Here is a 57,671-nt window from a genome sequence, read left to right as displayed (position 1 = left end):
CCGGAACGTCGCGACGGGACGGACCGGCCCTCCGGCGCGTCAGGCGACGCCGCCCACCTCCGCCCGGACCTCGCGGGCCGCCGCCACCAGGTGTTCCAGGGAGGCGCGGGTCTCGGTCCAACCGCGGGTCTTCAGACCGCAGTCGGGGTTGACCCAGAGCCGCTCGGCGGGGATGGCTTCGAGGCCCTTGCGCAGCAGTGCGGCGGCCTCGGCGGCCGAGGGGACCCGCGGCGAGTGGATGTCCCACACGCCGGGTCCGGCCTCGCGCGGGTAGCCGTGCTCGGCGAGCTCGGTCGCGACCTGCATGTGGGAGCGGGCTGCCTCCAGGCTGATGACGTCGGCGTCGAGGTCGTCGATGGCCCGGACGATGTCACCGAACTCCGCGTAGCACATGTGGGTGTGGATCTGGGTCTCCGGCCGCACCCCCGAGGTCGTGAGGCGGAACGACTCGGTGGCCCACGCCAGGTAGTCCGCGTGCCCGTCGGCGCGCAGCGGGAGGGTTTCGCGCAGGGCGGGCTCGTCGACCTGGATGACGGAAGTCCCGGCCGCTTCCAGGTCGTTGACCTCGTCGCGCAGGGCGAGTCCGACCTGGCGGGCGGTCTCACCGAGCGGCTGGTCGTCGCGAACGAAGGACCAGGCGAGCATGGTGACGGGCCCGGTGAGCATGCCCTTGACCGGCTTGGTGGTCTGCTCCTGGGCGTACGCCGTCCAGCGGACGGTCATCGGTTCGGGGCGGGAGATGTCCCCGGCGAGGACAGGCGGTCGGACGTAGCGGGTGCCGTACGACTGGACCCAGCCGTGCTGGGTGGCGAGGTAGCCCGTCAGCTGCTCGGCGAAGTACTGCACCATGTCGTTGCGTTCGGGCTCGCCGTGCACCAGGACGTCGATGCCGGCCTTCTCCTGGAAGGAGAGGACCTCGCGAATCTCGGCCTTGATGCGCTCCTCGTACCCGGCGGTGTCGATCCGGCCGGCCCGCAGTTCGGCGCGGGCCACCCGCAGCTCGTCCGTCTGCGGGAAGGACCCGATGGTCGTCGTCGGCAGGAGGGGCAGTCCCAGGTGGGCCCGCTGGGCCGCGGCCCGGTCGGCGTACGGCTGTGCGCGGCGGCCGTCGGCGTCGGTGATCGCCCCGGTGCGCGCCCGGACCGCGGGGTCGCGGGTGATGGGGGACGCCGCCCGGGAGGCCAGGTCGGCGCGGTTCGCGGCGAGTTCGGCGGTGATCGCTCCGGCGCCCTGTCCGAGGCCGCGGGCCAGCGTGGCGATCTCGGCGGTCTTCTGCCGGGCGAAGGCCAGCCAGCGTCGGACCTGGGGGTCGATGTCCCGTTCGACGCCCGCGTCCAGCGGGACGTGCAGCAGCGAGCAGGACGCGGCGACGTCGACCCGGTCGGCGAGGCCGAGGAGGGTCCCGAGGGTGGACAGCGACTGCTGGAGGTCGTTGATCCAGATGTTGCGGCCGTTGACCACTCCGGCGACCAGCCGCTTGCCGGGCAGGCCTCCGACGGCGGCCAGGTCGGCGAGGTTGGTGGCGGCGCGGTCGGTGAAGTCGAGGGCGAGGCCCTCCACGGGCGCCTTCGCGAGGACGGGCAGGGCCTCGCCGAGGCGGTCGAAGTACGAGGCCACGAGCAGCTTGGGGCGCTCGGTCAGCGCGCCGAGCTCCCGGTAGGTGCGGGCGGCCACGTTGAGTTCGGCCGGGGTGCGGTCCTGGACCAGGGCCGGTTCGTCGAGCTGCACCCACTCGGCGCCGGCGGCCTTGAGGTCGGCGAGGACCTGGGCGTAGACGGGGAGCAGCCGGTCCAGCAGGGTGAGGGGCTCGAAGTCGTCGGCGACGCCGGGGGCGGGCTTGGCGAGGAGCAGGTAGGTGACCGGGCCGACGAGGACCGGTCGGGCGGTGTGGCCGAGGTCCCGGGCCTCGCCGAACTCGGTGACCTGCCGGGTGGAGTCGGCGGTGAACACGGTGTCGGGGCCGAGCTCGGGCACGAGGTAGTGGTAGTTGGTGTCGAACCACTTGGTCATTTCCAGCGGCGCCACGTCCTGGGTGCCGCGCGCCATGGCGAAGTATCCGTCGAGCGGGTCCGCCGCGACGGCGGACCGGTGGCGGTCGGGCACCGCGCCGACCATGACGCTGGTGTCGAGGACGTGGTCGTAGTACGAGAAGTCGCCGGTCGGTACCTCGTTGACGCCGTCGGCGGTCAGTTGCCGCCAGGCGTCCGCGCGCAGGGCCCGGGCGGTTTCGCGGAGGGCATCGGCGCTGACGCGGCCCTTCCAGTAGCCCTCGACGGCCTTCTTCAGTTCGCGGTTCTGGCCCTGGCGGGGGTAGCCGTACACGGTGGCCCGTACTGCCGCGGCTGCGTACTCGGTGGTCACGGAACTCTCCTTCGCGAGTGTGTCTCCATGGCCCGGTGACGGGACGGGGACGCGAAGGGTGCCGGAACGGGCGGCTCGTCGGGGACGCGTACGACCGGTACGCGAACGGGAACGATCCGTCCGAAGTGCACGCCGACCCGCCCACGAGGTCACCGGGAAACCGTGCGCGGTCGATCGCGCACGGGCAACGGGCAGGTCTTCGGACTCGCGGGCGTGCCGGCCACTCGGACCGGCTCCTACTGGCCGTCGCTTCCCAGACCCTGACGGGTCCAGTGCGTATGACGGCGGTCGTTCCCACTCACCGCTGCGGGGCAGTCCCGGATTCCCACCGGGTTCCCTCTTACGACGCATCCCGCCTGGCGGACGGGGGCGAACCAGCTGCGGGAGCCACCCTAGGCCGACTCGCTGGAGGAACGGTCCAAAAGTCCGCATGCTGGACGTGTTCGTGAGATGCGCAGCGGGTGCGGCGGGGGCGGCGGCCGGTGGCGGTGTCGCCGTCGACGGTGGGGCGGAGCCGGTGGCGGGCTCCGGGTCCGCGCCGCGTTCCCCCAGGTGAAAGCAGCCGAGGCTACCCGAGCGATCAAGGAGTCGCCAGTCGGACGGATGGCGGGGCGGCCCGTGGGCCGCGTTGCGACGGACGCCACCTTGACGCCCTTGGCCGGACCGTGTTGCACTCCGGCTGAAAAGCACGCAGCACCAGGGGAAGCCGGTCGAAATCCGGCACTGACCCGCAACCGTGGGCCCGGCACCGGCCGGGCGAGTCGGAACACCTGGCGCGCAGTCATGTACACGAGAACGCCGTCGCGGACTACGGCGTGGCCGTCAGCACTTCCCCCACGGCGCGGCCGTGCACGGGGGTGCCCCGCCACGCGACCGGCCGCCCGGCAGGGACGAGAGGCCGGCGGTGGCGACCGAACAGTTGGAGAAGCGGCAGCCGCACGCCGGGCGGCGACCGTCGCGCCCGGTCGGTACCGCGCTCCGGCCCCCGGGCCCGCGAGTGGCCTTCCTCACGCCCTCGACTCCCCGTGCGCGGACGCCGGCGACCCCGGCCCGGTCGACCCCGTCGACCCCGTCGACCCCGTCGACCCCGTCGACCCCGTCGACCCCGTCGACCCCGTGAGCGTCGCGCGGCCGTCGGCCGGTTGACCGGGCCTCGGCCGACGCAGCACGCATACCCCCCTGTTCCATCCGCGGTGAGAGGACACACCCATGCCCCGCAAGCACCCGAAGATCCTGCTCTCCACACTCGTCGTGGCCCTGCTCGTATCCGGCTGCGGAGGCGGCGCCGAGCCGTCCGCAGGAGCGTCGTCGTCGGCCGGGCCCGCGAAGGGCTTCCCGGTCACGGTGGACAACTGCGGGGTCAAAACGACCTACCAGCGTCCGCCGCAGCGGGCCGTCTCGCTGAACCAGCACGCGACCGAGGTCATGCTGGCGCTCGGCCTGGAGAAATCGATGGTGGGCACCGGCTACCTCGACGACCGCATCCTCCCCGAGTACCAGGGCGCCTACGACAGCGTGAAGGTCCTGTCGAAGGAGTACCCGTCGTTCGAGGTCCTGCTCCAGGCCGAACCGGACCTCGTGTACGGAGGGTGGTCCTCGACCTTCGACGAGAAGGAGGGCCGCGGCCGCGCCGCCTTCACGAAGGCCGGGATCAACACGCACCTCAACAGCGAGGAGTGCCCCACCGGTCCCGTCGACGCGGCCGCGATGGACGCGGAGATCCGCACCGTCGCGAAGATCTTCGGCGTGCCCGAGCGGGCCGAACAGCAGGTGACGAAGTTGCACGGCGTCCTCGACCGCGTCGAGGCGCAGTTGGCGGGCGTCCCCGCGGTCAAGCTCTTCGTGTACGACAGCGGTGACAAGACGGCGTTCACCGCGGGCGGCAAGGGCATCGGCAACGAGATGATGCGGCGGGCCGGCGGGGTCAACCTCTTCGCCGACCTGGACAAGTCCTTCGGGGACGTGTCGTTCGAGCAGGTCGCGCAGCGCGCGCCCGAGGCCATCGTGATCTACGACTACGGCGACCAGTCGGTCGAGGACAAGAAGAAGTTCCTCCTCGCCCACCCGGCGCTGAAGGACGTGCCCGCGATCAAGAACCAGCGGTTCGCGGTCTTGCCGCTGTCGTCCACGGTGCTCGGGGTGCGGATGCCGGCGGCCGTGGAGTCGCTGGCACGTCAGCTCCACCCGAGCCACGTCAAGTGACCGGGGTGAAGGCCGCACCGGCCGGGGAGGCCGGCGTCCGTCCGGCGTCCCCGGCGGTCCCCGGGCGGCGGCCGGGGCTGCCCTATCCGATGGTGCTGGCGTTCCTGGGCGTCCTGGTGGCGGGGGCCGCGACGGCCGGGATCGCGGCCGGGTCGATCAGCGTCCCCGCCGACCAGGTGTGGAGCATCCTCCTGCACCGCCTGCACCCGGCCCTGGCCGAGCCGACCTGGACGCCGGTCCGCGAGACGATCGTCATCGACGTCCGGCTGCCCCGGGTGCTGCTGGCCGGAGTGGTGGGAGCGGGCCTGTCGGTGGCCGGGATGGCGCTGCAGGCGCTGGTCCGCAACCCGCTGGCCGACCCGATGCTGTTGGGGGTGTCGTCGGGGGCGTCGGTCGGGGCGGTGCTCGTACTCGTCCTGAACCTGAGCCTGTTCGGACTGTTCACCCTGCCGATCGCGGCGTTCTGCGGCGCGCTGGCGGCGCTGGTCGCCGTGTACTTCCTGGCCCGCTCGGGCGGCAGGATGACGACGGTACGACTGGTCCTGGCGGGCGTGGCCCTGGCCGAGGTGCTGTCGGCCGTGGCGAGCTTCCTGATCGTCACCTCGAACGATCCGCACAAGACGCAGTCCGCGCTGCGCTGGATGCTCGGCGGGCTGGCGGGCACCACCTGGACGACGGTGTGGATCCCGGTCGGCGCGGTCCTGGTCGGCACGGCCGTCCTCCTCGGGGTCTGCCGACCCCTCAACCTCCTGCTGGCCGGGGAGGAGGCCGCCGCCGCCCTCGGGTTGGACGTCCACCGCTTCCGCGGCGCCCTGTTCACGCTGGTGGCGCTGATGATCGGCACGATCGTCGCGGTCAGCGGACAGATCGGCTTCGTCGGGCTGATCATGCCGCACGTGGTGCGGCTGCTCGTGGGGGCCGACCACCGTCGGGCGCTGCCGGCCGCCGCGCTCCTGGGGGCGGCGTTCCTGATCTCCGCGGACCTGGCCGCCCGGACGCTCATGAGCCCGGAGGAGATTCCCGTCGGCATCCTCACCGCCCTGGTCGGCGGTCCCTTCTTCCTCTGGCTGATGCGACGGAAGGCCGCCCGGTGACGGATCCGTTGGACGGAACGACAGGAGCGAGCGGGATGAGCGGGACGACGGGGATGAGCGGTACGACCGGTACGGGGGCGACCGCGGGAACGACGGGAGCACCCGGTTCGCTCGAAGCCGAGGCCGTCAGCGTGGTCGTGGACGGCAAGGTCCTCGTCGACCGGGTGTCGCTGGGGGCGGCTCCCGGCGAGGTGGTGGGCCTGGTCGGCCCCAACGGGGCCGGCAAGTCGACGCTGCTGCGCACCTTCTACCGGGCGCTGCGGCCCACCTCGGGCCGTGTGCTCCTCGACGGTGACGACGTGTGGCGGATGTCCGGCAAGCGGCTCGCCCGGCGGCTCGCGGCCGTGTTGCAGGAGACGTCCGGCGACTTCGAGCTGACGGTCCACGACGTGGTCGCCATGGGCCGCACCCCGCACAAGCGGGCGTTCGCGGGCGACGACGCGGCCGACCTCGATGTCATCTCCCGGTCGTTGGAGGAGCTCCACGTGGGCGCGCTGGCACACGCCCCCTTCGACCGGCTGTCGGGCGGGGAGAAGCAGCGGGTGTTGATCGCCCGCGCGCTGGCGCAGCGCACGGGGACGATGGTGCTGGACGAGCCGACCAACCACCTGGACCTGCGGCACCAGCTCGACGCGCTGCGGCTCGTCCGGCGCCTCGGGGTCACCGCGGTCGTCGCGCTGCACGACCTCAACCTCGCCGCCGCCTTCTGCGACCGGATCTGCGTCATGGCGGGCGGCCGGCTCATCGTGACGGGCACCCCGCGGGACGTCCTCACGGCGGAACTCCTGTCCGACGTGTACGAGGTGGAGGCCGAGGTGATGGAGCACCCGCGCACCGGGGTGCCCGTCATCAGCGTGCTGCCGGGGATCGATCCCCCGCGGCACTGACGGGCGTTCGGATCCTGCGTGTCGAGCCCGGCGGTGCGGGTCGGCAGGATCCGGACGGGACGGCCCGATGTCGTGGCCGCGACGGTTCGCCGGGGGTGCGGCGTCCGGCGCGGCGCGATCGGCGTCGGCGGCGCACCGGGGTGGGGCCGGGCGTGCCCCGCCCTTCACACCGGGGGGCCACAGGTGTCGGAAGCGGGTATTCCGGCCGCTGCGTTCGATCGCCGTGGGCTCCACAATGGATCACCAGACTTAGATAAGGCTAACCTAAGTGCACGTTCGCACTTGAGGAGCTCTCGCACCCCCATGACTCAATCGGCCCTGCCGGTGGCCACGTCCGCGCCCCGCCCACCGAGGACGAAGTTCTCGCGCGGTTCGGTCGCGTTGGTCGCCGCCGGCGTGATCCTGGCGGCGGTGACCGTCGCGAGCGTCGGTCTCGGCGCCCGCGACATCTCCGCCCTGGAGATCGTCAAGATCCTGCTGCACCCCGGAGCCTCCGGCTACGACCACGACGTCCTGTGGACCGAGCGCATCCCGCGCACCCTGCTGGGACTTCTGGTGGGAGCGGCTCTCGGCGCCTCCGGTCTGGTCATGCAGGCCCTGACGCTGAACCCGCTCGCCGATCCGGGCATCCTCGGCATCCAGCAGGGCGCCGCCCTGTTCGTGGTGGTGGGCATCCTCTTCCTCGACGTGTCGGACGCGAGCGGGTTCTTCTGGTTGGCCCTGGCCGGCTCGGCGTTCACCGCAGTCCTCGTGTATCTGATCGGCACCCGTACCAACACGGGGAGTTCGACGCTCGGGCTGGTCCTGGCCGGTGTCGCCACCGCCGCCGTGCTCGCCTCGATCGTCACCCTGCTGGTCGTCCGGGACGAGGCCGTCTACTCCTCGCTGCGGTTCTGGTCGGTGGGACAGCTCACCGGCCGCGCCCAGGTGCTCGACGAGATAGCCCCGTTCGCGCTGATCGGACTGCTGCTGGCGTTGCCGCTCGGCCGAACCCTCAACGTGCTGGGACTCGGCGAGGAGACGGCGCGGGGGCTCGGGGTGCGCGTCGAGCGCGCCCAACTGGTCAGCGCCGCCGTCGCCGTGACGCTGTGCGCCTGCGCCACCGCGGCCGTCGGGCCCGTGGCCTTCGTCGGCCTCGTCGCCGCGCACGTCGCCCGGCTGTTGGTCGGCAGCGACCACCGCTGGTCACTGCCGTTGGCCCTGCTCTGCGGCGCGGTGCTGGTCGTCGGGGCGGACACGGCCGGCCGGCTCGTGCTCGAACACGGAGAGGTGCAGGTGTCGGTGATGACCGCGATCGTGGGCACCCCCTACTTCGTCTGGCTGGCCCGGCGCCGAGGGACGGTGCAGGCATGACCGCCACCGACCCCACCCCGGCCACCGGAAAGGCGGGCGTGGCCGCGCCGGTCCGTCCCGCCGACGCGGCGACCACCGCGCGGACCGCGGCCTCCGCCGCCGACACCATCGCCGCCACCGCCGCCCGGCTGCGCGCCGCCCGGCACGCGGGGACGCGCCGGGCGACGGTCGTCGTCGCCGTGCTCGTCGCCCTCGCGCTCGGTCTGCTCGTCGCCTCCGTACTGCTCGGCGGGCTGCGCGGGATCCCCGGCGGGGACGTGCTGCCCGCCGCGTTCGGGATGCGGACCGGCCTCGCCGACTACGTCATCCACCGCATCAGGCTCCCGAGGGCACTGGCCGCGCTGCTGGCCGGGGCGCTGTTCGGACTTTCCGGCGCCCTGTACCAGCGGCTGATCCGCAACCCCCTCGCCACGCCCGACATCGTGGGCATCTCCTCCGGCGCGGGCGCCGGCGCCGTCACCGTCCTGCTGTTCGCCCCGGCCCTGCCGTACGGGGTGGAGGGCGCGGCGATCGGCGGATCGTTCCTGCTGGTCGGCGTCATCCTGCTGCTCAGCCGGCGCGGGGGCCGGGTGGACACCAACCGGCTCGTCCTGATCGGCATCGCCCTGTCCGCGGTGTGCGCCGCGTACATCAACTACCTGTTCTCCTCCGCCGGTCAGCACAGCATCGCCCAGGTCACCCGCTGGCTCGTCGGGAGCGTCTCGGGCGCCGACTGGTCCGGGGTGGGCGTCCTGGCCGTGGCGCTCGTCGGCGCCGGACTGTGCGTGCTGCCGCTGAACCGCGCGCTCGGCGCGCTGTCCCTCGGGGACCAGCTGGCGCACGGGCTCGGCTCCCGGGTGCGCGCCACCCGGACGGCCACCCTGCTGGTCGGCGCGGCGGCGGCGGCCCTCGCCACGGGCGTCACCGGCCCGATCGGTTTCGTCTCCCTGATCAGCGGGCCGATCGCGGTCCGGCTGGTCGGCGCCGAACGGACCCTGCTGGTGGCGCCCGCGGTCGGCGCGGTGATCGTGCTGGGTGCGGACGTACTCGCCCAGCACGGCCCGCTGATCAGCCCGGTCCCCACCGGGGTCCTGACGGCGCTGATCGGCGCCCCCTACTTCGTCCGACTGCTGCTGCGGCGCCAAGGAGCACGCTCATGAACGACCTCGTGTCCCCCGGCCCCGGCGCCCTCGACCTCACCGAACCGGCCCTCCCCGCCCCCGGGCTGGAGGCGCGGGCGATCAGCGCCGGCTACGACCGGCGGCACGTCATCGAGGAACTCTCGCTGACGATCGAGCCGGGCCGCATCACGGCCCTGGTCGGCCCGAACGCGTGCGGCAAGTCCACCCTGCTGAAGTCCATGGCCCGACTGCTGCCCGTGGCCGCAGGCTCCGTCCTGTTGGACGGCAGGGACATCCACGCCCTGCCGACACGGGAGGTGGCCCGCCGGCTCGGCATCCTGCCGCAGTCCCCGATCGCCCCCGAGGGGATCACCGTCGCGGACCTGGTCTGGCGGGGGCGCCACCCGCACCAGCGGTTCGGGCAGCGCCGCACGGCCGCCGAGGACGAGGTCATCGCCCGGGCGCTGGCCGCCACCGGCACGGCGGAACTCGTCGACCGTCCGGTGGACGAGCTGTCCGGCGGACAGCGCCAGCGGGTGTGGATCGCCCTCGCGCTGGCGCAGGAGACCCCGCTGCTGCTGCTCGACGAACCGACCACCTACCTGGACATCGCTCACCAGATCGAGGTCATGGACCTGCTCGCCGACCTCAACGAGCAGTCCGGAAAGACCATCGTCCTGGTTTCCCACGACCTCAACCAGGCCGCCCTGTACGCCTCGACCATCGTCGCCATGCGCGACGGCCGGATCGTGCGGCAGGGCAGCCCCGGGGAGGTCCTCACGGAGCAGACCGTCGCCGACGTGTTCGGCCTCGACTGCCTCGTCGTTCCTCATCCCCGCTCCGATCGGCCCCAGATCTTCCCCCTGGGCCGTCACACCACCTCGTAAACGGAGAACATCCCGATGCACAGCAAGAACACCAGACTCCGGACCATCGGCGCGATCGTGGCCACCGCCGCCTGCGTCGGCCTGCTCGCCGGCTGCGGCGAGGGCTCCACCAAGGAGGAGGGCAAGCCCGCGGCCTCGGGTTCCGCCGACGCGAAGGCCTTCGCGCCCGTCTCCCTCAAGAACGCCTGGGGCAACACCGAGGTCAAGAAGAAGCCGGTCAAGGTGGCCACCGTCTCGGACGGCGACACCGCGATCGCGCTCGCCCTCGGCCTCGTCCCCGTCATCACCCCGGACGTGGAGGACGGCTCCAAGGTCGCCGAGTACAAGCAGGCCGCGATCACCAAGCTCGGCGCGGCCAAGCTGAAGACGTACGACGACACCGACGGCACCGCCTACGAGGCCATCGCCGCCGAGGCGCCGGACATCATCCTCGGCATGAACACCTGGGAGATGGACAAGGACTACGCGAAGCTGTCCCCCATCGCCCCGGTCGTCACCTTCACCGACAAGGCCCAGGCCGACACCCTCACCTGGCAGGAGCGCCTGAAGACGGCCGCGAAGGCCCTGGGCCTGGAGGAGAAGGCCAACGAGGTGATCGCGGCGAACGACAAGACCACCAACGACGCCGCCGCCGCGCACCCCGAGTTCAAGGGGAAGACGTACACCTACACGGTGGTCCACCCGGAGCAGATCAGCTTCATGTCGTACGAGGCCCAGGACCCGGGCGTCTTCGAGCGCCTCGGCTTCACCAAGACGGACAAGGCCAAGAACTACGGCCCCGACAAGAACGGCGTGAGCCTGGAGAACCTCGACCAGCTCGACGCCGACGTGCTGCTGGTGACCTACCCGTTCGGTGACCGCGGCGTCATCAGCCCGAAGGAGCTGGAGGGCAACAAGCTCTTCCAGTCGCTGAACTCCGTGAAGAACAAGCACTTCGCCGTCGTCCCGTCGGACAACACCCTCGCCTCGGCGATCGCCTACCCGGACCCGCTGAGCGCCCCGTGGGTCACGCAGCAGCTGACGCCGCTCCTCGCGAAGGCCGTCGCCGGCCAGTAGCCGGCCCGTGCGCAACGGCGGCCCCCGCACCCCGCGGTGCGGGGGCGCCGCCCGGAACCAACCCAGACGCCCGGGGCTCCCGCCCCCCGGGCGCACCGCACTCCGCGTGCTTTCCCGAACCCCTGAGGAGCCCTGTCGATGTCCAGCCGCAACCCCCGTCCGGTCGTCACCTTCCCCATCGTGCTGCGCGAGCTCACCGTGCTCCGCGTCCGGGACGTCACCCCGGGCATGCGGCGCCTGACCCTGGGCGGTCCGCAGTTGGGCGCGTTCGCCAAGGACGGCCTGGACCTGCCCGCACTGCGCTCCGAGGGCTTCGACGACCACGTGAAGTTCTTCTTCGCCGAGGACGGCGCGGACCTGCCCGTGCTGCCCGGCCAGAACGTGTCCAGCCTGGACTGGCCCGACGCCCGTCCGCTGACCAAGGACTACACGCCCGTCCGGTTCGACCCGGAGGCCGGGGAGATCGACTTCGACTTCGTCAACCACGCGGGCGGCGTCGCCTCCTCGTGGGCGCAGGGCGCCAAGCCCGGTGACGTCACCTGGATCGCCGGGCCCAAGATGTCGCACGGTCACCCCGAGGGCGCCGACTGGCTGCTGGTGATCGGTGACGAGACGGCGCTGCCCGCCATCGCGCGGTGGCTGGCGGAGATGCCGGCCGGGACGGTGGCCCGCGTGTTCATCGAGGTCGGCGAGGAGAGCCACCGCCAGGAGCTGCCGACGCGGGCCGACGCCGAGATCACCTGGCTGGTGCGCGACGGCGCCCCGGCCGGCCGTACGGACCTCCTGGAGCGGGCGGTCCGCGCCATGGAGTGGCTGCCGGGCGAGGTGTTCGCCTGGGCCGCGGGCGAGGCCGTCACCCTCAAGGGCATCCGGCGGCACCTCGCGGCGGACCGTCAGGTGCCGCGCGAGCGGACGCACATCACCGGCTACTGGCGCCGCACCGAGCCCGCGGCGGGACAGGCGCAGGCCGCGGCGGTCGAGGTGGAGGAGGAGCAGGACCCGCACGACCGGCTGCACGAGCTCACCGACCTCGCGCCGGGCCTGGCCATTCGGGCCGCGGTCACGCTGGGGCTGGTGGACCTCGTCTACCAGGGCGTGCGGACGGCCCCGGAGCTGGCCGCCCGTACCGGCGCCGCGCCGCGCACCCTCGGCGCGCTGCTGACCTACCTCGTCGCGCTCGACGTCCTCGCGGCGGACGGGTCCGCCGAGGGCGGGAACACCAAGGACGGGAACACCGGGGGCGGGGACACGCGCTACCGCCTGACCCCGGTCGGTGAGGAACTCGTCGAGGACGACCACTCCTTGGAGGAGTACGACCTGCGCGGCGCCCAGGCGGCACTGGACCTGTCCCTGTCGGGTCTCGCGGAGAGCCTGTGGACCGGGCGGGCCGGCTACCGGACGCTGTCGGGGCTGCCGCTGGCCGAGGCGATGGCCTCGGACGAGCGGCTGGCCGGTTCGGCTCGGGCGGCCGTCGAGGACGAGGCCCTGTGGATCGCGCCGGGCGTCGTCGCGGGGTACGACTGGGCGTCGGCGGCCTCGCTGACCGCCGGTGGCCACGGCGCCGGCGCCGTCGTGAACTCACTCGTCCGGGCGTTCCCCGGGCTGAAGGTGACGGTCGCCGCGCAGCCCTCGGCCCTGCGGGTGCTCGGTGAACGGGTGCTGGATCCCGACGTGCTGCCCCGGGTGGAACTGCTCGGCACGACCGGCCCGGTCCCGCCCGGCGACGAGACGGTCCTGCTGTGCCGGCTGCTCGACCTGCTGCCGGACGCGGACGCGGCCCTCGTCCTGCGCGAGAGCGGCGCCGCGCTGCCCGCCGGAGGAACGTTGCTGCTGGTGGAGCAGGTAGCGACCGCGGACGCCGACGACGAGGAGGCCGCACTGCACCACCTGCGCCTGGCCTCGGCGTTCGGCTCGGCCGTGCGGTCGCAGGAGGAGATCACGGAGCTGGCGCGGGGTGCGGGCCTTCAGGTCCGCGACTGCCGCGACATCGGCTGGGACCACCGGCTGTGGGTGCTCGCGCCCACGGCGGACGACATCTAGAAGTGCCGTTCCGGGTTCCGCGACGGCGCGGAACCCGGAACGGGGACCTGAAGGGGGCAGGAAGACATGCAGGAGCGCAGCACACCGCCCGACCGGCGGGAGCGGGTCGGACCAGTCGGGCCGCCCGGGTACCGCGCCGTCCACGTTCCCGTGGAGGTGTAGGCGATGCACGGGGATCGGAGTGTGGAACCCGAGCCGCAGGACTGGGCCGGGGACCTCGTCGACTGGCTGGAGGGCCACGACCAGGCGGACGGCCGGCTGCGGGCGGCACTGCCCGAGATGTCGAGCCACCGGTGGGACATCGCGAGCAGGATGGCGGAGGCGCTGAAGGCCTCCGCGCAGGGCCTGTCCGTCGAAGCGGCAGCCGCCGCGGCCGGTCTGACCGACCGAATGCTGGGCGAGTGGCTGGAAAGGGACCCCGCGTTCGCGCACGCCATGAGCGCCGCCCGGGACCTGGCCGCCTCACGTGGCCTGCACGCGGGGCACGGGCCCACCCCGGCCATGATCCACCTGGTGCTGCGGACCATCCGTGAGGGTGCTCCCTGGCCGTACGCGGCCAAACTCGCGGGTTTCTCCGTGCGCGGCTTCAACCGGCTGCGCCAGGAGGCGCCGGCCGTCGGCGCCCTGGTGGAGGCGGCCCAGCGGGCCCGACCGAAGCTCCGCGGTGCCACCACCAGGCGTTCGCGCGGGTCCGGGCCCGCGCCGGGTTCCCCCCGGGGCAAAACCTCGGCCGGGTACCGCCTGGTCCACCTCGACGACCCGCTGCTGTCGCCGCGTCCGGTGGGGCGGCCGTCGCCGGGGCACGACCGGCCGGCGGGCCGGTCCCTCAACTCCGTTCGCGACGACCGGGGCCGGGGCGTCGAGCACGAGCCGCCGTAGGTCCGCCCGACACGTCCATCACGGGCAATGGCTCCCCCACCGGGGGCCGCACCGCGCCGCACCTCCCCGCGCGGCGGGCTCCGTGCACGCCGACCCGGCGTCGCCGGTCCCGTCCCCGGGCGGCCGGCCTCCTCCCGGGGACGGCCGCTCCCCCGTACGCCCCTCCCCGACGGGCAGCACGCACGCCCGGGCCGCAGGGTCTCCTCCGCATGCCCGGATCCGCTCCGGCCCGCACCGAGGCGCCGCCTCGAACCGGTCAATTCAAGCCGGTTCAGGACGACTTGACACTCCACACCCCATAAGTCAGCTTAGGTACGCCTTGCCCCGATCACCTGGGCAGGTCAGAGGAAGGATGGGCATGTCCGCATCACATGCGAAGCCCGGACCCGGCACCGACGAACCCCCCGCACGCCACCGGGCCGACGTCGGCGCCACCGCCCGTACCGGACCGTCGGCGACGTCGGTCCGGGCGTCCGACCCCACCGCGTCCCCCCGGAGCTGACCCGTGTCCGCGACCACCGCCCCCGTCGGCCCCGCGCCCGAGGAACTGACGGCCGCCCAGGCCCACGTACTCGCCGCGCAGAGCGCCAACCCCTCGTACGCCGGCCACCACGTCGGCCAGTACATCGAACTCGTCGGCCCGCTCGACCCCGCCGCCCTGGAGGAGGCCCTCGGCCGCACCCTGGACGAGGCGCCCTGGCTGCGGTTCCGCCTCACGCTCGACGACGGCCGCTACGGGCAGTCCCCCGTGGCCCTGCGGCCCACCGGGCGCAGCCTGCCGCGGCTGGACACCTCGCAGGCCGCGGACCCCGTCGCCGCCGCCCTGGATCTGGTGCGCGAACGACTGGCCTGTGCACCGAGGTTGGACCTGCTGCTCGATCCGCCGGCGCCGGAGAACACCCCCGACCTGTTCGGCGCGGCGCTCGTCACCCTCGGCGCCGAACGCCATCTGCTGGTTCAGTACTTCCACCAACTGGCCGTGGACGGCTACGGGGTGTCCCTGCTCAGCCGCCGCGTCAGCGAGCACTACACCGCCCTCGTGACCGGTTCGCGCCCGCCCGCCTCCCCCTTCGCCCCGGTGTCGGTGCTGGCCCGCGCGGAGCGCGCCTACCTCGGCTCAGCCGCCTACGCGACCGACCTGGAGGCCTGGTCCCGCCGCCACCCCGCACCGCCGGTGCCGGTGCGCCCCGCCGGGCGCGAGGCCGCGCCCTCCGACACGACCGTGCGCGCCACCGTCCTGCTCGGCCCCGCGGAGAGCGCCGCCGTTACCGCCACGGCCCGGCTCGCCGGCGGCACGTGGGGCGAGGCCGTGCTCGCCGCGTGCGCCGCCCACCTCGCGCCGTACGCCGAGGGCGGGGAGACCCCGATGGCCCTGTACACGACGTCCCGTACCGCGCCCGGCACGCTGCGGGTTCCCGGCACGGCCGTGAACATCCTTCCGGCGCGGCTGACCGTGGGCCCCCACGACACCTTCCGGGACCTGCTCCGGCAGGCCTCCGCCGAGTTGGACTTCCTGCGCCGCCACCAGCGGGTGCGGGGCGAGGTCCTCGCCCGGCACATCTGGCCCGGCCTGTCCGGTCGCCGCGTCCCGGGTCTCCTCGTCAACCTGCGGCCGTTCGAGAGCGAGCTGGACTTCGGCGGGACGGTGGGGCACGTGGTGAGCCTGGCCTCCGGGCCCGTGGACGACCTCTCGGTCGCCGCGTCCTGCCGTCCGGACGGGCGACTGCGACTGGACGTCGACGGCAACCCCGCCCTGTACGACACCGGTTCGCTGACCGAACACGCCCGGGGCTTCGCCGCGATGCTGACCGCCCTCGGCCGTACGCCCGACCGGCCCGCCCTGCCGGCCGCGGCCCCGATCGCAGGGCCCGTACCGGCCCCGGCGCGGCGCGTGGCACCCCCCGCGGACGGCGAGGCCGGTCCCCTGGCCCTGCTGCCGTCCGCGCACCGACTGCGCGCGACCGACGGACCGGTGGACTCCCCGCACGAGGCCGTGCTGCTGAGCGTTCCGGCCGGGCTGGGGACGGCGGCGCTGCGCCGCGCCCTGGCCGGGCTGGCCCGGCGGCACCCGGCGCTGCGCCTGGCCCTGCACCGCTCGAACGGCATCTGGAGCCAGGAGGTCAGGCCCGCCTCCGAGGCTCCCGCCTGCACCGAGGCCGACACCCTGCGCCGGGTGCCCGTCGCCGGGCTGTCGGTGGGCGAGCGCGACCACCTGGTCGAGGCCGCCCTCCGCACGGCCGCCGAGGAACTGGATCCGGGCCGCGCCCGGGTGCTGCGGGCCGTCTGGTTCGACGCGGGAGCGCGTGAGCCCGGTCTCCTGCTGCTCGTGGCCCACCTCCTCTCGGTGGACGGCGTCGGCTGGCAGACGTTGACCGACGAACTCCCGCTCCTGCACGGGGAATCCCCCAGCGACCCGCCCGGCCCCGCCGGCGGCCTCCTGGACTGGGCCGGCCGGCTCGGCGCGGAGGCGGGTTCGGGGGACCGGATCGCGGAGCTCACGCACTGGGCGCAGTTGACGAGGAGCCCCGCGGGGCGGAGTTGGCCGCCGGGCGGGCCCGGCCACCGGGTGGTCACCCGTTTGGAACTGCCCACTCCGGCGGAACGGTCCGACGGGACGCCGCACCCCTTCGACGTGCTGCTGCTGGCCGCCCTGGCCCGTACGGCGCACTCCCGGCCCAGGCTGCACGACGGGACCGGACTGGTGGTGGAGCTGGAGTTGCCGCGGCCCGCCCACGCGCCGCGCACGGCCGGGCGGCTGAGCACCGTCCACACCGTCCGGCTGCCGCTGCCGCCGGGTCCGGCCTCGGGGGCGGACGCGTACGACCGTACGGTCCTGACGCTCGGGGCCGTTCCGGATCTGGGGCGCGGGCTCGAACAGCTGCGGCACCTGAACACGCAGACCGCGACGCTCCTGGCCGGCCTGCCCCGGCGCGGGGTCCACTACCAGCGCCGCGCCGCGCTGCTCCCGTCGGCCGGTGACGCCCGCTGGGCGCCCGCGGCCGGGGAACGGTGGCCCGCCGGGTACGCGGCGGACCCGTCCGGTGGCGGGCTCCCGCTGGCAGGGCCGTTGCGGCTCGTCGCGCAGTCGGCGGCGGGTGAGAACGGGCGGAGCCTGCTCACCCTGCACTGGCACTGGTCCGACGCCCTGTTCGGTGCGGCGGAGGCGCGCGCGCTGAGCGAGGAGGCCACCGCAACGGCGGCGGAGTCGGCCCGTTCGGAACGCGCCGGAGCGCACCCCGATCCCGGCTTCGCGACCGACTTCCACGAGACCACCCGTACGACCGACGGCGCACCAGGCGCCGCCGACCACCTCTAGGAGACGACCATGGCCACGACCAACCCCTTCGAGGACGACGACGCCCGCTACTTCGTGCTCGTCAACGCCGAGAACCAGCATTCGCTCTGGCCCGCCTTCGCCGAGGTTCCGGCGGGCTGGACGGTCGCGCACGGCGAGGACACCCGGCAGGGCTGCGCGCGGTACACGGACGAGAACTGGACGGACATGCGCCCCGCGAGCCTGATCGCGCAGGGCTGATGACCCCGTCGGGGCGTCGCCCTGCCGGCACGGGCCGGGGCCCGGGAGGACTTCCCGGGCCCCGGCCCTCGGGCGCGGGTCGCAGGCTCGGCCTCAACACCCGCGACCCTCGCGCGGGGTCGAGCCGCGCGGCCCGGCCGGGCGGCGCCCCGGCGGTCGCCACGGACCGGAACCCGTACCGGAGGAAGAGCCGGGCGGATCCGGTGGTGGCGAGGAAGAGCCGGGCGGATCCGGTGGTGGCGGTGAACAACGCACGCCCACCCTCGGTGCGGGCCCGCTCGCAGGCGGCGAACAGCAACGCGGCCCCGCCGCCCCGGCCCTGGTGGGCGACGGCGACGCAGAAGTCGTGGAGGACGGCCGTGACGGGCTCCGGCCCCCCGGAGTGCCACGCACCCCCGGACGGAGCCCTCGACGTCGCCGTCCACCAGCAGGAGACGGCCCGCGTGGTCCCGGTAGTGCTCCGGCGGCCGGGCCCTGAGCGCACCGGATCGGACGAAGGGCGCGGACAGCGCGTGCAACGCGGGCGCGTCCCCGCTCCGGACGGCGCCCACCTGCGGCGACGTGGGGGCCCGGCCCGGACGGCCGGGCCGGTCCACCGTTACGGAGATCGTAAACCTTAGGTTAGCCTTACCTAAGTCGCCACATCAATTGTTCTGCATCGCAGTGCACATGGCGTCGGCACCGCCGTCCCGCGCCGCGCCCCGCCGCCGGCCGACCACCGGCGCAGCCACTCCCACCGGCCGACGAACGACCCGACCGGCCACCGAACAGGAGAACCCCATGCACCCGACCCCCGCCCCCGAGGCCTTCGCCCTCGAACGGCTCGTCCGCGACGTCGCCGACGTGCTGTACGCCGAGCCCGCCGAGGTCCTGGTGGACGAAAGCCTCCTCGACCAGGGTCTCGACTCCATCCGGCTGATGACCCTCGTCGAGCGCTGGCGCGCCGAGGGCGCCCAGATCAGCTTCGTCGACCTCGCCGAGCGCCCGACGCTCCGAGCCTGGGCCGAAATCCTCTCCCCCGCCGCCTGAACCGGCCCGCCCTCCCACCCCCGGAGCCACCTGTGCCCCTGCGTGACCTCGTCATCGACATCGAACCACTGCGCACCAGCCCCGACTTCCGGGCGATCTTCATCGCCCGCGTGGTCTCGCTGTTCGGCCTGGGCATGGCGACGGTCGCGCTGTCCGCCCAGGTGTACGGACTGACCCGGTCGACCTTCGACGTCGCCGTCGTCAGCATGATCATGAGCATCACCGTGCTGCTCGGATCACTGTGGGGCGGCGTCATGGCCGACCGCAACGACCGTCGGACGCTCATCGTCCGCGCCCGCGGCGCCGCGGCCCTCGCCTTCGCCGGACTCGCCGTCAACGCGATGCTCGACGACCCGTCCCAGTGGGCGATCTACCTGTGCGTCGCCTGGGACGGCCTCGCCACCGGGGTCAGCTTCACCGCCCTCATGGCCGTGGCCCCCACCCTGGTCCGGCCGGACCAACTCCCCGCCGCCGGCGCGCTGATCTCCCTCACCGGGGAGATCGGCTCCATCACGGCGCCGTTCCTCGGCGGTGTACTGCTCGCGCTGACCGGCCCCGCGCCCGTCTTCGCGTTCGCCGCCGTGACCACCGCCCTCACCGCCTTCCTCATCTCCCGGATCCGCCCGCTGCCGCCCGTCGCCGAGGACCCCGACGCGGACGACGAGGACGCCGACTCCGGCTCCCTGCTCGTCGCGTTCCGGCACGCCTGGCACAACCGCGTGGTCGGCGGCCTGGTGCTCCTCGGCGGTGTCACCGCCCTGTTCAACGTGCCCGTGGTCCTGTTCCCCGAGATGGTGGACCGTCAGTTCGGCGGCGGTGAGGTCATGCTGGGCCTGCTGTACTCCGCGCCGGCGGTCGGCGCCGTCGCGGTCTCGGCGACCAGCGGATGGCTCACCCGCACCGCGCGCCCCGGACGCCTGCTGCTGCTCGCCGCGTTCGTCGGCGGTCTGGCCACCATCGGCTTCGCCCTCAGCGGCAACGTCTACCTGGCCTGCGCGGCGCTCGCCGTCGGCGGCGCCTGCGGCACCGTGTACGAGATCCTCGAATACGCCCTGGTCCAGCACAGCACCCCGGACCGACTGCGCGGACGCATCGTCAGCGTGATCACCACCCAGGGCACCACCGGGGACATCATCGGCGACGTCGAGGTCGCGGCGGTCGCACGCTGGTTCAGCCCGGCCGGCGCGGCCCTGTTGAACGGCGCCGTCTGCGCTGTGGCGGCCGTCGCCGTCGCCATCGCGGTACCCGGACTGCGACGCGCCACCCTTCCCCGCGAGGAGGAAGAGGCGGCGGAGCCGGTCGGGGAAGGCCCGCTCGGCGAGGCGGCCGACACCGCGAAGTTCGGACCCACCAAAACGGTCTGAGTTCCCGCCACTTCCACGATCGCCCGTTCGTCCGTCGTTCCCCTCCCTCCTCCCCCGGCCCCTCTCCCCCGGCCCGGGGAGGGGGACCGCGCGCCGCCCCCGCCCGCGTCCCCGTCATGGGCCGTCGACCGCCACGGTCCGCCCTTCGCCTCTCCCCGCAGCTGCCTGAATCTGGAGCACGATCCCATGAGCGACCGCCCTTCCCAGCGTCTCCCCCTCACCGGGGCACAGGCCGGTGTGTGGTACGGCCAGCGACTCGACCCCGCGTCCCCCGTCTACAACGTGGGCCAGTACGTCGAGATCGACGGTCCGCTCGACCCCGGCGTGTTCGTCACGGCGCTGCGGCGGACGGTCTCCGAGTGCGAGGCGCTGACCGCGCGCTTCTCCGAGGACGAGGCCGGCGAGCCGTACCAGGAGACCTGGTCCGGACCGGCCTCCGGTCCGCTGGTGGCGGTGCTCGACCACACCGGCGAGCAGGACCCGGTGGGCGCCGCGGTCGAGGCGATGCGCCGCGACATGGCGCGACCGCTCGACCTCACCGCCGACACCCTGTCCCTGTTCACCCTCCACCGGGTCGGCCCCGAGCGGGTCCTGTGGTACCAGCGGGCCCACCACATCACCCTCGACGCGTTCGCGTTCTCCCTGCTCTCCCGGCGCACCGCCGAGGTGTACTCGGCCCTGCGGAACGGCGAGGAGCCGGCGGCCCGTTCGTTCGGCACCCTCGCCGCGGTCGTGGAGGCCGAAGGGGAGTACCGGACCTCCGAGGCCTTCGCGGCGGACCGCGCCTACTGGCTGGAGCGCCTCGCCGACTGCCCCGAGCCGGAGCCGCTGAGCGGCACGGCCGTGGCCGCCGCGCACGGATTCCTCCGCGACGGAGCCACCCTCAGCCCCGCCGAGACCACCGGGCTGCTCGCCATCGCCCGCGACGCGAAGGCCAGTTGGGCCGACGTCGTGACGGCGGCCTTCGCCGCGTTCGTGCACCGCTCCACCGGCAGCCGTGACGTCCTGTTGTCCGTACCGGCGATGGCCCGGCTCGGGTCGGCCGCGCTGAAGGTCCCGGCGATGGTCGTGAACGTACTGCCCCTGCGGGTGCCCGTGCGCCCCGCGACCCCCATCGGCGAGCTGGTCCGCGAGGTCGCCGCCGCCACCGCCGGCCTGCGCCGCCACCAGCGCTACCGCGCCGAGGACATCCGCCGCGACCTCGGACTGTCCGGGCGGGCCCAGGGCCTCCTCGGGCCGATGGTCAACATCAAGGCCTTCGACACCGCCCTGGACTTCGCGGGCTCCCCCGGCACGGTCCACAACATCGCCGCCGGTCCGGTGGACGACGTCACCCTCGGGGTCTACCACGACAGCGCGCAGGGCCGGATCCGGTTCGAGTTCGACGGCAACCCCGACGCCTACGACACGACCTCGCTGGGCGCCCGCTGCGCCGAGTTCGCGCACTTCCTGCGCGAACTGGCCGCGGCCGGGCCGCAGGCCCCGGTGGGTCGGCCGGACCTGCTGGCGCCCGCCGCCCTGGAGGCCGCCGTACGCGCGGACGACGACACCGACCGCGAGCTGCCCGCCGGTACCCTCGTCGACCTGTTCGAGGAGGCGGCGCGGCTGCACCCCGGGGTGACGGCGGTGATCGCCGGACGGAAGTCGCTCGACTACGCGGCCCTGGCCGACCGCTCGGACCGGCTCGCCCGGGTCCTCGCCGGACACGGCGTGGGCCCGGAGGCCGTCGTCGGCATCGCGCTCGCACGGGGCGAGGACCTGGTCGTGGCGCTGCTCGGGGTGCTCAAGGCGGGCGGGGCCTACCTCCCGTTGGACCTGGACTACCCGGCCGAGCGGCTCTCGTTCATGGTCGAGGACGCCCGGCCGGTGTGCGTGCTGACGACGCTGGCGCAGGCCCCGCTCGTCCCGCAGGTCGCCGGGGTGCCCGTCGTGGTCCTGGACTCCCCCGACACCCTGTCCGCGCTGGCAGACCCGGGCGACGCGGACGGCTCGGACGGCCCCGCGGGCGCCGGCAACGGGGCCACCGCCGATGAAACGATCCTGCGGTCGGTCCGCCCCGCGCCCCACCACCCGGCGTACGTCATCTACACCTCGGGCTCCACCGGCCGCCCCAAGGGGGTCGTGATCCCCCACTCGGCGCTCGCCAACTTCCTGCGCATGCAGTCCGAGGAGCTCGCGCTCGCTCCCGGGGACCGGCTCGTCGCGGTGACGACCGTCTCCTTCGACATCCACGTGCTGGAGATCCACACCCCGCTGCTGTGCGGCGCCACCGTGGTCCTCGCCGACCGCGACACCGTACGCGACCCCGCGGCCCTGGCGGCCCTCGTCGACGAGCACCGCCCGGCCGTCATGCAGGCCACGCCCTCGCTGTGGCACGCCCTGCTGGAGGACGGCCGACCGACCTCGCTGGCCGGGACCCGGGTCCTCGTCGGCGGCGAGGCCCTCCCCGCCGTCCTCGCCGAGCGGCTGGCCCGGACCGCGGCTTCGGTGACCAACGTGTACGGCCCGACCGAGGCGACCGTGTGGGCCACCTCCGGCGTCCTCGCGCCCGACCACACGGGCGTCCCCGACATCGGCACCCCGTTCTGGAACACCCGCGCCCGCGTCCTGGACGGCGCGCTGCGTCCGGTGGCCGCCGGCCGACCCGGCGAGCTGTACCTGGGCGGCGGCCAGTTGGCCCGCGGCTACCTGGGCCGCCCCGCCCTGACGTCGGAGCGGTTCGTCGCCGACCCCTTCGGCGGGCCCGGCGAGCGCATGTACCGGACCGGGGACCTGGTCCGGCGCCGGGCCGACGGCCGGATCGAGTTCCTGGGCCGGGCCGACGACCAGATCAAGCTGCGCGGCTTCCGCATCGAACTCGGCGAGGTCGAAGCCGTGCTGGCGGCCTGTGAGGGCGTCGGTCGGGCCGTCTGCCTGGTCCGCGAGGACCTGCCCGGCTTCCCCGCGCTGGTCGGCTACGTCACCCCCGCCGCCGACGCGGGGGCTGAGCCGGCGCCCGGCGCGTTGCGCGAGGCGGCAGCGGGGGCGCTGCCCGAGTACATGGTGCCCTCGGCCGTCGTGGTCCTCGACGCGTTCCCGTTGACCGCGAACGGCAAGGTCGACCGGCGGTCCCTGCCCGCCCCCGACCTGGCGGGTCTGGTCTCCGCCGGGGGGCGCAGTCCGCGCGGTGCCCGCGAGGAGATCCTCGCCGGAATCTTCGCCGACGTCCTCGGCCTGCCCTCCGTCGGTCCCGACGACGACTTCTTCGTCCTGGGCGGGCACTCCCTGCCCGCGGCCCGGGTGATCGCCCGGACCCGGGCCGCCCTCGGCACCGACTGCGGCATCAGGGACGTGTTCGAGGCCCGGACCGTGGCCGCGCTGGCCGGCCTGCTGGCCGAGCGTGCCGCGGTGTCGCGGACCGCGCCGTCGGCCGGGGTCCGCCCCGACCCGCTGCCGCTGTCGTACGCCCAGCAGCGACTGTGGTTCCTGCACCAGGTGGAGGGTCCGAGCGCCACCTACAACATCCCGTTCGCCGTCCGGTTCGACGGCCGGCTCGACGCGGTCGCGCTGGACGCGGCGCTGGCCGACACCGTCGCCCGCCACGAGGCCCTGCGCACGGTCTTCGGGGAGCGCGACGGCGTCCCGTTCCAGCGGGTGCTGGACGCGGGCGCGGCCGGTGTCCGGCTGTTCGTCGAGGAGGTCGAGGGCGCGACCGCCCTCGACGAGGCCATCACCCGGGCCCTCGGGCACCTGTTCGACATCGCGGAGCAGGCCCCGCTGCGGGTGACACTGGTGCGCGACACCCGGGCGGGGACGGACGCCCTCGTCGTGCTGCTGCACCACATCGCGAGCGACGAGTGGTCGATGGGGCCGTTCCTGCGCGATCTGGAACAGGCCTACGCCGCCCGCCTGGCCGGCGCCGAGCCCGCGTTCGCGCCGCTGCCGGTGCAGTACGCCGACTACGCGCTGTGGCAGCGGGAGCTGCTGGGCGCCGCGGACCGGCCGGGCACCCTCGCGGCGGGCCAGGCCGCGTTCTGGCGCTCGGAGCTGGCGGGCCTGCCCGCGGAGGCCGGCGGCCTGCCCGCGGACCGTCCCCGCGCGGCGACGGCGCAGCACGCCGGAGCGCTGGCGTTCCGCTCGCTGCCGCGCGATCTCGCCCTCGCCGTGCGGACGTTGGCACGGGAGAGCGGTACCAGCGTGTTCATGGTGGTGCACGCCGCGGTCGCCGCGACGCTGCACCGGCTCGGCGCGGGCGAGGACCTCGTCCTCGGCAGCCCGGTCGCGGGGCGCGCCGACAGCGCCCTCGACGACCTGGTGGGCTTCTTCGTCAACACGGTGGTGCTGCGCACCGACCTGTCCGGCGACCCGACGTTCGGCGAGCTCCTGGAGCGGGTCCGGGCGGCCGACCTGACGGCGCTGGACCACGCCGACCTGCCGTTCGACCAGGTGGTGGAGGCGGTCAACCCCGAGCGGTCCCTGTCACGGCACCCGCTCTTCCAGACGATGGTCTCGCACAGCACGGTCTCCGAGGACGTACGGACCCTGTTCGGGGAGTCCGCCCGCGCCGACCGGGTCGATCCCGGCGTCACCAAGTTCGACCTGGACGTCACCTTCGCGGACTCCGCGCACGGTGAGGACCTGGAACTGGAGGTCTTCTACTCCACCGCCCTGTTCGACCGGGAGACGGTGGAGACCTTCGCGGACCGGCTGCTGCGCGCCCTCGCCGAGGCGGTCGCGGCCCCCGCGGGGCGGGTGTCCCAGTGGGAGCTGCGCGACGCCGCGGAGCGGGAGCGGCTGGCCCGGTGGAACGACACGGCCCGCCCCGTACCGGCGCAGAGCGTCACGGAGGTGTTCGCCGAGCGGGCGGCCGCCGCGCCGGACGCCCTCGCGGTGGTGGCCGGCGAGGAGCGGCTGACCTTCGCCGAACTCGTCGATCGAGCAGGCCGGTTGGCCGCCGTCCTGACCTCCGAGGGGGTCGGCCCGGACACGGTCGTGGGACTCGCGGTGCCCCGGTCCGCCGACGCCGTCGTCGCCGTCCTGGCCGTCCTCAAGGCGGGCGGGGCGTACCTGCCGCTGGACCTGGACCACCCGGCCGAGCGGCTGGCCCACATGCTGCGGGACGCGTCCCCGGTGTGCGTGGTGACGACCCGCGCCGTCGCGGCGCGGGTGCCCGGTGTGCCAGCCGTCGTCCTGGACGATCCGGCGACCGCGGAACGCCTGGCCGCCGCCGTGCCCGGCCCGGACGCCGTGACGGGGCCCGAGCAGGCCGCATACGTCATCTACACCTCGGGATCCACCGGTCTGCCCAAGGGGGTACTGCTCCGGCACGCCGGCCTGACCAGGCTCTTCCGTGACCACGAGCGCGAGCTGTACCTGCCGGTCGCCCGTCGATCGGGCCGACGGGTGCGCGCCCTGCACACGGCCTCCTTCTCCTTCGACTCCTCCTGGGAGCAGCTGCTGTGGCTGGTGGCCGGCCACGAACTGCACGTGCTCGACGAGTTCGAGCGCCGGGACGCCGAGGCGGTCGTGGCGTACGTCCGCGCCGAGCGGATCGACACCCTCGACGTCACGCCGTCGTACGCCCGGCAGCTCCTGGACGCGGGGCTGTTGGCCGGCGACTGGCGGCCGCCGCTGTTCCTGCTGGGCGGGGAGGCCGTGCCCGCCGCGCTGTGGGAGGAGTTGGCCGCGTTCACCGACGTGGAGGTCGTCAACTACTACGGTCCGACCGAGTTCACCGTGGACGCCCTGGTGGCCAGGGTCGGCGACTGCCCGACCCCGGTCGTGGGCCGGCCGCTGGACAACACCCGGGCGCACGTCCTGGACGGCCGCCTGCGGCCGGTGCCGACGGGGGTGACGGGTGAGCTGTACCTGGCGGGCGAACAGATCGCGCGCGGCTATCTGGGCCGGTTCGCGCTCACCTCGGAGCGGTTCGTCGCCGACCCGTTCGGGGCGCCCGGCAGCCGCATGTACCGCACGGGTGACCTCGTGCGCCGCCGTACGGACGGGCTGATCGAGTTCCTCGGTCGGGCCGACGACCAGGTCAAGATCCGCGGGTTCCGGGTGGAGCCCGGCGAGGTGGAGGCGGCCCTGACCGCGTTGGACGGCGTGTCGGCCGCGGCGGTCGTGGTCCGCGAGGACGTCCCCGGCATCCCCCGGCTGGTCGGATACGTGACCGGCGCCGGCCCCGAGGACGTGGAGAGGCTCCGCGCGGAACTGGCCGCGCAGCTCCCGGAACATATGGTTCCGGCGGCGTTGGTGGCGTTGGAGGCCCTGCCGACCAACGTCAACGGCAAGCTGGACCGCGCCCTGCTGCCGGCCCCGACCCTCGGTGCGACGACGTCCTCGCGCCCGCCGCGGGGCGCGGCCGAGGAGCGGATCGCCGAGGTCTTCGCCCAGTCGCTGTCGCTGCTGTCGGTGGGCGCCGACGACGACTTCTTCCGGCTCGGCGGGCACTCGCTGCTGGCCACCCGGGTGGCGGCGCGGATCCGCGCCACGGGCACGGAGTGCTCGGTCCGCGACGTGTTCGAGGCCCGGACCGTCGCACGTCTGGCCGTCCGGCTCGCCGACCGCGGCGGGGCCGGGCGCCCCGTCCCGATGGGCGGCGTGCGTCCCGAGCGGCTGCCCCTGTCGTACGCGCAGGCCCGCCTGTGGTTCCTGCACCGCCTGGACGGTCCCTCCGCGACCTACAACATCCCGCTCGCGCTGCGGCTGCGCGGCGCCCTGGACCCGGCCGTGCTGGCCTCGGCCCTGCGGGACGTGGTGGCCCGGCACGAGGCGCTGCGCACCGTGTACGCGGAGGACGCGCAGGGTCCGTACCAGCGGATCCTGCCCGTCGGGGACGCCGAGGTGCCCTTCGTCGTGGAACGGGTGCCCGCCTCCGGGCATGCGGCACGCATCGACCGGGAGACGGGCCGACCCTTCGACCTCACGACCGAACTCCCGCTGCGGGCGACCCTGCTGGAAGCAGGCCCGCAGGAGTGGACGCTGCTCCTGCTGATGCACCACATCGCCGGGGACGAGTGGTCCACGGGCCCGCTGTTGGCGGATCTCGCCGAGGCGTACGCGGCCCGGTCGGCCGGCGCGGAACCGCGGTTCGCGGTCCTGCCGGTGCAGTACGCGGACTACGCGCTGTGGCAGCGCGAACTGCTGGGCGACGCCGCCCGGGAAGGGTCCCTGGCGCAGCGTCAGGCGGCCTACTGGAGCACGGCCCTGGACGGACTCCCCCAGGAGCTGCCCCTGCTCACGGACCGGCCCCGCCCGGCGGAGCCCACGCACGCGGGGCGGACGGTCACCGCCGAACTGCCCGCCGAGCTGGTCTCCGGTCTGGACGCCCTCGCCACGGCGACGGGCACGACGGCCTTCACCGTGGTGTCGGCGGCGGTCGCGGCCCTGCTGCACCGCCTGGGCGCAGGTGACGACATCCCGCTCGGCAGCCCCGTCGCGGGTCGCGGCGAGGAGTCCCTCGACCCGCTGGTCGGGTTCTTCGTCAACACGGTGGTGCTGCGCGCCGACCTGTCGGGGGCGCCGACGTTCCGCGAGCTGCTGCTGCGTACGGCCTCGGCCGCGACCGCGGCCCTGGAACACGCCGACCTCCCCTTCGAGGCGGTCGTGGAGGCGGTCAACCCGGAGCGGTCGCTGTCGCGGCACCCGCTGTTCCAGACCCTCGTGGCGTACGAGGGAGCGGGACGCGGCCCGGTCGGCCTGTTCGAGGGGCTGACGGCCGAGGAGGTCCCGGTCCCGGCCGGCGCCGCCAAGTTCGACCTGGAGATCCTCTTCCGGCGTGCCGCGACCGGGATCGCGGGGATGACCTGCGGAGTCCGGTACGCGACCGACCTGTTCGACGCGGAGACCGTCGAGGCGATGACCGCGCGTCTGGTGCGCTTGCTCGATGCCGCGGTGGCCGCCCCGGACCGTCCGGTGGCGGAGCTGGAGGTGCTGTCGGCGCAGGAGCGCGAGCTGGTCCTGCACCGCTGGAACGACACCACCGTCCCCGTGACCGGCCCGGCCACCCTCGCCGACCTCGTTTCCCAGGGCGCCCCCGGGGCTACCGGCCCCGCCCTCGTCTTCGAGGGGGTCGAGCTGTCACGACCCGCCTTCGAGGAGCGCGTCAACCGGCTCGCCCGACTGCTGATCGGCCGGGGTGTCGGGCCGGAGAGCGTGGTCGCGGTGGCCCTGCCCCGTTCGTTCGAACTGCTCGTGGCCCTGCACGCGGTCATCCGCGCGGGCGGCGCCTACCTGCCGCTGGACCTCGGCCTGCCGGCCGAGCGCCTTTCGTACATGACGCGCACGGCGGCCCCGACGCTGATTCTTACCGACACCTTGTCGGCAACCTTCCTTCCGTCGGACCCGGCCGTCGAGCGGCTGCTGATGGATTCACGGGAAGCCGCGGAGCTCCTCGTGGCACAGCGCACCGGTCCGTTGTCGGACGCGGACCGGACCGCCCCGCTCCTGCCCCGCCACCCCGCCTACGTCATCTTCACCTCCGGCTCCACCGGCCGCCCCAAGGGCGTCATGGTCGAACACGAAGCCATCGTCAACCGCATCCAGTGGATGCAGCACACCTACCGACTCACCACCCCCGACCGCGTACTCCAGAAGACCCCCGCCGGATTCGACGTATCCGTCTGGGAATTCTTCTGGCCCCTCACCCAAGGCACCCCCCTCGTCATCGCCCGCCCCGACGGCCACAAGGACCCCGACTACCTCGCCGACCTCATCCGCGAACAACACGTCACCGTCCTCCACTTCGTCCCCTCCATGCTCGCCGCCTTCCTCGGCCAATCCGACCTCAGCCACTGCCCCACCCTCCGCCTCATCACCTGCTCCGGCGAAGCGCTCCCCACCGAACTCGTCAACCGCTTCCACACCCCCACCACCCACATCCAACTCGCCAACCTCTACGGCCCCACCGAAGCCGCCGTCGACGTCACCGCCACCACCTGCACCCCCCACACCAACACCCACAGCACTGCCCCCATCGGCATCCCCGTCTGGAACACCCACACCTACGTCCTCGACCACAACCTCAACCCCGTACCCCCCGGCACCCCCGGCGAGCTCTACCTCGCCGGCACCCAACTCGCCCGCGGCTACCTCACCCGACCCGACCTCACCGCCGAACGCTTCACCGCCAACCCCTACGGCCCCCCCGGCACCCGCATGTACCGCACCGGCGACCTCGCCCAATGGCTCCCCGACGGCCGACTCCACTACCTCGGCCGCACCGACGACCAGGTCAAACTCCGCGGCTTCCGCATCGAACTCGGTGAAATAGCCACGGTCCTGACGTCCTCCGCTTCCGTCGCCCAGGCGGCCGTCCTGGTGCGCGAGGACAACCCCGGGATGCAGCAGTTGGTGGCCTACGTCGTCGCGGCGCCCGGCACCGACTTCGACGCGGACGCCCTGCGCGCCCTGGCCGCCGACCGGCTGCCCGAATACATGGTCCCGGCCGCCTTCGTCGCGCTTCCCGCGCTGCCCCTCTCCCCCAACGGCAAGCTCGACCGACGGGCCCTGCCCGCGCCGGAACTCGTCGCCGTGTCCGCCTCGCGCGCCCCCCGGGACGTGCGGGAGGAGGTCCTGACGGGGATCCTGGCCTCCGTACTGGGCCGGCCGACCGTGGGCGTGCGGGACGACTTCTTCGCCCTGGGCGGTCACTCGCTACTGGCGGCCCGCGCCGCGGGACGGATCCGTGAGGTGCTCGGCGTCGAGTGCGGGATCCGCGACGTGTTCGAACTGCGGACCGTCGAGGCGCTGGCCGCTCGGCTCGCGCCGGCCGACGCCGGCAGCCGGCCCCGACCGGGCGCGGGCGTCAGGCCCGAGCGGCCCCCGCTGTCCTTCGCCCAGCACCGGCTGTGGGTGGTGGACAGTGTCCGCGGCCCGGCCACCACGTACAACGTGCCGGCGGCGGTGCGCCTGCGGGGTCCGGTGGACTTCGCGGCGCTCCGAGCGGCGGTCGGGGACCTGGTGGCCCGGCACGAGGTGCTGCGTACGGTGATCGCCGAGCACGACGGCCAGCCGTACCAGCGCGTGCTGCCCGCCGGCGTGGACGTTCCGGTGGAGCTCCGCGACGTGCCCGTCGACCGGCTGGCCGACGAGGCCGTCCGGGCCGGCGGACACCTCTTCGACCTGGCGTCGGAGATCCCCGTCCGGGTGACGTTGCTGCGGGCCGCACCGGACGATCACGTCCTGCTCCTGCTCGTGCACCACATCGCCACCGACGAGTCCTCGACGGCCCTGCTGCTCGCGGACCTGGACGCGGCCTACACGGCGCGGCGGGCGGGTACGGCCCCGGAGCGGACCGAACTTCCCCTGCAGTACGTGGACTTCGCCCAGTGGCAGCGGGAGGTGCTGGGCGACGCCGCGGACCCGCTGTCGACGGCCGCCCGGCAGACGGAGTTCTGGCGCGGCGCCCTCGCCGGGGTCCCGGCGGAGGTGGCACTGCCCACCGACCGGTCCCGGCCGGCGGAGCCCTCGTACGAGGGTGGCGTGGTGGACTTCTCGGTGTCCGCCGCGACGGCGGACGGCCTGCTGCGGATCGCCCGCGAGGGCGGCGCGACCCCGTTCATGGTGGCCCACGCCGCGGTCGCCGCCCTGCTGCACCGGCTGGGCGCCGGCGACGACATCCCGCTCGGCAGCCCGGTCTCCGGGCGCGACGGCGCGGAGTGGGAGGGCCTGGCCGGCTTCTTCCTGAACACGCTGGTGCTGCGGGCGGACCTCTCCGGCTCGCCGACGTTCGGCGAGTTGGTGGCACGGGTCCGGGACACCGGACTGGCCGCCTTCGCCCACGCCGACCTGCCGTGGGAGGCGGTCGTCGAGGCGGTGGACCACGAACGGTCCCGTTCCCGGAACCCGCTGTTCCAGACGATGGTGACCTACCACTCGGTGAACCCCGTGCTGCCGGAGCTGTTCGGGATGCCGGCGGCCGAGCTGACGGTGGAGACCGGCGGAGCCAAGTTCGACCTGGAGATCGCCTTCGGCACGGCCCACGAGGGTGCGGGCATCGAGGGCGGCATCCGCTACGCGTCCGACCTGTTCGACGAGGGGACCGTACGCACCCTCGCGGACCGGCTCGTGCGGTTGCTCGATGCCGCGGTGGCCGCCCCGGACCGTCCGGTGGCGGAGCTTGAGGTGCTGTCGGCGCAGGAGCGCGAGCTGGTCCTGCACCGCTGGAACGACACCACCGTCCCCGTGACCGGCCCGGCCACCCTCGCCGACCTCGTTTCCCAGGGCGCCCCCGGGGCTACCGGCCCCGCCCTCGTCTTCGAGGGGGTCGAGCTGTCACGACCCGCCTTCGAGGAGCGCGTCAACCGGCTCGCCCGACTGCTCATCGACCGGGGTGTCGGCCCCGAGACGGTGGTCGCGGTGGCCCTGCCCCGGTCCCTCTCCCTGCTCGTGGCCCTGCACGCGGTCATCCGCGCGGGCGGCGCCTATCTGCCGCTGGACCTGTCCCTGCCGAACGAGCGCCTCGCGTACATGACGGACACCGCGGCGCCGGTGTGCGTGGTGACGGACCTCGTCTCACTGGGTCTCGTACCGCTGCCCATGGGCATGGAAGTGATCGTCGTGGACGCGCCGGAGATCGGGGTCGAACTGGAGCGGCTGTCCCGCGATCCGGTGTCGGACGCGGACCGGGCCGCCCCGCTGCTCCCTCGCCACCCCGCCTACGTCATCTTCACCTCCGGCTCCACCGGCCGCCCCAAGGGCGTCATGGTCGAACACGAAGCCATCGTCAACCGCATCCAGTGGATGCAGCACACCTACCGACTCACCACCCACGACCGCGTACTCCAGAAGACCCCCGCCGGATTCGACGTATCCGTCTGGGAATTCTTCTGGCCCCTCACCCAAGGCACCCCCCTCGTCATCGCCCGCCCCGACGGACACAAGGACCCCGAATACCTCGCCGACCTCATCCGCCAACAACACGTCACCGTCATCCACTTCGTCCCCTCCATGCTCGCCGCCTTCCTCGGCCAATCCGACCTCACCGACTGCCCCACCCTCCGCCTCGTGACCTGCTCGGGCGAAGCGCTGCCCGCCGAACTCGTCACCCGCTTCCACACCCCACCCACCCCCGTCCAACTCGCCAACCTCTACGGCCCCACCGAAGCCGCCGTCGACGTCACCGCCACCACCTGCACCCCGGAAACCCTCGTGCCGGGCCGGACCGGAGCCCCCATCGGCAGCCCCGTCCGGAACACCCGGACCTACGTCCTCGACGCCCGTCTCCGACCCGTACCAGCCGGTACGCCCGGGGAGCTGTACCTGGCCGGAATCCAGCTGGCCCGGGGCTACCTGGCCCGGCCCGGCCTCACGGCGGAACGCTTCACCGCCGACCCCCACGGCGCACCCGGCGCGCGCATGTACCGCACCGGCGACCTCGCCCAGTGGCTGCCCGACGGCCGCCTCCAGTACCTCGGCCGCACCGACGACCAGGTCAAACTCCGCGGCTTCCGCATCGAACTCGGCGAGATCGAGGCCGTGCTCGCCTCGGCGCCGGGGGTGGAGCAGACGGCGGTACTGGTGCGCGAGGACCTGCCCGGGGTGCAGCGTCTGGTGGCGTACGCGGTCCCCGCGCCCGGGACGGACCTCGACCCGCAGACTCTGCGCGTCCTGGCCGCCGCGCGCCTGCCCGAGTACATGGTCCCGGCGGTCTTCGTCGCGCTGGAGCGGCTCCCGCTCTCGCCGAACGGCAAGCTCGACCGGCGGGCCCTGCCCGCACCGGCCGCCCCGCCGCGCCCCGCGCCGGAGGCCTCGCCGCGCTCCGGTCCGGCCGGGGACCCGGCGCAGGTGCTGGCCACCCTGATGGCGGAGGTCCTCGGACTGCCGATGATCACCACCGAGGAGAACTTCTTCGAGCTCGGCGGGGACAGCATCATCTCGATCCGGCTGGTGGGCCTGGCCCGCAGAGCCGGGCTGACGGTCTCGGCCCGCCAGGTGTTCCAGCACCCGACGCCGGCCGGTCTCGCGGCCGTCGCGACCTCGCGGGCCGACGCCCCGGCCGCTCCGGCGCGGGCCTCCGACGGCGGCCCCGGGCCGCTGCCGCTGCCGCCGGTCGCGCAGTGGCTCGCCGCGCGCGGCGGTCCGTTCGCCTCGTTCGGGCAGGCCCGACTGGTGCTGCTGCCCGCCGGGGCGGAACACGCGCACCTGGCGACCGCGTTGCAGTCCGTGCTGGACCACCACGACGGGTTGCGGCAGCTCCTGACCGTGCCCCGAGCGGGGGTGTGGAGCGCCGAGGTCCGGCCCGTGGGCGCGGTGGCGGCCTCGGCCGTCATGGAACGCGTCGACGTGTCCGCCGCCGGGGACGACGAGCTGCGCGAGCTGGTGGCCGGGCAGTCCGCCCGCCTGTCGGACCTCCTCGACCCGGTGGCCGGGACGATGCTCCGGGCCGTGCACCTCGACCGGGGGCCCGACGCCGCCGGGCGGCTGCTGATCGCCGCGCACCACCTGGCCGTGGACGAGGTGTCCTGGCAGATCCTGCTGCCCGACCTCCGGTCGGCGTACGAGCAGGCCCTCGCGGGAGGGACACCGGTACTGGAACCCGTCGGGACGTCGCTGCGGACGTGGACCACCCACCTGCTGGCCGAGGCACAGCACCCCCGCCGGACCGCCGAACTCGACCGCTGGCTGGCGGCCGCTCCGAGCGGGCCGCTGCTCGCCGGGCGTCCGTTGGATCCGGCCCGGGACACGGCGGCCACCGCCCGGGCGCTGACGGTGCGCCTGTCGGCCGAGCGGACGGCGCCGCTGCTCCAGGCCGTGCCGTCGGCCTTCCACGGGACGGTCGGCGACACCCTGCTGACGGCCTTGTCGCTGGCCGTCGGCGCCTGGGCGGCCCGGAACGGGCGGTCCGGGGGGCGCGGATTCACCGTCGACCTGGAGGGCCACGGCCGGGAGCAGGAGTTGCTGCCGGGCGCCGACCTCACCCGTACGGTCGGCTGGCTGACCAGCATCCATTCGGTCCGGCTGGCAGCGGCCTCGTACGATCCGGCCGCCGTGCTGGACGGGCGGGAGGACGCCGGGGCCGCCCTGAAGGAGGTCAAGGAACTCCTGCGGGAGGTTCCCGACGGGGGCATCGGCGCCGGGCTGCTGCGGTACGGGAACCCGGCGACCGCCGCGCTGTTCGCCGGTACGGGCAACGCCGAGATCCTCTGGAACTACCTCGGCCGGCAGACCGGCGCGGACGCCTCCGCGTGGGGTCCGGCCGCGGAGGCGGAGGCCCTGTCGGGCCGTCCGCACCCGGAGCTGCCGCTGTCGCACGCGCTGGAGATCAACGTGGAGATCGTCGACGGGACGGACGGACCGGAGCTCGTCGCCGTGTTCGTCAGGGCCGGTGAGGCCCTGCCCGAAGAGACCGTCGCGCAGATCGCCGGCCACTGGTCGGCCGCCCTCGACAGCCTCGCCGCCTGGGCATCCGGCGGCACCACCGCGGGGCACACCCCCTCGGACCTCGACCTGGTCGAACTCGACCAGGACCAGATCGACATGCTCGAAGAAATGTGGAGGGCCCAGCAGTGACGCAGGCTCGTATCGAGGACATGCTTCCGCTGTCCCCCTTGCAGCAGGGCATGCTGTTCCATTCCGTGTACGACAGCAGCGCCCCGGACGTGTACACCGTGCAGGTGTCGGTGTCGCTGGGCGGACCGGTCGACGCGGACCGGTTGGAGCGGGCGGCGACGGCGCTGCTGCGCCGGCACCCGAACCTGCGCGCCGGGTTCTGGTACGAGGGCGTCCCGCAGCCGGTGCAGTTCGTACCGGCCGAGGTGACCTTCGCGCTGGACCGGATCGACCTGTCCGACGACCCCTCGCCGTCCGCGGTGCGTCGGATCGAACGGGCCGAGCTGGCGCGCCGGTTCGAGCTGCACCGGCCGCCGCTGCTCCGCCTGGCGCTGGCCCGGCTGGGACACGACGACCACCGGCTGGTGATCACCGTCCACCACATCCTGGTCGACGGCTGGTCGATGCCGCTGCTGGTGGCCGATCTGCTCGCGCTGTACGACCGCGACGGCGACCCGGCCGGGTTGGCCCCCGTCCGTCCGTACCGCGACTACCTGAAGTGGCTCAAGCAGCAGGACACCGGCGCCGCCGAGGCCGCTTGGCGCTCGGCCCTGACGGGGGTGGACGGGGCCACGCTGGTGGCGCCGGCCGACCCGGCGCGGACGGCCGTGCGACCCGGTGTGCACCGGCTGGAGCTGAGCGAGGCGGCGACGGCGCGACTGACGGCGACGGCCCGCAGGCTGGGCACCACGCCGAGCACCGTGATCCAGGCGGCGTGGGGTCTGCTGCTCGGCTCGTTGACGGGGCGGCAGGACGTGGTGTTCGGGCTGACGGTGGCCGGTCGGCCCGAGGAGATACCGGGCGTCGAGTCGATGGTGGGTCTGTTCATCACCACCGTCCCGGTGCGTTTCGCGGCGCGCCCCGGAGAGGGCGTCGCCCAGGTGCTGCGCCGGTTCCGGGACGAGCAGAACGGGCTGCTGGCCCACCACCACCTGGGCCTGCGGCTGATCCAGAAGCAGGCCGGCGGCGGCGAGCTGTTCGACACGCTGGTCGTCATCGAGAACTATCCGGTGGATCCGGCGGCCCGGCCCGCGCTCGCCGACGGGGTGCGGGTGACGGGCGTCGAGGCCCGTGACGGCACCCACTACCCGCTGACCCTGGCGGTGTCCCTGGACGAACGGGCCGAACTGGCCCTGGAATACCGCCCCGACCTGCTCACCGGGCGCGCCGTGACGGTCATCGCCGAACGGTTCGCGGACCTGCTGGAGCAGGTGGCGGCCGATCCGGAGCTGCCGATCGGCGCCCTGGACCTGCTGACGCCCGCCGAGCGGACCGAGCTGGTGGCCGGTTGGCACGGTGCCGTGCGGGACGTGCCCGCGGGAACGGTCGCCGACCGGTTCGCGGAGCAGGCCGCGGCCACGCCGGACGCCTGTGCGGTCGTGGCCGGGGAGCGGCGGTTGACGTTCGCCGAGCTCGACGAGCGAGCCGGCCGGCTGGCCGCGCTGCTCGCCGCGCGGGGAGCGGGGCCCGATACGGTGGTCGCGCTGGCCGTGCCCCGGTCGGTGGACTCGGCGGTGGCCGTCCTCGCGGTGCTGCGGGCGGGGGCCGCCTATCTGCCGCTGGACCTGGACTACCCGGCGGACCGGCTCGCGTTGATGCTCGGTGACGCGCGTCCGCTGTGCGTGGTGACGACCCGGGACGCGCTGGGGCTGCTGCCCGACGGGGACGGACCGGACCGGATCGTCCTCGACTCGCCGGACGCCGAGCGTGAACTCGACTCGTACGCGTCCGACTTCCCGGTGGTCGCGGTCGACGCGGCGCACCCCGCCTACGTGATCTACACGTCGGGTTCGACGGGTGTGCCCAAGGGCGTCGTCCTGACGCACGGCGGTCTGTCCAACCTGTACGCGAACCACCTGGCCGACATCCTCGGACCGGTGGTCGCGGCGGCCGGCGGCCGGCGGCTGCGTGCCCTGCACACCGCCTCGTTCAGCTTCGACACGTCCTGGGAGCAGCTGTTCTGGCTGATAGCGGGCCACGAGCTGCACATTCTGGACGAAGTGGGCCGCAGGGACGCCGAGTTCACCGTCGGGTACGTCCGTGCGCAGCGGATCGACGCCATGGACGTGACGCCGACCCACGCGCAGGCACTGCTGGAGTGGGGGCTGCTGGCCGCGGACCGGCACCGGCCGGGTCTGCTGCTGCTGGGCGGTGAGGCGGTACCGGAGTCGGTGTGGAGCGAGGTGCGGTCGGCGCCCGGCGTGATGTCCGTCAACCTGTACGGGCCCACCGAGTACACGGTGGACGCCCTCGCCGCCGACCTGTCCGTGTCGGACACGGCGGTGGTGGGCCGGCCCATCGGCAACACCGCGGCGTACGTCCTCGACGGGGCGCTGCGGCCGGTCCCGGCGGGGACCCCCGGTGAGCTGTACCTGGCCGGTCACGGCATCGCCCGTGGTTACCTGGGCAGACCGGCGTTGACCTCGGAGCGGTTCACGGCCGATCCGTACGGGCCGGCCGGTGGCCGGATGTACCGGACGGGCGACCTGGTGCGATTGCGGCCGGACGGGGAGCTGGAGTTCCTCGGTCGGGCCGACGACCAGGTCAAGATCCGCGGGTTCCGCATCGAGCTGGGCGAGGTGGAGGCGGAGCTGAGCGCCCTGGACGGGGTGGCCGGCGCCGCCGCCGTGGTCCGGGAGGACACCCCGGGTGTGAAGCGCCTGGTGGGTTACGTCACCGGTGACGTCGATCCGGTGGAGGCGCGGGAGCGGCTGGCGGCGCGGCTGCCGGACTACCTGGTGCCGGCGGCGGTGGTGGTCCTGGAGGCCCTGCCGGTGAACGTCAGCGGCAAGCTGGACCGGGCGGCGCTGCCCGCCCCGGCGCTCGGTGGGGCGGCCCTGTCGCGGGCGCCGCGCACGCCGGCCGAGGAGCAGCTGTGCGCGGTGTTCGCCGAGGTCCTGGGGCTGGAGGCGGCCGGTGTCGACGACGACTTCTTCGCGTTGGGCGGTGACAGCATCGTCTCGATCCGGTTGGTGGCGCGGGCCCGCAAGGACGGCCTCGTCCTGACCCCCCGGGACGTCTTCGAGCACCGTACGCCCGCCCGGCTGGCGGGTTCGGCGGGGACCGCCGGGCAGCCGGCGGTGGAACTGCCGCTCGCGGACGGGCCGCTGGTGGAGCTGACCGCGGAGCAGCGTGCCGTGCTCGACGGGGTGTTCCCGTCGGGTGAGGAGGTGCTGCCGCTGGCCCCACTGCAGGAGGGCCTGTACTTCCACGCGGTGTACGACGACCACGCGCTGGACGTGTACCTGATGCAGAACTTCGTCGAGCTGCGGCACGCGGTCGACGAGGGGGCGCTGCGGACGGCGTTCGAGACGATGCTGGGACGGCACCCGCACCTGCGGTCGGGCTTCTGGCACGAGGGCCTGCCGGGCCCGGTCCAGGTCGTGCCCGGGGAGTGGGAGCTGCCCTGGCGGGTCGTGGACCACACCGGGCTTGACCGGGACGGGCAGGACGCGGCGCTGCGCGAGTTCTCCCTGGCCGACGCGGCCACCCGCTTCGACCTGGCGGCGCCGCCGCTGATGCGGGTGACGCTGCTGCGGTTCGCCGAGGACCGGTGGATGCTGTGCGTGACGCAGCACCACATCCTGACGGACGGCTGGTCGGAGTCGCTGTTCTTCGAGGAGTTGTTCGCGCTGTACGGGGCGCGGGGCGCGGCGGAGGAGGAGGCCGCGCCGGTGACCCCGTACCGGGAGTACCTGCGGTGGCTGGCGGCCGTGGACACGGACGCCTCGGTGGGGGCGTGGCGGGCGCACCTGTCGGGTCTGGAGCAGGGCACCCTGGTGGCGCCCGCCGACCCGGCGCGGACGCCGGTGACGGCGGAGGTCGTGGACCTGTCCCTGGACGAGGCGACGAGCGACCGGCTGCGGGCCTTCGCCCGGGGCGCCGGCGTCACCCTCAACACGGTGCTGAGCACGGCCTGGGCGATGGCGCTCTCCGGGATGACGGGCCGCGACGACGTGGTGTTCGGCGCCACCGTCTCGGGCCGTCCCGCGGACCTGCCGGGCGTGGACCGCATGATCGGCATGTTCATGAACACGCTGCCGTTCCGGGTGGCGCTGCGGCCGGGCGAGCGGCTGCGGGACCTGCTGGTGCGGGTCCAGGGCGAGCACGCCGCGCTGTTGCCGCACCACTACGTGGGGCTGGGTCCGGTGCAGCGGGACACGGGCATCGGGCAGCTCTTCGACACCCTGTACGTGTTCCGGAACACGCCGCTGGACGACGCGGCCCGCGAGGCGGCCGTCGCGGAGCACCAGATCGGCTGGACGCACAGCGTGGACGGCACCCACTATCCGCTGACCCTGGCGGTCACGCCGGGCCGGTCGCTGGAACTGACCCTGGCCTACCGCCCCGACCTGTACGACGAGGAGACCGCGCGCGGCCTGGCCGGGAGGCTGGGACTGCTCGTGGAGCAGTTGGCCGACGGCGGGGCGCTGCCGGTGGGCCGGCTGGCCACGCTGACGCCCGAGGAGCGGGCCGCGGAACTGGCCCGCGGTGACGAGTCGGGCCGGCCGGTGCCGGACACCACCGTGATCGACCTGTTCGCGGAGCAGGCGGCGCGCACCCCGCACGAGACGGCGCTGGTCTTCGAGGGCGAGCGGCTGACGTACGCGGAGCTCGACGGTCGGGCCAACCGGCTGGCGCGCGCCCTGGTGGCGCGGGGGGCCGGGCCGGAGCGGGTGGTGGCCCTGGGGCTGCCGCGCTCGGCGGACTTCGTCGTCGCGCTGTTCGCCGTACTGAAGACGGGGGCGGCGTACCTGCCGCTGGACCTCGACCACCCGGTGGACCGGCTGGCGACGATGGTCGCCGACGCGGGCCCGCTGTGCCTGCTGACGACGGCTCCGGTGGCGGACCGGGTGCCGGTCGTCGAAGGGGTGCCCGCGCTGGCACTGGACGACCCCGCGACCGGGGCCGAACTGGCCGCGCTGTCCCCGGCCGGATTGTCCGAGGAGGAGCTGACGGGACGCAGGGACGGCCGGCACCCGGCGTACGTCATCTACACCTCCGGTTCCACCGGCCGCCCCAAGGGCGTCGTGGTGCCCTACGCGGGTCTGACGAACATGCTGCTCAACCACCGGGAGCGGATCTTCTCGCCGGCCGCCCGGCTCGCGGGGGCGCGTCGGATGAGGGTGGCGCATACGGTGTCGTTCGCCTTCGACATGTCGTGGGAGGAGTTCTTCTGGCTGGTCGACGGGCACGAGGTGCACGTGATCGGCGAGGAGCTGCGGCTGGACCCGGCGGAGCTGACGGCGCACTACGACCGGGTGGGCATCGACGTGGTGAACGTGACCCCGTCGTACGGGCAGCAGCTCATCGAGGCCGGTCTGCTGGACGCGGACCGGCACCGGCCCGCGCTGTTCCTGCTGGGCGGTGAGGCGGTGCCCGATTCGCTGTGGGACCGGCTCCGCCGCACGGAGGGCACCATGGGCTACAACCTGTACGGTCCCACCGAGTACACGATCAACGCCCTCGGCGCGGACGTCGCCGACAGCGACACCTCGTGCGTGGGCAGCCCGATCCACAACACCCGCGCCTACGTGTTGGACGGTGCGCTGCGGCCGGTCCCGGCCGGGGTGTCGGGGGAGCTGTACCTGGCGGGTGCCGGGCTGGCGCGCGGATACTTCGGACGGCCGGCGCTGACGGCGGAGCGGTTCGTCGCCGACCCGTTCGGCGAGCCGGGCACGCTGATGTACCGGACCGGTGACCTGGTGCGGCGGCGGCCCGACGACCGGCTCGACTACCTGGGCCGGACCGACGACCAGGTGAAGATCCGGGGCTTCCGGATCGAGCTCGGCGAGATCGAGTCGGCGGTGTCGGACCTGGTGGGCGTGTCGGCGGCCGCCGTCGCCGTCCACACGGGGGCGTCCGGGGTGAAGCGCCTGGTCGCCTACACGGTGCCCACCGCGTCGGGATCGACCGATCCGGTGCGACTGCGCGCCGAACTGTCCTCCTCGTTGCCGGAGTTCATGGTCCCCTCGGCCTTCGTCGAGCTGGCGGCGCTGCCGCTGACGGTGAACGGCAAGGTGGATCGGGCGGCGCTGCCCGCACCGGACTTCGGGGACGCCGGCGGCCGTCCGCCCAAGGACGCGCGGGAGGAGCTGATCGCCGCCGCGTTCGCGGAGGTGTTGGGTCTGGAGCGGGTCGGCGCGGAGGACAACTTCTTCGAGCTGGGCGGGCATTCGCTGCTCGCGATGCGGCTGGTCGGCCGGATCCGCGCGGAGCTCGGCATCCCGATCCAGGTGGCCACGGTCATGTCCGCACCGACGGTGGCGGACATCGCCTCCCGGATCGGTGACGACGCCCGCCGCGACGCGCTGCGGGTGCTGATGCCGCTGCGCGAACGCGGCACGGCAGCCCCGCTGTTCTGCTTCCACCCGGCCTCCGGGTTCAGCTGGCAGTACACCGGTCTGCTGCGCCACCTGGACGCGGACCGGCCGGTGTACGGCCTGCAGTCACCGGGCCTGTCGGGGCCGCAGCCGGACGTCACGGACGTGGTCGGGCTGGCCGAGCTGTACCTGGCGGAGATCAGGGCCGTCCAGCCGCAGGGCCCGTACCACTTCCTCGGGTACTCCTTCGGCGGGACGGTGGCACAGACGCTGGCCGCGCTGCTCCAGGAACGCGGTGAGGAGGTCGCCTTCCTCGGGCTGCTCGACGCCTACCCGCCGGAGACCGACGACTGGGCGTACGTCGACGAGCCCGGCTGGCAGGAGCGGCTGGAGCGGGAGGAGAGCGGATTCCTGCTGTCGGTGGCCGGCGTGTCACCGGACGCGGCACGCGGAGCCGACGGTTCCGCGCCGGACCGGTCCGAAGCCATCCGGGCGATCCGTGACAGCCAGGGCCTGCTGGCCGGCTTCGACGAGGCGCTGCTCGACTCGATCGTCGCCACCAACATGCACTGCGTACGGCTGCTCTCGCGCAGCCGGACCCGGCGATACCGCGGTGACGTCCTGTTCGTGACGGCCGGCCGCAGCACCCCGGCCGCCGAGGCGCCGGGCCGGGTGTGGCCGCCCTACCTGGACGGCCGCGTCGACGAGCACGTCCTGGACTGCGAGCACGACGAGCTGATGTCGCCCACGGCCCTGGACCGGATCGGTCCGCTCGTGGCCCGGGCGCTGAACGGCTCCGGGCCCGCCTAGCCCCCGCCCCGCCGGCGGTTCCGGCCGGCCTGCTCGGACGGCCGGACCGCCGGCGGGTGCGGGCACTCCCCCGCCCTTCCCTTCATCGTTCCCCTTCACCTCATCCCAGGAGGATGGATCCATGTCCGCTGCCACATCGACCGGCCGGTCCCGGCTCGACGGACGGGTCGCGCTGGTCACCGGCGCCGCGCGGGGCATCGGCGAGGCCGTGGCCCGTACCCTGGCCGGCCTCGGCGCCGAGGTCGCCGCGACGGACCTGCTCACCGATCGTCTCAAGGAACTCTTCGACGGCACCGACCGGGACGCGCCGGCCCCCGGCGGGGAGCGTGCGGGCCGCGTGCACGCGTACCCGCTGGACGTCACCGACCGCGAGGCGGTCGACCTGACCGTCGCCCGGGTCGAGCGGGAGCTCGGACCGGTGGACATCCTGGTCAACGTCGCCGGGGTGCTGCGCACGGCGCCCGCCGCCGAACTCACCGACGAGGACTGGGCGCGCACCTTCGCGGTGAACGCCACCGGCGTCTTCCACACCACCCGGGCCGTCGTCGCCTCGATGGCCGGGCGCGGCGGCGGCAGCATCGTCACCGTCGCCTCCAACGCCGCCGGCATCCCGCGCTCGCACATGGCCGCGTACGCCGCTTCCAAGGCGGCCTCCGTGATGTTCACGAAGTGCGTGGGGCTGGAGTACGCGGGCAGCGGGGTGCGGTGCAACTCGGTGTGTCCCGGCTCCACCGACACCCCGATGCAGCGCGCCCTGTGGACCGACGCGGACGCCCCCCGGCGGGTCATCGAGGGGGACCTCGCCAGCTACCGCACGGGCATCCCGCTGGGGCGGATCGCCGATCCCCAGGACATCGCCGACTCGGTCGCCTTCCTCTGCTCCGACCTGGCCCGGCACATCACCATGCAGGACCTCTACGTCGACGGCGGCGCCACCCTGCGCTGACCGCCGGCCCGCGCCGACGGCTCGCCCCTCACCGACACACCGCACCGCCCCGCACCCCGACACACCCCCGTTCCCGCCACCACCGGCCGGGCCGCGCACCGCGCGCCGGCCGGTCCGCGGGCCCCTCACCACCCTTCCCCGAACAGGAGTCACCGTGCCGACGGTCCACCCAACCGCCAGCCCCACCGCAGCCGGCGTTCCCGCCCACCCCTCGGTGGGCGCCGCCACCAGCCTCCTCGACGCCTACCGGCCCGGGCAGCGCTTCCTCGCCACCCCGACCCGCACCCTGCTCGCCGAGGGCGTGCACGCCGAGGTGCCCGACGACGGACGGCCCCTGCCCGAGCGGGTCCGTTCCGCCGTGGCCCGGGCCGCGGGCAGCGGGCACGTCCGCCCCCTGGTGATGGGGAGCATCCCCTTCGCGCCGGACGCGCCCGCCGCCCTCGTCGTACCGCAGTCCGTGTCGGAGGGCCCGCCGCTCGTCGCCGACCCGCTCATCGCGCTGCCGCCCGAGCCCGCCTCCGGCGCCCGGTGGACGGTGACCCCCGTACCGGCACCCGAGGTGTACGGCAAGGGCGTCGAGGACGCCGTCCGGCGGATGCGCGCCGGCGAGTTCGACAAGGTGGTCCTCGCCCGCTCCCTGGAGTTGGCCTCCGACGCGCCCCTCGACCTGCCCGCCATGCTCCAGCGGTTGGCCCGCCGCGACCCGGGCGCCTACAACTTCGCCCTGCCGACCGGCGACGGCCGCACCCTCGTCGGCGCCAGCCCGGAGCTCCTCGTGTCCCGTCGCGGCGAACGCCTCGTCGCCAATCCGCTGGCCGGATCTACTCCGCGCAGCGCCGATCTGGCGGAGGACGTCAGCCGGGCCGCCGCCCTGCTGCGGTCCGCCAAGGACCTCCACGAGCACGCCGTCGTGGTCGACGCCATGCGCCGGGCACTGGCCCCGTACACGACCGACCTGGTGGTGCCCGAGCGGCCCACCCTGATCCGTACCGCGGCCATGTGGCACCTCTCCACCACCATCACGGGGACCGTGGCGCACCCCGACCTGACGGCGCTGGAGCTGGCTTCCGCGCTCCACCCCACCCCGGCCGTCTGCGGCACCCCCACCGACGTCGCGCGCCGGGTCATCGGTGAGACCGAGGGGTTCGACCGCGGGTTCTTCACCGGGATGATCGGTTGGCAGGACGCCGCCGGCGACGGCGAGTGGGTCGTCACCATCCGTTGCGCGGAGGCGGAGGAGGCCGGTGGTCCGGGCGGCGGCGGACGGTTGAGGCTGTACGCCGGGGCGGGCATCGTCGCCGATTCGAGGCCCGACGAGGAGACCGCGGAGACCGCGGCGAAGTTCCGCACGTTCCTTCAGGCCGTGGGGGTCGCGCTGTGAGCACCGAGGCGACCGAGGCCACCGGGGCGCTCGAAGCGGCCGCGAGGACCGAACCCACTGGGGCGGCCGCGGGAGCCGAGGCTCCGGGGTGGCCCGCCGCGTTCGCCGACCGCTACCGGGCGGCCGGTTGGTGGCGCGGGGAGACCTTCGGCGGCATGCTCGCCGACCGCGCCGCCGCGCACCCCGACCGGGTCGCGGTCGTCGACCCGCAGGGCGGCCCCGACGGAGGTCGACGCGCCTGGACGTACGCCGAACTGGACGTCCGGGCCCACCGGATGGCCGCCGGGCTCGCGGCGCGGGGCATCGGCGCCGGCGACAAGGTCGTGGTCCAGCTCCCCAACCACGCCGAGTTCTTCGAGGTGGTCTTCGCGCTGTTCCGCCTCGGGGCGCTGCCCGTCTTCGCCCTGCCCGCCCACCGCAGGTCCGAGATCGGCTACTTCTGTTCCTTCACCGGGGCCGTCGCCTACGTGATCCCCTCCGTGCACGCCGGCTTCGACTACCGCGAGTTGGCGGCCGAGGTGCGCGAGGACGCACCGGGGCTGCGTCACGTGTTCGTCGCCGACGGGGAGCCCGGGGCGTTCACCGCCCTGGCCGACGTGCCCGTGGAGCCGGGTCCGGACTTCCCGGCGCACCGGCCCGGACCGCAGGACCTGGCGTTCCTCCAGTTGTCGGGCGGCAGTACCGGGGTGCCCAAGCTGATCCCGCGCACGCACGACGACTACATCTACTCCCTGCGCGGCTCCAACGAACTCTGCGGGGTGAACGCGGACTCCGTGTACCTCGTGGCCCTGCCGGCCGCGCACAACTTCCCGCTCTCCTCCCCCGGTTCGTTGGGCGCGCTGTACGCGGGCGGGCGCGTGGTGCTCGCGCCGCAGCCCGTGCCCGACGTGGCGTTCCCCCTCATCGAGGCGGAGGGGGTCACCATCACCGGTCTCGTCCCGCCGCTGGCCCTGCTGTGGACGGACGCCGCCGGGCGCGCCGAGCACGACCTGAGCAGCCTGGAGGTGCTCCTCGTCGGCGGCGCCAAGTTCAGCGAGGAGGCGGCGCGGCGGGTGCGGCCCGCCCTCGGCTGCACGCTCCAGCAGGTGTTCGGCATGGCGGAGGGCCTGGTGAACTACACCCGGCTCGACGATCCCGAGGAAGTGATCGTCACCACCCAGGGCCGGCCCATCTCCGCCGACGACGAGATCCTGATCGTCGACGACGAGGACCGCCCGGTCCCGGAGGGCGACGTCGGCCACCTGCTCACGCGCGGCCCGTACACGATCCGCGGCTACTGGAACGCCCCCGAACACAACGCCCGTTCGTTCACCGCCGACGGCTTCTACCGCACCGGCGACCTCGTGCGGGCCACCCCGACCGGCCATCTGGTCGTCGAGGGGCGGGCGAAGGACCAGATCAACCGGGGCGGGGAGAAGATCGCCGCGGAGGAGGTGGAGAACCACCTGCTCGCCCACCCGGCCGTGCACGACGCCAATGTGGTCGCCGAACCCGACCCCTACCTGGGCGAGCGGACCTGCGCGTACGTGATCCCGCGCGCGGACGCCGAACCCGTCACGGGCACCGCGCTGCGCCGGTTCGTACGGGAACGCGGGCTGGCGGCGTACAAGGTGCCCGACCGGGTCGTGTTCGTGACCGCCTTCCCCACGACCGGCGTCGGCAAGATCTCCAAGAAGGACCTGCGCACCGGCGCGCCCACCGGCTCCTGAGCCACCCGGCCCCCACACCCCCCTGCCCGACCCGCCCCGACCGCTCCCCCGCACACCGAACGGAACTCCCCCATGGCCCTGCCCGCCGTCACCCCCTACCCGATGCCCACCGCCGCCGAGCTGCCCGCGAACCGGGTGGACTGGAAGCCGGACCCGCGGCGTTCGGTCCTGCTGGTCCACGACCTGCAGAACTACTTCATGTCCGCCTACGACACCACCCAGGAGCCCGTCACCGGACTGCTCCGCCAGGTGTCCCGGTTGCGCGAGGACGCCGCCCGGGCGGGTGTCCCGGTGTTCTACACCGCCCAGCCGGGGGGCCAGAGCCCGCAGGAGCGGGGCCTCCAGCAGGACTTCTGGGGCCCCGGCCTGCCCGCCGACCCCGAGGCGGAGGCCATCGTCCCGGCCGTCGCCCCCGGTCCCGGGGACACGGTGCTGACGAAGTGGAAGTACAGCGCGTTCGTCCGTACCGACCTGCTGGAGCGGATGCGCGCCCTCGGCCGGGACCAGCTGGTGATCACCGGGGTGTACGCGCACATCGGCGTCATGATGACGGCCTGCGACGCCTGGATGCAGGACGTCCAGGCGTTCGTGGTGGCCGACGCGGTCGCGGACTTCTCGGCCGCCGAGCACCGGATGGCGCTGGAGTGGGCCGCGGGCCGCTGCGCCTACGTGACGACGGCCGACGGGGTTTCCACGGCCTGGTGACGGCGCCGGCCGGGCTCGCCGGTGCGGCGGGCCCGCTGGTCGTCGAGTCCTTCCCCGATCATCCGGTCGTCGGCCGGCCTTGACCGCCCGCCCCTCGGGGGGACCGGATCCTGGTCGGTGCGGAGTCGCCCGGCGCGGCGCAGGGTTCCCGGGGTGGTGCCGTACCAGCGGTGGACGGCGCGGCGCAGGGCGCGGGCGTCGGCGTAGCCGCTGCGGGTGGCGACCGTGTCGAGGGTCAGGTCGGTGTCGTGGAGCAGGTGGGCGATGTGGTCCCGGCGCACGGCCTCGACCTCGGCGCTCCAGGTGGTGCCGTGTTCGTCGAGCCGGCGTTGGAGGGTGCGGGTGCTGACGGTCATGCGCCGCGCGACGTCGGCCAGGGTAGGTGCGGTCTCGTCGCGGACGGGGACGAGGGCGGCGCGGAAGAGGTCCAGCCAGTCGCGAAGGGGTACGGCCGAGGCGAGGGTGCGGTCGGCGTGGGTGCGCAGGACGTCCGAAAGGCCCGGCTGGGCGTGCGGGTTCGGGGCCGACAGGTCGGAGGCGAGGAACGTGATCGAGCTGACCGGGGCCTCGAACTCGATGGCGCGGGTCCCGTACATCCGGGTCAGGGCGTCGTGCCGGCGGGGCGCCTCGGCGGCCAACGCCACGTGGACTGGGACGAGGTCGCGGCGGGCGGCTTCGCCGAGGCGTCGCCGGTACACGCCCAGTGCGTACGAGCGGACCGCGCACGCCGCCGGGTGGGACAGGTCCGACTCGTTGATGTGGCTGAGGGTGATCCGGTCGCCGTCCTCGGTGAGCCGGAGGCCGTCCGTGCGGGTGTCGACGACGGTGGACAGGTAGGCCGACGCGTCCCGGATGCCTTCGAGGGGGGTGGACGCGGAGGTGATCAGGTAGTCCCAGACACCGAGGGTGCCGATGTCCGACTGTTGTGCCATCAGCAGGGACGCCTCGGTCCAGTGGGCACGGCCCGTCGTCAGTTCCAGGACACGGATGGTCGAGGCGGCGGGGGTGCGGCAGGCGTCGTCGTCGAGGTGCTCGCTCGCCAGACCGAGCAGGTGCGCGTAGCTGTGCCCGGGGACGCCGACCATGCGTGCCGCTTTGACGTTCAGTCGGGTGAGGGCGGACGAGGTCGTCCCGTGATGTGCGTCTGAAACCACGAGGGCTGAGCATAGACCAGCGGGATTCGGCCAGTTCGAGCCGGAGGGCGGCTTCCGCCCGACCCCGTCGGGGCGCGGCCGGTCCCCCCGTGGCGCGCGCGGCCCTCCTGCCGGCGCGCGCGGTCCTCACCCGGAGGCCTTCGGGGTCCTAGCGTGGGGGTCGTTCGGAACGGCGGCGCCCGACGGAGCAGGACGGTGCCGCGGGGTCCGGTGAGGTGGATGGCGACGGTCCTGCCGTACGGGGGTCGGACGGACCGCGCCATTGCCCACGGCCTTCAGGAGGACTGGCGGGTGTACGAGCCCGGCGTCTCACCGAAGTAGCGGCGGAAGGCCGCGATGTAGCCGTTGACGCTGGTGAAGCCCACCCGGGTGGCCACGTTGCCCACCAGGAGCCCCTGGTCCAGCAGTTCCAGCGAATGGTTGAGCCGCAGCCGGGTCCGCCACTCCGAGAAGGCCAGTCCGGTCTCCTCCCGGAAGGAACGGCGCAGGCTGGTCGAGCTCGTGTAGCAGTCCCGCGCCCATTCGGTGGCGGTGCGCGGGTCGTTGGGCCGGCGGGCCAGTTCCCGGGCGACGGCGACGGCGGCGCGGCTGACGGGCTGGGGCAGGGGCAGGGAGTCCGGATGGCCGCCGCTCAGCGCCGCGAAGACGACCGGATCGTCGGCGACGGGATCGGAGCTGCGCATCCGGGCCAGCAACAGTGTCCGTTGGGGGCCGGTGACGTTGATGACGGCGGGCCCCGAGTAGGGCAGGTGGTGCGCCTCGGGGTCGAAGGACTCGACGATGATGAGGGAGTCCGGTTCGAAGCGGGCGCTGTGCCACACCCCGGCGGGGATCCACAGGGCGACCGACGGGTCGAGTTGGTGCTCGTGCCGGTCGATGGTGACCTCGATGCGGCCCATGGGCACGTAGAGGAACTGGTGGAATTCGTGGACGTGCAGGGGATGGCCGCCCCCCGCGATGAAGTCGTCGTCCACCGCGGTCGTGGGCGTCCGACCCGCGACGGGATCGCCGAGCAGAGCGGTTGTGGCCACGGGCCTACCTCCACAGCACTGAAGCGCCCGGCCGGTCCGGGACTCCCGGGGACCATGGCCCGCCCCCTGGTCACGGGCGGGCCGGGCTCCACACCGAGCCACCCCCGGAAGTAAGGCTACCCTAAGTTCACGGTTCCGCGTGGAGGTGGGAACCGGCCGGCAGCGGGGCGGTGGGGCGTCAGCCGGAGAACGGCGCCCGCTCGGCCCTGGTGTACAGGACTCCGTCGCACCAGATGTGATCGAGCCGTCCCCACCGCGCCGCCGTCGCCACGTCGGGGAAGAACCCGCGTCCGTTCATGTTGGCGCTCGTGTTGCACAGCACGGGAATTCCGGTGAGCCGCTCGTACGCGGTCAGCACCTTGGAGACGGGTGTTCCGGCGTCGGAGTCCACCGTCTGGAGGCGGGCGGTCCCGTCCAGGTGGACGACGGCCGGAACCCGGTCCGCCCACTCCGGTCGGATCCTGTGCTCGAACAGCATGTACGGGTCGGGGGTGCCCGGCGAGAAGACCTCCGCCGCCCGCTCCGTCAGACAGATCGGGGCGACCGGACGATATCCCGCCCTGCCCTTCACCTCGTTGAGGCGGTCCCGCGTACGGACGTCCGTCGCCGGCGCCAGGAGGCTGCGCCCGCCCAGGGCGCGGGGGCCGATCTCCGCCCGCCCGGCGAGGAAGACGACCGGTTCGCCCTCCGTCGCGAGGAACCGCGCGAGCCGCGCCTCGTCGCACGGGTCGGCCCGCCAGCCGTCCGGCGCCGCTCCGGGCGCCGTCAGTCGCGGGCCGCTGTACACGTCCCAGTCGAGCCGGGTGTGCCCTCCCTCGGCGAACATCGCGCAGGCCGCGGCCCCGATGGCCGCGCCGGAGTCGTTGGGGAAGGGCGGAGCCCAGACCTCGGCGAAGAGGCCGGAGGCGCGCAGCTTGCTGTTCCACTTGATGTTCAGGGCGCAGCCGCCCGCCAGGGCGAGGTTGGGCCGGGAGCCGGGGAAGTGCTTGCGCACCTGGACGGCCACCTCGTCGAGGATTTTCTTCCCCAGGTAGGACTGCAAGGTCGCGATGATGTCGGCGCTGGTCATCCCGGGGAAGAGCGCGGCCCGTTCGGCGACGAGCCGCTCCCTGATCCGCAGGACCTGCGTGACGAGGGCGACCGCGTCGTTCGACGGGGTGATGCCCGAGAGGAGCTCGTCGAAGGTGCCGAACGCTCCTTCGTCGACCGTGCCCAGGGCCGCGTAGGCCATCGCCTTGCCGGCGACCGAGAGGATGCCGAGCTGGACGTCCGGGTCGTTCGGATCCTCCACGATCAGGGAGGCGTTCTTGATCTCGAACGGCTCCAGGGCGGAGCAGAGGATCGAGAACATGTGCCCCGAGAACGGCAGGATCACGGCGACCCGGGTGACCTTCGGCGGGTTCGGTGTCACGTGGTAGAGCCGGCTGGTGGCTCCGCCGTCCCAGGTCAGGACGAGGGCGTCCTCACCACGGGCGGCGAACGGACCGGCGCAGTACGAACCGAGGACGTGCCCGACGGAGTGGTGGTAGCTGGAGTATCCGTCGGTACTCGACGAGAAGGAGTGGCCCGTGAGGTGGCGGCGCAGGAGCGGATCCTCGCCGGGGGAACCCGCCGGGACCATCTCGTCGGCGTACGAGGCCACCGGAAGGTGGAGCGTGCAGCCGCCGTCCCTGACGGGCACTTCGGCGCGGCCCGTGGCGGGGTCCTCGAACCAGCCGTCCACGACGAACCGGTCGACATCGGCGAGATCGACTCCTTCGCCGGTCAGGATCTCCTCGACGCGCGCCAGGTCGTCCAGCGGGCTGTAGCGCGGCCTATTGCCTATCTTTTCCATTTCGACGCTGAATGCGAGGCGGTTTCCGTCGATGACGGCGACCCCGCCGTCATGAGTCATCTTGATTCCACAGATCAGCATGGATCTCTCTCTTTGCGTGGTGAACGGGGAACCGTTGATCCGTCGATCGAAACGCCTCGTGGCGTCACCGGCGAAATCACCGTAGGTGCGACCCCGCGACCGCGGTTCCTCCAACCGGTGGAGAGACGGAAGGACAGGACCGGGCCGGGCGGCGACCGTCGGGAACACCCGGACGACCGGTCCGTCTCCTCCGTCCGTGGGGCCGAAGGGACGACGCGGCCGGTGCCGGAGCGGCCTAGTGTCCTGACACGCCCCCGGCGCTGTCGGCAGAAACCCCCTGTGCGCACAGCCCGCTCGTCGCCGTATGCCGTACGGCTTGCAGGAAAGGACCACGGACCGTGCCAGAACGCATCCACCACATCGGATTCCTCGTGGCCGATCTCGAAGCATCGATCACCCGATGGGAAAAGGCCACCGGCTACGAATTCAGCGAGATCGGCCGCTACCGCACCGACACCTACGTCGATGACAGCGCACCGGATCCGCACCCGCACGACGCGCGCATATCCTTCTCCAAGGAGGGCCCGCCCCATATCGAACTCATGGAATTCCACGGGGAGGGAACGCATTCCGCCGCGCAGGGCGAAGGAATTCACCACCTGGGGTTCATGGACCATCCCGACGTGGAGGGACGCCGGCGGGAACTGGCGGGAGCCGGCATGCGCTGCAACGGGATCGCCCTGGACGAGCACGGGCGGACGCTGCTCTGGTTCACCGACAAGGACGACCTGCACGGCGTACGTCTGGAGTTCGTCAGCCCCGTCCCGCAGCCCATCGTCATGGACGACGGCGGTACGGCACACCGCGACGCCCGCGGCTTCCCCGCCCTGTGGCCCGCCGAGCCGCCCGCATGACCGGCCCGGCGGGACCGGGGGAACGCACGGGGGCCAACGTCTGGGTCGACCGCGGCGTCCTGGAGTGGACGTGGCTGCCCGTGCCGGATCCGCCGCCGGGCGGCCTCCTGCTGGAGGTCACGGCCAACGGGATCTGCGGCACCGACGTCCACTTCCTGGGCAGGCGGCCGACCGCGCCGCTCGTCCTCGGCCACGAGATCGTCGGCCGGATCCTGGCCTTCGGGACGGGACACCCCGGCACCGACGCCGACGGCCTGCCCCTGCGGACCGGGGACCGGGTCGCCCTCTTCCCCTGGCTGCCCTGCGGGCGCTGCTGGGGCTGTCGACGCTTCGGCCCCGGTGCCACGACCTGCACGGACGCCTTCGTCTACGGGATCCCGCCCGAGGCCATCGGCCTGCCGCCCGGCGCCGCCGGGCAGGGGCCGCCGGCCCTCACGGGCGGTTTCGGCGACCACCTCGCCGTCCGGGCCGGGACGTACCTGTGGAAGGTCCCGGACGGCGTCGAAGACCCGGTCGCCTCCCTGCTCGACCCCCTCGCCGTGGCCGTCCGCTCGGTCACTGTCGCCCGCACGGCGACCGGTACCTGGGACGAGGTGCTCACCGCGGACTCCACCGCCGTGGTCCTCGGACTGGGCGCCGTCGGCCTGCTGACCGGGCTCGTCCTGCGGCGGGCGGGCGTGGGCACCGTCATCGGGTCGGGATCCCGGCCCTCGCGGCTGGCCGCGGCGCGCGACCTCGGATTCGACACCGTCATCGACACGGAGGCCCTCGACCCGGCGGAACGCCGCAGGATCGTCCTCGACGCCACCCACGGCCGCGGCGCCGACCTGGTGGTGGACGCCGCGTCGGGACCGGCAGCCTTCGCCGAGGCGATGTCGCTGGTACGGCGGCTCGGTACCGTCGTCGAGGTGGGCAACATCGTCTCGGACGGGACGACGGTGCCCCTCGATCCGGCCGCCGACGTGTGCCAGCGCAACGTGCGCCTGCTGGGCGTGAGCTTCAACCCGCCCCGCTCGTACGCCGAGGCGATGGCGCTGCTCTCCCGCCCGGATGCGCCGCTCGACCGCCTGATCACCCGCACCCACCCCCGGAAACGGGCCGGCGAGGCGCTGCGCGCCCTGTCCGGTGACGCGGTCAAGCTGGTGCTCACCCCGTGAACGGGCCCGCCGCCGTCCGCGGCACCCGCCGCCCCGCCGTCCGTGCCCGCCGGACCGCACGGGAGGACGTGCGCCCGGCGCCGGCTCACCGGCGTGCGCAGCGCCGTACGCTCGCGGTCGCCGTGTGCGCCGGCGCGCTGATCGGCGTGTCCATCTCCACCATGAACGAGAGCCTCACCGTCATCGCCTCGGAGTTCGGCCTGTCACCGCTCCACCAGGGGGTGGTGGTCAGCGCCCTGCTCGTGGGGGCGCTCATGGGCAGCCTGGCCTCCGGCGTGCTCACCGGTCGCCTCGGCAGGCGCCGCATCCTGCTCCTGGCCGGGGCCCTCGGCTCGCTGTCCGCCGTGCTGTGCGCCGTCGCCCCGAACGCGGCGGTGCTCACCGGCGGGCGGTTCCTCATCGGCCTGGCCATGGGGGTGGCATCGGCCGTGGGACCCGTACTGGTGGCGGACCTCGCGGCGACGCGCAGTCGCGGGTCCCTCGTCACGGCGTACCAGGTCTCGATCGCGGTCGCCATGCTGGCCGCCCTCGCCCTCGGCCTGGGGCCCATGGGCCACGGTGGTTGGCGCGTGCTGTTCGCCGTGAACGCGCTGCCCTGCGTCGCCCTGTGCCTGGCGGCCCTGCGGGTCCCCGAAGCCCCGGGGGACCTCGTGGCGCGAGGACGGACACCGCAGGCGTTGGCCGTCCTGCGGGCCACCCGCGGGCCCGAGGAGGCGGAGGCGGAGATCTCCGTACTGTCCCGCGCGCGCCGGACACCGCACCGGTCCGTCCTGCGGTGTGCGACGGACCCCGTACTGCGCCGTCCCCTGGCCATCGCGGTCGGGGCGGCGCTGATGAACCCGATCGTCGGCATCGGGGCCGTCGTCTACTACTCGACCCTCGTGTTCTCCTCGGCCGGTCTGCCGGGCGCGACCGGGGCGAGGACCGCCAGCCTGACGGTCGGCGTCGTCAACGTGCTCATGTCCTTCGTGGCGCTGGCCCTGATCAGGCGCCACGGACGACGGCCGCTGCTTTCGGCGGGGCTGTCCGGGATGGTCGTGGCGCTGGGGGCCGCCGCCTGCTTCCAGCTGGTGGGCGGGGCCGCTGCCGGAGCCCTGACCGTCGCCGCCGTGCTCGGTTACATCGCCTGTTACGCCTTCTCCGCCGGCCCGCTGAGCTGGGTGCTGTTCGCGGACGTGCTCCCCCCGGAGCTGCGGGCCGGGGTGTCGGGCGGAGCGCTGGCGGGGACCTGGGCGGTGAACCTCACGGTCGCGCTCGTGTTCCCGGTGGTCGTCGGCACCCCGGCGGCGCCCGGCCGGCTCGCGGGAGCCTTCGTGTTCTTCGCGGTGATCACCCTGCTGATCCTGGCCCTGTTCCGCCGGTACGTACCGGAGACGAAGGACCGGAGCCCGGCGGAGCTGCGGGCCCTCCTCGACGCGTCCGGGCCCGTCAGGGAATGAGGGCCGGTATCACTCCGCCGTCCACCCGCAGGGCGGCACCCGTGGTCGCCGAGCCGGCGTCCGATCCGAGGTGGTGGATCATCGCGGCGACTTCGGAGGGCAGGATGAAACGGCGGAGCAGTGACGTGGGCCGGTGCTGCTCGAAGAAGCGGGCCTCGGCCTCTTCGAAGGAGAGCCCCGGGTAGGCGTCGGCCACGACCCGTTCGGCTCCCGGGGTCCGCGTCGGGCCGGGCAGAACGGAGTTGACGGTGACGCCGCTGCCCGCCACCTCCAGGGCGAAACCACGGGAGACCGCGAGCTGAGCCGTCTTCGACATCCCGTAGTGGATCATCTCCTTGGGTGTGAGGACGGCGCACTCGCTGCTGACGAAGACCACCCTCCCCCAACCCCGGTCCACCATCGCGGGTGCGTAGTGGCGGGTGAGGCGGACCCCGGCGAGGACGTTGACCTCGAAGACCCGCCGCCACTGCGCGTCGCTGATCTCGAACGCCGGGACCTCGTCGAAGACACCGGCGTTGTTGACGAGGACGTCGACGTCGGGCGCGGCACGGCAGACGGCCGCCGCGCCCTCGTCGGCCGCGACGTCGCCCGGAGCCGCGACGACCCGACCGGACGCCACCCCCGCGAGGCGGGCCACGCGGGCCGCTGCCGCCTCCGTACCCTCGGGGAACCGGCCGTTGACGAAAACGGTGTGTCCGTCCCGGGCGAAGGCGACGGCCACGGCCTCCCCGATTCCGGAGGTCGATCCCGTGACCAGTACGCGCCGGTGTCCTTCGATGACCATGACTGCTCCTCGCGTGAGGGAGGGTGGGTGGGGAGGGAGGGGCGCCGGATCAGCCGGCCTGAGGGCCGCCGCGCGGGAAGCAACGGTCGGTGAAGTCGTTGTCGAACGTTCCCGTCGGGTCCCAGCGGTCGCGCAGGTTCACGAAGTCCGCCCAGCGGGGGTAGGACCGGGCGAGCACCGCCGGATCCGTGCGGAAGAGCTTGCCCCAGTGGGGACGGGCGTCGTACGGGGCGAGGACCCGTTCGACCTCGGGAAGGACCCGGGCGACCGCCTCGGGGTCGTTGCGCCAGGTGAAGTGGACGGCGAGGCCGGCGCGCCCGGAACCGGGCCCGAGCCAGCAGTCGTCGCCGGCCAGCGTGCGCAGTTCGGAGAGCCGCAGGACCGGCCGGAGCTCGGCCCGCAGTGATCCGACCGCTTCGAGGGCCTGCCGCGCGCGGGTGAGCGGGACGAAGTACTCCGACTGGAGCTCGTCACCGGATCCGGCCAGGGCTCCGGGCCGGAAGTGGGGCAGTCGCCGGTGGGAGGGCCCGGGCCGGCCACACTGTTCGGTGCAGTCGCGCGGTGACAGCCCGGCCAGCGGATGCCGGTCCCGGGAAGCGGGCACCGCGCCGGTCCATGCGAGGTCGGGCCGCGGATCGTCGGTCCGCCGCTTGATCCAGACGGTGTGGTCGCGCCCCCAGTCGGTGAACACGCTCACGCTGTACGCGGCGCCGGTGATCTCCGCGAAGTGCGCGACGAGCGCCTCCCAGGAGAGCCCTTCCCACACGTACTGCTCCACGTCGAAGGCGGGCACCAGCCCGAGGGTCACGTGGGTCACCACGCCGAGCGCGCCCAGGGAAAGGGCCGCTCCACCCGCTTCCGGGGCTTCGGCCGGGACCGTGACCAGGGAACCGTCGGCGGTCACGATCTCGGTCTCGACGACGCCCGACGCGATGCACGCGTTGCCGTTGCCGGAACCGTGCGTCCCGGTGGCGCAGGCTCCCGCCACGGAGACGTGCGGGAGCGAGGCGAGGTTGGGCAGGGCGAGTCCGTACCGGTGGAGCCGGGGGTTGAGGTCGGTGAAGCTCATGCCGGCGCTGACGCGCACCGTCCGGCGCCGCGTGTCCACGTCCGCCACGGGTGGCAGACGGTCGAGCGCGATGAGGGTACCGGGGGTGTCGGCGACACGGCTGAACGAGTACGCGCCCCCCACGGCACGGCACCGACGGCTGTCGGCGACGAGGCGCCGCAGCGCGCTCACGCTGGGTGGGCGGCGGACGTCGCGGGCGGCGAAGACGACGTTGCCGGCCCAGTTGGCGGCCGGTGGCCGGGACCCCTCCACGCCGTCGCCGGGGCGTGTGCGTGAGGACGGGGGGCCCGTCCTGGGCTCGGTGGCGGTCATGGGGTCCTCTCCCGTAGGGCCGGTTCCTGCGTCGCGTGCGTCGCGGGGAACGGTGCGTCGCGTGCATCCGTGCGTCGCGTGCATCCGCGCGGAGGTTTTCGAGCCTAGGGAGACCCGGCCGGGCCCCGCCCCGTCCGGTCGGACGACGACGCGGACGACGCGGCCGAGGGGGATCGCGGAGCCGGCGGGGACGGCGGGAACGGAGGGGACTACGGGAACTGCGGGGACTGCGGGAAAACCCGGGCAGCCGCCCGACTGTCGTTCCCCGGTTGGTCCGATCGACCGACAGCACGGCATCCGCGCGCACCACAGACTCGCGTCCAGACGTGACGGAGACGGCCACCAGAGGCCCCCTCCCCCACAGGATGGAGCGCACCATGACCGAGCCGTACCGCTGGACGATGCATGCGACAAGGCGCTACGACTACGAGGTCGTCGAAACCACCGACCTGTTCGACCCGGGCAATCCGGAACTGGCGAGGCTGCCGGACAGCAGCGGAAGCTGCGGGGGGACCCGCCTCGTGGTGATGGACGAGACCGTCGACGAGATCTACGGGCGGCGGATCCGCCACTACTTCACGCGGGCCGGAGCCGCCGTCGAGTACCTGACGCTGCCGGGCGGGGACACCCACAAGACCTTCGAGCAGGTGCTCCGCGTCGCGTCCCGGCTCACCGCCATCGGAACGAACCGGCGTGGTACTCCGCCGATAGCCATCGGCGGCGGGGTGGTCCAGGACGTCGTGGGGATGGCCGCCAGTCTGTACCGGCGGGGAATCCCGTACGTCCGGGTGCCCACCACCCTGCTCTGCCAGATCGACGGCAGCGTTTCCGCCAAGACGGGCGTGAACTACGAGGGTTGTCGCAACCGCCTCGGCACGTTCGCACCCCCTCCGCTCACGCTGATCGACCGGGGCCTGATCGCCTCGGTACCCGCCCGCCAGGTACGCAGCGGGCTCGGTGAGGCGCTCAAGATGGCGTTGATCAAGGACGCGGAGCTGTTCGGTCTGCTGGAGGAGTACGGTCCCACGCTGGTCGCCGAACGGCTCCAGGACTCGGGGCCCGACACCCGGGCGCCCAAGCCGGGCCGCAGCACGATGCATCGGGCGATCGCGGGGATGGCCGAGGAGTTGCAGAAGAACCTGTGGGAAACCGATCTGAAGCGGATCGTCGACTACGGACACACCTTCTCGCCGATCGTCGAGATGAACGCCCGGCCGGAGTTGTACCACGGCGAGGCCGTGGCGATGGATTGCGTGTTCAGCGCGGTCCTGGCCCACCATCGCGGGCGGCTTCGACTGCGCGATCTGGAGCGGATCGTGGACACCGTCAGGCGGATCGGACTGGCGCCGTCCCACCACATGTTCGGCGACCCCGCGGTGATGCGGCAGGCGCTGGCCGACACCATGCGCCATCGCGACAACCACCAGTACCTGACGCTGCTGACGGGCATCGGTCGCACGGAGTTCGTCGACGACGTCACCGAGGCGGAGATCGAGGACGCCGCACGGGTCATGGCCGCACTCGACCGCGACCCCGCCGCCCGACTCGCCGACGTGTGCACGTCCCCGCGCGTCGGAATGGCCGCCTGAAGCCGACGGAAGGCGCACTGTGATGTCCCCGCCCGTCCTCAATCCTCGCGTGCCGCACCCGCCCCGCGCTCCCGCCGTTCTCGTCCTGGAGGACGGTCGGATCTTCCGCGGCCGTGCCTACGGCGCTGTGGGGGAGACCTTCGGCGAGGCCGTGTTCTCCACCGGGATGACCGG

At 73.8% G+C, this 57,671-nt stretch carries 31 protein-coding genes, 1 pseudogene and 2 riboswitches; of the genes and pseudogenes, 25 read left to right on the top strand and 7 right to left on the bottom strand.

Going from position 1 to position 57,671, the window contains the following annotated elements; translation table 11 throughout:
* Positions 1–39: 39 nt before the first annotated feature.
* Entirely contained in the window at positions 40–2,361 is a 2,322-nt protein-coding gene (metE, locus tag ACZ58N_RS15500) for a 5-methyltetrahydropteroyltriglutamate--homocysteine S-methyltransferase (RefSeq protein WP_471159320.1), read from the bottom strand.
* Between the two features lie 173 nt (positions 2,362–2,534).
* Positions 2,535–2,755, bottom strand: a riboswitch (cobalamin riboswitch).
* A gap of 306 nt (positions 2,756–3,061) precedes the next feature.
* Positions 3,062–3,132, top strand: a riboswitch (cobalamin riboswitch).
* Between the two features lie 438 nt (positions 3,133–3,570).
* On the opposite strand from metE, the gene ACZ58N_RS15495 reads away from it, so the two are divergent.
* The 12 genes from ACZ58N_RS15495 (at position 3,571) to ACZ58N_RS15440 (ending at position 17,394) form a co-directional block, all read left to right on the top strand.
* Positions 3,571–4,563: an ABC transporter substrate-binding protein gene (locus ACZ58N_RS15495; protein ID WP_471159318.1), complete on the top strand. Its 993-nt coding sequence runs from the start codon at positions 3,571–3,573 to the stop codon at positions 4,561–4,563.
* 89 nt (positions 4,564–4,652) lie between these two features.
* Positions 4,653–5,657: a FecCD family ABC transporter permease gene (locus ACZ58N_RS15490; protein WP_471160100.1), complete on the top strand. Its 1,005-nt coding sequence runs from the start codon at positions 4,653–4,655 to the stop codon at positions 5,655–5,657.
* A 53-nt stretch (positions 5,658–5,710) separates the two neighbouring features.
* The gene (locus tag ACZ58N_RS15485) at positions 5,711–6,544 is read left to right on the top strand and encodes an ABC transporter ATP-binding protein (protein ID WP_471160099.1); all 834 of its coding nucleotides are present in this window, start codon (positions 5,711–5,713) and stop codon (positions 6,542–6,544) included.
* Positions 6,545–6,847: 303 nt separating this feature from the next.
* The gene (locus ACZ58N_RS15480) at positions 6,848–7,897 is read left to right on the top strand and encodes a FecCD family ABC transporter permease (protein ID WP_471159316.1); all 1,050 of its coding nucleotides are present in this window, start codon (positions 6,848–6,850) and stop codon (positions 7,895–7,897) included.
* Entirely contained in the window at positions 7,894–9,036 is a 1,143-nt protein-coding gene (locus tag ACZ58N_RS15475; protein WP_471159314.1) for a FecCD family ABC transporter permease, read from the top strand. Before ACZ58N_RS15480 ends, ACZ58N_RS15475 begins: the two co-directional genes overlap by 4 nt.
* Entirely contained in the window at positions 9,033–9,884 is an 852-nt protein-coding gene (locus ACZ58N_RS15470; protein WP_471159312.1) for an ABC transporter ATP-binding protein, read from the top strand. Before ACZ58N_RS15475 ends, ACZ58N_RS15470 begins: the two co-directional genes overlap by 4 nt.
* A 15-nt stretch (positions 9,885–9,899) precedes the next feature.
* Positions 9,900–10,940, top strand: a complete 1,041-nt coding sequence (locus ACZ58N_RS15465; protein WP_471159310.1) for an ABC transporter substrate-binding protein — start codon at positions 9,900–9,902, stop codon at positions 10,938–10,940.
* Between the two features lie 138 nt (positions 10,941–11,078).
* Positions 11,079–12,980 (top strand): SIP domain-containing protein, encoded by a 1,902-nt coding sequence (locus ACZ58N_RS15460; protein WP_471159308.1) that lies wholly within the window; start codon positions 11,079–11,081, stop codon positions 12,978–12,980.
* A 183-nt stretch (positions 12,981–13,163) separates the two neighbouring features.
* On the top strand, positions 13,164–13,859 hold the full coding sequence (locus ACZ58N_RS15455) for a hypothetical protein (protein WP_471159306.1): 696 nt from the start codon (positions 13,164–13,166) through the stop codon (positions 13,857–13,859).
* A 358-nt stretch (positions 13,860–14,217) separates the two neighbouring features.
* The gene (locus ACZ58N_RS15450; RefSeq protein ID WP_471159304.1) at positions 14,218–14,361 is read left to right on the top strand and encodes a hypothetical protein; all 144 of its coding nucleotides are present in this window, start codon (positions 14,218–14,220) and stop codon (positions 14,359–14,361) included.
* A gap of 3 nt (positions 14,362–14,364) precedes the next feature.
* On the top strand, positions 14,365–17,175 hold the full coding sequence (locus ACZ58N_RS15445) for a condensation domain-containing protein (RefSeq protein WP_471159302.1): 2,811 nt from the start codon (positions 14,365–14,367) through the stop codon (positions 17,173–17,175).
* 9 nt (positions 17,176–17,184) lie between these two features.
* On the top strand, positions 17,185–17,394 hold the full coding sequence (locus tag ACZ58N_RS15440) for an MbtH family protein (RefSeq protein ID WP_281209197.1): 210 nt from the start codon (positions 17,185–17,187) through the stop codon (positions 17,392–17,394).
* Between the two features lie 292 nt (positions 17,395–17,686).
* Here ACZ58N_RS15440 and ACZ58N_RS15435 read toward each other — a convergent pair.
* Positions 17,687–17,878: pseudogene (locus ACZ58N_RS15435) on the bottom strand (hypothetical protein); the annotation flags it as partial.
* A 296-nt stretch (positions 17,879–18,174) separates the two neighbouring features.
* Between ACZ58N_RS15435 and ACZ58N_RS15430 the strand changes: the two are divergent.
* From ACZ58N_RS15430 to ACZ58N_RS15395, 8 genes are all read left to right on the top strand, one after another.
* Entirely contained in the window at positions 18,175–18,423 is a 249-nt protein-coding gene (locus ACZ58N_RS15430) for a phosphopantetheine-binding protein (RefSeq protein ID WP_471159300.1), read from the top strand.
* Positions 18,424–18,455: 32 nt separating this feature from the next.
* On the top strand, positions 18,456–19,787 hold the full coding sequence (gene entS, locus ACZ58N_RS15425; protein WP_471159298.1) for an enterobactin transporter EntS: 1,332 nt from the start codon (positions 18,456–18,458) through the stop codon (positions 19,785–19,787).
* 186 nt (positions 19,788–19,973) lie between these two features.
* Positions 19,974–34,280, top strand: a complete 14,307-nt coding sequence (locus tag ACZ58N_RS15420; RefSeq protein ID WP_471159296.1) for an amino acid adenylation domain-containing protein — start codon at positions 19,974–19,976, stop codon at positions 34,278–34,280.
* Between the two features lie 20 nt (positions 34,281–34,300).
* A complete protein-coding gene (locus tag ACZ58N_RS15415; RefSeq protein ID WP_471160097.1) occupies positions 34,301–41,452 on the top strand; it encodes an amino acid adenylation domain-containing protein in 7,152 nt (2,383 codons plus the stop codon).
* 121 nt (positions 41,453–41,573) lie between these two features.
* Positions 41,574–42,398, top strand: a complete 825-nt coding sequence (locus ACZ58N_RS15410) for a 2,3-dihydro-2,3-dihydroxybenzoate dehydrogenase (RefSeq protein WP_471159294.1) — start codon at positions 41,574–41,576, stop codon at positions 42,396–42,398.
* 154 nt (positions 42,399–42,552) lie between these two features.
* Entirely contained in the window at positions 42,553–43,779 is a 1,227-nt protein-coding gene (locus ACZ58N_RS15405; RefSeq protein WP_471159292.1) for an isochorismate synthase, read from the top strand.
* Positions 43,776–45,488: a (2,3-dihydroxybenzoyl)adenylate synthase gene (locus tag ACZ58N_RS15400; RefSeq protein WP_471159290.1), complete on the top strand. Its 1,713-nt coding sequence runs from the start codon at positions 43,776–43,778 to the stop codon at positions 45,486–45,488. The genes ACZ58N_RS15405 and ACZ58N_RS15400 overlap by 4 nt, the downstream gene beginning before the upstream one ends.
* A 72-nt stretch (positions 45,489–45,560) precedes the next feature.
* Positions 45,561–46,193: an isochorismatase family protein gene (locus ACZ58N_RS15395; RefSeq protein WP_471159288.1), complete on the top strand. Its 633-nt coding sequence runs from the start codon at positions 45,561–45,563 to the stop codon at positions 46,191–46,193.
* Here the strand turns inward: ACZ58N_RS15395 and ACZ58N_RS15390 are convergent.
* The 3 genes from ACZ58N_RS15390 to ACZ58N_RS15380 form a co-directional block, all read right to left on the bottom strand.
* Positions 46,154–47,347 carry a helix-turn-helix domain-containing protein gene (locus tag ACZ58N_RS15390; protein ID WP_471159286.1) on the bottom strand — a complete coding sequence of 398 codons (1,194 nt, stop codon included), beginning with the start codon at positions 47,345–47,347 and terminating at the stop codon, positions 46,154–46,156. The genes ACZ58N_RS15395 and ACZ58N_RS15390 overlap by 40 nt on opposite strands.
* Positions 47,348–47,622: 275 nt before the next feature.
* Entirely contained in the window at positions 47,623–48,378 is a 756-nt protein-coding gene (locus ACZ58N_RS15385; protein WP_471159283.1) for a helix-turn-helix transcriptional regulator, read from the bottom strand.
* A gap of 178 nt (positions 48,379–48,556) precedes the next feature.
* Entirely contained in the window at positions 48,557–50,293 is a 1,737-nt protein-coding gene (locus ACZ58N_RS15380; RefSeq protein WP_471159281.1) for a carbamoyltransferase N-terminal domain-containing protein, read from the bottom strand.
* Between the two features lie 338 nt (positions 50,294–50,631).
* Between ACZ58N_RS15380 and ACZ58N_RS15375 the strand changes: the two genes are divergently transcribed.
* From ACZ58N_RS15375 to ACZ58N_RS15365, 3 genes are read left to right on the top strand one after another with little or no spacing between them, the layout of a single operon-like run.
* Positions 50,632–51,147: a VOC family protein gene (locus tag ACZ58N_RS15375; RefSeq protein ID WP_471159279.1), complete on the top strand. Its 516-nt coding sequence runs from the start codon at positions 50,632–50,634 to the stop codon at positions 51,145–51,147.
* Entirely contained in the window at positions 51,144–52,304 is a 1,161-nt protein-coding gene (locus ACZ58N_RS15370; protein WP_471159277.1) for a zinc-dependent alcohol dehydrogenase, read from the top strand. Before ACZ58N_RS15375 ends, ACZ58N_RS15370 begins: the two co-directional genes overlap by 4 nt.
* A complete protein-coding gene (locus ACZ58N_RS15365; protein WP_471159274.1) occupies positions 52,301–53,743 on the top strand; it encodes an MFS transporter in 1,443 nt (480 codons plus the stop codon). Before ACZ58N_RS15370 ends, ACZ58N_RS15365 begins: the two co-directional genes overlap by 4 nt.
* Here ACZ58N_RS15365 and ACZ58N_RS15360 read toward each other — a convergent pair.
* Together ACZ58N_RS15360 and ACZ58N_RS15355 are read right to left on the bottom strand one after the other, a co-directional pair.
* A complete protein-coding gene (locus ACZ58N_RS15360) occupies positions 53,733–54,527 on the bottom strand; it encodes an SDR family NAD(P)-dependent oxidoreductase (RefSeq protein WP_471159272.1) in 795 nt (264 codons plus the stop codon). The two genes, ACZ58N_RS15365 and ACZ58N_RS15360, sit on opposite strands and share 11 nt — an antisense overlap.
* 49 nt (positions 54,528–54,576) lie before the next feature.
* Complete coding sequence (locus ACZ58N_RS15355) at positions 54,577–55,908, bottom strand: D-arabinono-1,4-lactone oxidase (RefSeq protein WP_471159270.1); 1,332 nt, start codon at positions 55,906–55,908, stop codon at positions 54,577–54,579.
* Between the two features lie 377 nt (positions 55,909–56,285).
* Between ACZ58N_RS15355 and ACZ58N_RS15350 the strand changes: the two genes are divergently transcribed.
* Positions 56,286–57,497, top strand: a complete 1,212-nt coding sequence (locus tag ACZ58N_RS15350; RefSeq protein ID WP_471159268.1) for a sedoheptulose 7-phosphate cyclase — start codon at positions 56,286–56,288, stop codon at positions 57,495–57,497.
* Between the two features lie 22 nt (positions 57,498–57,519).
* On the top strand, positions 57,520–57,671 hold a 152-nt coding region (locus ACZ58N_RS15345; RefSeq protein ID WP_471160095.1), incomplete at its 3' end, for a carbamoyl-phosphate synthase domain-containing protein.

This window comes from Streptomyces sp. NPDC040432 (genome assembly GCF_055595445.1).
The sequence above is the reverse complement of the archived record's forward strand: the minus strand, read 5'-3'. Positions and strand labels throughout refer to the sequence as shown.

Bases quoted from the DNA above. Each gene is read 5' to 3' on its own strand.
- ACZ58N_RS15495 (WP_471159318.1), top strand. From the start codon at position 3,571: ATGCCCCGCAAGCACCCGAAGATCCTGCTCTCCACACTCGTCGTGGCC.
- ACZ58N_RS15490 (WP_471160100.1), top strand. From the start codon at position 4,653: ATGGTGCTGGCGTTCCTGGGCGTCCTGGTGGCGGGGGCCGCGACGGCC.
- ACZ58N_RS15485 (WP_471160099.1), top strand. From the start codon at position 5,711: ATGAGCGGTACGACCGGTACGGGGGCGACCGCGGGAACGACGGGAGCA.
- ACZ58N_RS15480 (WP_471159316.1), top strand. From the start codon at position 6,848: ATGACTCAATCGGCCCTGCCGGTGGCCACGTCCGCGCCCCGCCCACCG.
- ACZ58N_RS15475 (WP_471159314.1), top strand. From the start codon at position 7,894: ATGACCGCCACCGACCCCACCCCGGCCACCGGAAAGGCGGGCGTGGCC.
- ACZ58N_RS15470 (WP_471159312.1), top strand. From the start codon at position 9,033: ATGAACGACCTCGTGTCCCCCGGCCCCGGCGCCCTCGACCTCACCGAA.
- ACZ58N_RS15465 (WP_471159310.1), top strand. From the start codon at position 9,900: ATGCACAGCAAGAACACCAGACTCCGGACCATCGGCGCGATCGTGGCC.
- ACZ58N_RS15460 (WP_471159308.1), top strand. From the start codon at position 11,079: ATGTCCAGCCGCAACCCCCGTCCGGTCGTCACCTTCCCCATCGTGCTG.
- ACZ58N_RS15450 (WP_471159304.1), top strand. From the start codon at position 14,218: ATGTCCGCATCACATGCGAAGCCCGGACCCGGCACCGACGAACCCCCC.
- ACZ58N_RS15440 (WP_281209197.1), top strand. From the start codon at position 17,185: ATGGCCACGACCAACCCCTTCGAGGACGACGACGCCCGCTACTTCGTG.
- ACZ58N_RS15430 (WP_471159300.1), top strand. From the start codon at position 18,175: ATGCACCCGACCCCCGCCCCCGAGGCCTTCGCCCTCGAACGGCTCGTC.
- ACZ58N_RS15420 (WP_471159296.1), top strand. From the start codon at position 19,974: ATGAGCGACCGCCCTTCCCAGCGTCTCCCCCTCACCGGGGCACAGGCC.
- ACZ58N_RS15415 (WP_471160097.1), top strand. From the start codon at position 34,301: ATGCTTCCGCTGTCCCCCTTGCAGCAGGGCATGCTGTTCCATTCCGTG.
- ACZ58N_RS15410 (WP_471159294.1), top strand. From the start codon at position 41,574: ATGTCCGCTGCCACATCGACCGGCCGGTCCCGGCTCGACGGACGGGTC.
- ACZ58N_RS15395 (WP_471159288.1), top strand. From the start codon at position 45,561: ATGGCCCTGCCCGCCGTCACCCCCTACCCGATGCCCACCGCCGCCGAG.
- ACZ58N_RS15380 (WP_471159281.1), bottom strand. From the start codon at position 50,293: ATGCTGATCTGTGGAATCAAGATGACTCATGACGGCGGGGTCGCCGTC.
- ACZ58N_RS15370 (WP_471159277.1), top strand. From the start codon at position 51,144: ATGACCGGCCCGGCGGGACCGGGGGAACGCACGGGGGCCAACGTCTGG.
- ACZ58N_RS15360 (WP_471159272.1), bottom strand. From the start codon at position 54,527: ATGGTCATCGAAGGACACCGGCGCGTACTGGTCACGGGATCGACCTCC.
- ACZ58N_RS15355 (WP_471159270.1), bottom strand. From the start codon at position 55,908: ATGACCGCCACCGAGCCCAGGACGGGCCCCCCGTCCTCACGCACACGC.
- ACZ58N_RS15350 (WP_471159268.1), top strand. From the start codon at position 56,286: ATGACCGAGCCGTACCGCTGGACGATGCATGCGACAAGGCGCTACGAC.